Annotated in this window: 47 protein-coding genes and 1 pseudogene; 31 read left to right on the top strand and 17 right to left on the bottom strand. The window is 60.4% G+C overall.

The window, feature by feature from the left end:
- Positions 1–238: 238 nt before the first annotated feature.
- From F8N21_RS20380 to F8N21_RS20305, 16 genes and pseudogenes are all read right to left on the bottom strand, one after another.
- Positions 239–1,198 carry a PDR/VanB family oxidoreductase gene (locus F8N21_RS20380; protein WP_150643821.1) on the bottom strand — a complete coding sequence of 320 codons (960 nt, stop codon included), beginning with the start codon at positions 1,196–1,198 and terminating at the stop codon, positions 239–241.
- Between the two features lie 3 nt (positions 1,199–1,201).
- Positions 1,202–1,315 (bottom strand): annotated as a pseudogene (locus F8N21_RS20375) (RidA family protein); the annotation flags it as partial.
- Between the two features lie 23 nt (positions 1,316–1,338).
- On the bottom strand, positions 1,339–2,373 hold the full coding sequence (locus F8N21_RS20370; RefSeq protein ID WP_150643820.1) for an aromatic ring-hydroxylating oxygenase subunit alpha: 1,035 nt from the start codon (positions 2,371–2,373) through the stop codon (positions 1,339–1,341).
- Positions 2,374–2,394: 21 nt separating this feature from the next.
- Entirely contained in the window at positions 2,395–2,622 is a 228-nt protein-coding gene (locus tag F8N21_RS20365; protein WP_150643819.1) for a recombinase-like helix-turn-helix domain-containing protein, read from the bottom strand.
- Between the two features lie 16 nt (positions 2,623–2,638).
- Positions 2,639–3,604, bottom strand: coding sequence for a VOC family protein (locus F8N21_RS20360; RefSeq protein ID WP_150643818.1), 966 nt, complete (start codon positions 3,602–3,604; stop codon positions 2,639–2,641).
- Positions 3,601–5,097: an aldehyde dehydrogenase gene (locus tag F8N21_RS20355; protein ID WP_150643817.1), complete on the bottom strand. Its 1,497-nt coding sequence runs from the start codon at positions 5,095–5,097 to the stop codon at positions 3,601–3,603. The genes F8N21_RS20360 and F8N21_RS20355 overlap by 4 nt, the downstream gene beginning before the upstream one ends.
- A 106-nt stretch (positions 5,098–5,203) precedes the next feature.
- A complete protein-coding gene (locus F8N21_RS20350) occupies positions 5,204–6,007 on the bottom strand; it encodes an aspartate dehydrogenase (RefSeq protein ID WP_150643816.1) in 804 nt (267 codons plus the stop codon).
- Between the two features lie 10 nt (positions 6,008–6,017).
- The gene (locus F8N21_RS20345; RefSeq protein ID WP_150643815.1) at positions 6,018–7,700 is read right to left on the bottom strand and encodes a thiamine pyrophosphate-binding protein; all 1,683 of its coding nucleotides are present in this window, start codon (positions 7,698–7,700) and stop codon (positions 6,018–6,020) included.
- On the bottom strand, positions 7,693–8,490 hold the full coding sequence (locus tag F8N21_RS20340) for an SDR family oxidoreductase (RefSeq protein WP_150643814.1): 798 nt from the start codon (positions 8,488–8,490) through the stop codon (positions 7,693–7,695). Before F8N21_RS20340 ends, F8N21_RS20345 begins: the two co-directional genes overlap by 8 nt.
- Before the next feature lies 1 nt (position 8,491).
- Positions 8,492–9,328 (bottom strand): IclR family transcriptional regulator, encoded by an 837-nt coding sequence (locus F8N21_RS20335; RefSeq protein WP_150643813.1) that lies wholly within the window; start codon positions 9,326–9,328, stop codon positions 8,492–8,494.
- The gene (locus F8N21_RS20330) at positions 9,325–10,209 is read right to left on the bottom strand and encodes an alpha/beta fold hydrolase (RefSeq protein ID WP_150643812.1); all 885 of its coding nucleotides are present in this window, start codon (positions 10,207–10,209) and stop codon (positions 9,325–9,327) included. The genes F8N21_RS20335 and F8N21_RS20330 overlap by 4 nt, the downstream gene beginning before the upstream one ends.
- Before the next feature lie 4 nt (positions 10,210–10,213).
- Entirely contained in the window at positions 10,214–10,777 is a 564-nt protein-coding gene (locus F8N21_RS20325) for a cupin domain-containing protein (protein ID WP_150643811.1), read from the bottom strand.
- A gap of 13 nt (positions 10,778–10,790) precedes the next feature.
- Positions 10,791–11,558, bottom strand: coding sequence for an SDR family oxidoreductase (locus tag F8N21_RS20320; protein ID WP_150643810.1), 768 nt, complete (start codon positions 11,556–11,558; stop codon positions 10,791–10,793).
- Entirely contained in the window at positions 11,555–12,331 is a 777-nt protein-coding gene (locus F8N21_RS20315; protein WP_150643809.1) for an ABC transporter permease, read from the bottom strand. Before F8N21_RS20315 ends, F8N21_RS20320 begins: the two co-directional genes overlap by 4 nt.
- 28 nt (positions 12,332–12,359) lie before the next feature.
- Positions 12,360–13,364: an ABC transporter substrate-binding protein gene (locus F8N21_RS20310; protein WP_150643808.1), complete on the bottom strand. Its 1,005-nt coding sequence runs from the start codon at positions 13,362–13,364 to the stop codon at positions 12,360–12,362.
- Between the two features lie 39 nt (positions 13,365–13,403).
- The gene (locus F8N21_RS20305) at positions 13,404–14,240 is read right to left on the bottom strand and encodes an ABC transporter ATP-binding protein (protein ID WP_224788259.1); all 837 of its coding nucleotides are present in this window, start codon (positions 14,238–14,240) and stop codon (positions 13,404–13,406) included.
- A 578-nt stretch (positions 14,241–14,818) separates the two neighbouring features.
- Here F8N21_RS20305 and F8N21_RS20300 point away from each other — a divergent pair.
- The 27 genes from F8N21_RS20300 (at position 14,819) to F8N21_RS20170 (ending at position 48,383) form a co-directional block, all read left to right on the top strand.
- Complete coding sequence (locus tag F8N21_RS20300; RefSeq protein WP_150643806.1) at positions 14,819–15,034, top strand: TOBE domain-containing protein; 216 nt, start codon at positions 14,819–14,821, stop codon at positions 15,032–15,034.
- Between the two features lie 458 nt (positions 15,035–15,492).
- Positions 15,493–16,473 (top strand): Bug family tripartite tricarboxylate transporter substrate binding protein, encoded by a 981-nt coding sequence (locus F8N21_RS20295; protein ID WP_150643805.1) that lies wholly within the window; start codon positions 15,493–15,495, stop codon positions 16,471–16,473.
- Between the two features lies 1 nt (position 16,474).
- Positions 16,475–16,969: a tripartite tricarboxylate transporter TctB family protein gene (locus F8N21_RS20290; RefSeq protein ID WP_150643804.1), complete on the top strand. Its 495-nt coding sequence runs from the start codon at positions 16,475–16,477 to the stop codon at positions 16,967–16,969.
- A gap of 24 nt (positions 16,970–16,993) precedes the next feature.
- Complete coding sequence (locus F8N21_RS20285; protein ID WP_150643803.1) at positions 16,994–18,502, top strand: tripartite tricarboxylate transporter permease; 1,509 nt, start codon at positions 16,994–16,996, stop codon at positions 18,500–18,502.
- 187 nt (positions 18,503–18,689) lie between these two features.
- The gene (locus F8N21_RS20280; protein WP_150643802.1) at positions 18,690–19,343 is read left to right on the top strand and encodes a peroxiredoxin; all 654 of its coding nucleotides are present in this window, start codon (positions 18,690–18,692) and stop codon (positions 19,341–19,343) included.
- 409 nt (positions 19,344–19,752) lie between these two features.
- Positions 19,753–20,637 carry a helix-turn-helix domain-containing protein gene (locus tag F8N21_RS20275; RefSeq protein WP_150643801.1) on the top strand — a complete coding sequence of 295 codons (885 nt, stop codon included), beginning with the start codon at positions 19,753–19,755 and terminating at the stop codon, positions 20,635–20,637.
- A 151-nt stretch (positions 20,638–20,788) separates the two neighbouring features.
- A complete protein-coding gene (locus F8N21_RS20270; protein ID WP_150643800.1) occupies positions 20,789–22,147 on the top strand; it encodes a glutamine synthetase family protein in 1,359 nt (452 codons plus the stop codon).
- A gap of 53 nt (positions 22,148–22,200) precedes the next feature.
- Positions 22,201–23,289: a polyamine ABC transporter substrate-binding protein gene (locus F8N21_RS20265; RefSeq protein ID WP_150643799.1), complete on the top strand. Its 1,089-nt coding sequence runs from the start codon at positions 22,201–22,203 to the stop codon at positions 23,287–23,289.
- A 52-nt stretch (positions 23,290–23,341) separates the two neighbouring features.
- On the top strand, positions 23,342–24,640 hold the full coding sequence (locus F8N21_RS20260) for an NAD(P)/FAD-dependent oxidoreductase (protein ID WP_150643798.1): 1,299 nt from the start codon (positions 23,342–23,344) through the stop codon (positions 24,638–24,640).
- 54 nt (positions 24,641–24,694) lie between these two features.
- Positions 24,695–26,437, top strand: a complete 1,743-nt coding sequence (locus F8N21_RS20255; RefSeq protein ID WP_150643797.1) for an amidohydrolase — start codon at positions 24,695–24,697, stop codon at positions 26,435–26,437.
- A 211-nt stretch (positions 26,438–26,648) separates the two neighbouring features.
- A complete protein-coding gene (locus F8N21_RS20250) occupies positions 26,649–27,425 on the top strand; it encodes a TorF family putative porin (protein ID WP_150643796.1) in 777 nt (258 codons plus the stop codon).
- 707 nt (positions 27,426–28,132) lie between these two features.
- Positions 28,133–28,642 (top strand): sigma-70 family RNA polymerase sigma factor, encoded by a 510-nt coding sequence (locus F8N21_RS20245; protein ID WP_150643795.1) that lies wholly within the window; start codon positions 28,133–28,135, stop codon positions 28,640–28,642.
- Positions 28,639–29,589: a FecR domain-containing protein gene (locus F8N21_RS20240; protein ID WP_150643794.1), complete on the top strand. Its 951-nt coding sequence runs from the start codon at positions 28,639–28,641 to the stop codon at positions 29,587–29,589. Before F8N21_RS20245 ends, F8N21_RS20240 begins: the two co-directional genes overlap by 4 nt.
- Before the next feature lie 271 nt (positions 29,590–29,860).
- The gene (locus tag F8N21_RS20235) at positions 29,861–32,284 is read left to right on the top strand and encodes a TonB-dependent receptor (RefSeq protein ID WP_150643793.1); all 2,424 of its coding nucleotides are present in this window, start codon (positions 29,861–29,863) and stop codon (positions 32,282–32,284) included.
- A 342-nt stretch (positions 32,285–32,626) separates the two neighbouring features.
- Positions 32,627–34,003: a diaminobutyrate--2-oxoglutarate transaminase gene (locus tag F8N21_RS20230; RefSeq protein WP_150643792.1), complete on the top strand. Its 1,377-nt coding sequence runs from the start codon at positions 32,627–32,629 to the stop codon at positions 34,001–34,003.
- 290 nt (positions 34,004–34,293) lie between these two features.
- The gene (locus F8N21_RS20225) at positions 34,294–36,078 is read left to right on the top strand and encodes an IucA/IucC family protein (RefSeq protein WP_150643791.1); all 1,785 of its coding nucleotides are present in this window, start codon (positions 34,294–34,296) and stop codon (positions 36,076–36,078) included.
- Positions 36,071–37,291, top strand: coding sequence for a type III PLP-dependent enzyme (locus tag F8N21_RS20220; RefSeq protein ID WP_150643790.1), 1,221 nt, complete (start codon positions 36,071–36,073; stop codon positions 37,289–37,291). Before F8N21_RS20225 ends, F8N21_RS20220 begins: the two co-directional genes overlap by 8 nt.
- On the top strand, positions 37,288–38,715 hold the full coding sequence (locus F8N21_RS20215; RefSeq protein WP_150643822.1) for a DHA2 family efflux MFS transporter permease subunit: 1,428 nt from the start codon (positions 37,288–37,290) through the stop codon (positions 38,713–38,715). Before F8N21_RS20220 ends, F8N21_RS20215 begins: the two co-directional genes overlap by 4 nt.
- A gap of 24 nt (positions 38,716–38,739) precedes the next feature.
- The gene (locus tag F8N21_RS20210) at positions 38,740–40,605 is read left to right on the top strand and encodes an IucA/IucC family protein (protein ID WP_150643789.1); all 1,866 of its coding nucleotides are present in this window, start codon (positions 38,740–38,742) and stop codon (positions 40,603–40,605) included.
- Complete coding sequence (locus F8N21_RS20205) at positions 40,599–41,372, top strand: HpcH/HpaI aldolase family protein (protein WP_150643788.1); 774 nt, start codon at positions 40,599–40,601, stop codon at positions 41,370–41,372. Before F8N21_RS20210 ends, F8N21_RS20205 begins: the two co-directional genes overlap by 7 nt.
- 4 nt (positions 41,373–41,376) lie before the next feature.
- Complete coding sequence (locus F8N21_RS20200) at positions 41,377–43,245, top strand: IucA/IucC family protein (RefSeq protein ID WP_150643787.1); 1,869 nt, start codon at positions 41,377–41,379, stop codon at positions 43,243–43,245.
- Entirely contained in the window at positions 43,235–44,158 is a 924-nt protein-coding gene (locus F8N21_RS20195; protein WP_150643786.1) for an ABC transporter substrate-binding protein, read from the top strand. The genes F8N21_RS20200 and F8N21_RS20195 overlap by 11 nt, the downstream gene beginning before the upstream one ends.
- The gene (locus F8N21_RS20190; protein ID WP_150643785.1) at positions 44,155–45,144 is read left to right on the top strand and encodes a FecCD family ABC transporter permease; all 990 of its coding nucleotides are present in this window, start codon (positions 44,155–44,157) and stop codon (positions 45,142–45,144) included. Before F8N21_RS20195 ends, F8N21_RS20190 begins: the two co-directional genes overlap by 4 nt.
- Positions 45,137–46,168 carry a FecCD family ABC transporter permease gene (locus tag F8N21_RS20185; protein ID WP_150643784.1) on the top strand — a complete coding sequence of 344 codons (1,032 nt, stop codon included), beginning with the start codon at positions 45,137–45,139 and terminating at the stop codon, positions 46,166–46,168. Before F8N21_RS20190 ends, F8N21_RS20185 begins: the two co-directional genes overlap by 8 nt.
- 12 nt (positions 46,169–46,180) lie before the next feature.
- On the top strand, positions 46,181–46,972 hold the full coding sequence (locus F8N21_RS20180) for an ABC transporter ATP-binding protein (protein WP_150643783.1): 792 nt from the start codon (positions 46,181–46,183) through the stop codon (positions 46,970–46,972).
- Positions 46,969–47,751, top strand: a complete 783-nt coding sequence (locus F8N21_RS20175) for an IucA/IucC family C-terminal-domain containing protein (RefSeq protein WP_150643782.1) — start codon at positions 46,969–46,971, stop codon at positions 47,749–47,751. Before F8N21_RS20180 ends, F8N21_RS20175 begins: the two co-directional genes overlap by 4 nt.
- The gene (locus F8N21_RS20170; protein ID WP_412071656.1) at positions 47,742–48,383 is read left to right on the top strand and encodes an RraA family protein; all 642 of its coding nucleotides are present in this window, start codon (positions 47,742–47,744) and stop codon (positions 48,381–48,383) included. The genes F8N21_RS20175 and F8N21_RS20170 overlap by 10 nt, the downstream gene beginning before the upstream one ends.
- On the opposite strand, the gene F8N21_RS20165 is transcribed toward F8N21_RS20170, so the two are convergent.
- Positions 48,380–49,081 (bottom strand): autoinducer binding domain-containing protein, encoded by a 702-nt coding sequence (locus F8N21_RS20165; protein ID WP_191624365.1) that lies wholly within the window; start codon positions 49,079–49,081, stop codon positions 48,380–48,382. The genes F8N21_RS20170 and F8N21_RS20165 overlap by 4 nt on opposite strands.
- Before the next feature lie 344 nt (positions 49,082–49,425).
- Here F8N21_RS20165 and F8N21_RS20160 point away from each other — a divergent pair, with 344 nt between their 5' ends.
- The 4 genes from F8N21_RS20160 to F8N21_RS20145 all read left to right on the top strand — a co-directional run.
- Positions 49,426–49,671 (top strand): hypothetical protein, encoded by a 246-nt coding sequence (locus F8N21_RS20160; protein WP_150643779.1) that lies wholly within the window; start codon positions 49,426–49,428, stop codon positions 49,669–49,671.
- A 652-nt stretch (positions 49,672–50,323) separates the two neighbouring features.
- A complete protein-coding gene (locus F8N21_RS20155; protein ID WP_150643778.1) occupies positions 50,324–50,593 on the top strand; it encodes an HPr family phosphocarrier protein in 270 nt (89 codons plus the stop codon).
- 969 nt (positions 50,594–51,562) lie between these two features.
- The gene (locus F8N21_RS20150) at positions 51,563–51,808 is read left to right on the top strand and encodes a hypothetical protein (protein WP_150643777.1); all 246 of its coding nucleotides are present in this window, start codon (positions 51,563–51,565) and stop codon (positions 51,806–51,808) included.
- A gap of 301 nt (positions 51,809–52,109) precedes the next feature.
- Positions 52,110–52,380 (top strand): PAAR domain-containing protein (locus F8N21_RS20145; RefSeq protein WP_150643776.1); only part of this gene is annotated, 271 nt, incomplete at its 3' end.

Genomic DNA, 52,380 nt, shown 5'->3' with positions numbered 1-52,380 from the left:
TGCAGGTGGACCGGTCGGCGTAGGAGCTGCCGATAGGCTGCGATCTTTTCGGGGGCGCCGCAAATGCAGGATCAAAAGATCGCAGCCTGCGGCAGCTCCTACAGGGGGATTGTGTGCACGCACCAGATTGCAGGTGGACCGGTCGGCGTAGGAGCTGCCGATAGGCTGCGATCTTTTCGGGGGGCCACCGCCATAGCAAAGATCAAAAGATCGCAGCCTGCGGCAGCTCCTACGCGTTTTACAAATCAAGTACCAGCCGCCGACTCTTGCACCCCGACACACACACCATCATGGATTTATTGGCCGCCCGTTCGGCTTTGGTCAGCACGCCGTCGCGGTGGTCGATATCACCCTCCAGAACGCGTGTTTCGCACGAACCGCAGACCCCTTCGCGACAGCTGTATTCGATGTCGCAGCCAGCTTCCAGCAATACGTCGAGCAAACTCAGGCCAGGCTCGATCGAGAGCGTCTTGCCGGACTTTTTCAACTCGACGCTGTAACTGCTCTGGGCGTCTGCGGACGGAGGCAGTTCGGCAGCCGTGAATCGCTCGATATGCGCATGGGGATAACCGAGGCTTTCGCAGGTGCTTTCGAAGGCATCGAGCATCGGCGTCGGACCACAGCAATAGAAGTGCGTATCGCTCGGTTGATCGGCCAGATAGGCCGTCAGATTCGGCGGTACGCCCTTTTCGTCGTTGAAGTGGTAGAGCACCTTGGCACTCAGCCCACTGAGTTCTTCCACCAGCGCGGCTTCCTGCCGCGAACGGGCGCAGTAGATCAGCTCGGCGGATTTCCCCAGCGCCAGCAATTGGCGGAACATGCAATAGATCGGCGTGATGCCGATACCACCGGCCACCAGCACGCTATGTCTGGCGCTCAGGTCGAGCTGGAAATTATTGCGCGGCGGCGAAATCAGCAGTTGCATGCCGACCCGCAATTGTCCGTGCACATATTCCGAGCCGCCGCGGCTGTTGCGATCACGCAGGATGCCGATCACATAACGGCCTTGATCGCTCGGCGAGTTGAGCAAGGAGTAACTGCGCACCAGTCCGTTGGGCAAGTGCAGGTCGATGTGCGAGCCGGCTTCGAACGGGGCGAAGACCGTGTCGCCGAACGGCCGCAACTCGACGCTGATAATGCCTTCGGCTTCGTAGCGCAGGGTATGCACACGCGCGGTGATGGGGGAGGAATGGGACATCGGTCACCTCTTTTCGACAGTATGCAAATCGAGGTCGAGACGCGCGCCGGCCTCGATCTCCACCCGCAGTTCGGGAAACACCAGCGCGCTCACTTCGACCAGCGTGGAGGGAGGGAACACCACAGGTTGTACGGCTGCGTTCATGGCAGCAGCTTCGCGTTGATCAGCTCCAGTTGAGCCTTGGCCGCGTTTTTCAGGTAGCGGCGCAGGCGCACCACACCCAGGTCATGCTGGTAAAGGTTTTCCCGCTGGTTGGCGTCCGGTTCCATGAATTCGAGCAGCACCCGATCCTGCTCCAGCACGGCCCAGTGCCGGGCTTCCAGGCGGTTTTTGTAGAGGAAGCGCCAGGTGTCGCGCTGCCAGCCGGTCAGCGGACGGCAGCGCCAGTGGAACACCGCCGACAAGGAACGGCTGCTCGGTGTGTAACTGCCGATGATGGTGAAGTTGCCGCCCGGGCCGCCGGTTTTCGGGTAGGGGATTTCCAGACGCAGCCAGTGGCAGCCGTTGTCCATGAATTCGGTCCAGTCGAAATTCACCCCGCGCTGGCCTTCCTTCTCAAAGAAGAAACCGTTGTCGGTGTCGCGGGTAACGAACCTGGCGGTGGCTTCGCCTTCGCTCATGGAGTGCGACATCTTGTGCAGATACGTGCCGTGCATCGGGTCCATGACATTGTCGATCACGTAGCGATAATCGCCTTTCCATTCGGTGTAGCAGATGAAGCTGCTCCATTCCGGGGAGGTCAGTTGCTCTGGCAGGACCAGCTCCGGCGGGGTGTCCACATGCGGTTCGGCGGCGTTGTAGAGGAAGATTGCTCCGGCGGCTTCGCGGGAGTGGAACATCCGTGTCGGGCGGCTGCCTTCGAGTTTGCAACCCGGGCTGCCGGGGACTTTGGTGACGGTGCCGTCGCAGCGCACTTCGACGCCGTGATAAGGACATTGCAGCCGGTCACCCAGCACCGGGCCCTGGGACAACGGAGCGCCGCGATGGGGGCAGTGATCTTCGAGGGCATGGACGCTGCCGTCATTGTCCCGCCACAGGGCGATCTTGTAGCCCAGTCGACGGATCGACAGCGGTTTTTCGCCCAACTGATCGGAAGGCAAGACCGGGAACCAGAGGTTCTTCAAGCCATTGGCCAAGAGGTTTTCTGCAGGATCGACGGTTGTATTCATATTCATTTCTTGGTTACCTCCGGCGAGTCATTCGCCCAGCCGAGCCATCAGGGTTTTATAGGCATCCGCTGTCCACTCTCCGGTGGTCAACGGGCAGGGCGGCCCGGCCAGGTTCAGGTGCGCGAGCAGGTCGGGCAGCTCGGTCACTCCGTTGCCAAAGGCGCGCTCGATGGAGTCGCCGAGCAACTCTTCGAACTGGGTATTGGGCCGTTTGCGGGCCTGATGCTGTTCCAGGTAGGGTTCGGTATTGCTCATCTCATTGACCTCCGTCTCAGGGTTTCGGCTTGTCGGTGAGGAATTTGCCTTGCGGCGCTTCGACATGTTGCTGGCGTCGGGTATTGCCATCGATGCCGCCGGCAATCGCCCATTCGGCGAACATGGTCGGGCCAGGCTCGAAGGCCCGCGGCTGCCACTCGCCGGTCAGTTGGTCTTCGTCGGCGTAGTACTCCACCAGCGCGCCGGCCGGGTTCTTGAAGTACCAGAAAAATGCCGAGGACACCGGGTGCCGACCGGGGCCGATTTCCGTTGCCCAGCCGCAGCGGGAGATGTGCATGCCACCACCGAAAACTTCATGCACGTCGCGCACGGTGAAGGCGACGTGGTTCAGCCCGGCCCGGGGTGCGGGCAGTTGCAGCATGAACAGGTCGTGGTGGCCGCCTTCTTCGGCGGTGCGCAGGAAAGCCCCGCGATCCGGATAGCGGTCCGAGGCCTGGAAGCCGAATCGCTCGTGATAGAAGGCTTCGCAGGCGTTCACGTCCTTGACGAAAAACACCACATGACCGACTTCGATCGGCGTGGCGCGCTCGTAGATCGGCGCCGCCTTGTTGATCCGGCCTTTGGTCTGCCAGGTGTTATGCCCGCTGCACTCGATCTGCAGCTCACGCTTGCGGGTCACTTGCAGGCGGATCGCCAGGCCATTGGGGTCGGTGCAACCGATGCGCCCGCCGGCGGAGATGAAGCCAGGATCCTGGGCGATGCGTTGGCTGTAGAGCGCAAGATCAGCCGCGGTTTCGACACCCCAGACCACTTCGCGCACCGTCGAACCGGCTTCGATGGCCGGCGGCAAGCCGGCTTTGTTGATGTCGGCGAGGACCACGCGGCAGCCGTTGAGGGTTTCGAAGATCACTTCATCGGCCTGCTCGCTGACCTTAGTCAGGCCCCAGTCGCTGAAGAACCGCGCGCTGGTGTCGAGGTCCTCGACGCCGTAGGTGACTTCATCTATGCCTGAAACGCTCATAACCCTACCTCTGGTGACACACCGGCCCAGGCCAGTGGCTGTTCATTCATGCCCCAATAGAGGCTTTTCTGTTCCATGTACTGCAGGATGCCCAGGCGACCCTTTTCACGGCCCAGGCCGCTGTCGCGCCAGCCGCCGAATGGCGTGGAAATCGAGAACTGCTTGTAGGTGTTGATCCATACGGTGCCCGCCTGGATCTTGCGTCCCAGGGTCCAGGCGCGTTTGTAGTCGCGGCTCCAGATCCCGGCGGCGAGGGCGTACAGGCTGTCGTTGGCCTGTTCGAGCAATTGCGCTTCGTCATCGAAGGGCATGGCCACCAGCACCGGGCCGAAGATCTCTTCCTGGCAGACATGCTGGCTGTTGTTCAAGCCTTCGAGGATGGTCGGCGGGTAGTAGTAACCCTGGTCATATATTCCGCCGCTCGGCCGTTGGCCGCCGAGGCGCAGGCGTCCACCTTCGGCCAGCCCCAGCGCGACGTAGCGCTCCACCGAGTCGCGGTGGCCGGCGCTGATCAGCGGACCCATTTGCGTGCGCTCGTCGCAAGGATCCCCGAGGCGCAGCTCGGCCGCCGCCGCCGCCAGGCGCGCCATGAAGGGCTCGTACAACCCTCGGGCGACGAACAATCGCGAACCGGCGATGCAGGCCTCGCCCGAGGAGCTGAAGATGCCATATAACACCCCGGCCACAGCGTGGTCGAGATCGGCGTCATCGAGGACGATGGTCGGCGATTTACCGCCCAGTTCCAGCGACACCGGCATCATTTTGTCGGCGGCGATGTGGGCAATGTGCTTGCCGGTTTTGGTGCCACCGGTAAACGATACGCGCTTGACCAGGGGGTGGCGGGTCAGTGCATCACCGAGCACAGAACCTTTGCCAGGCAGCACGCTGAGCAGACCTTTGGGCAACCCGGCGTCTTCGCAGATGCGGGCCAGTTGCAAGGCCATCAGCGGTGTGATTTCCGCCGGCTTGATCACCACCGCATTGCCGGCGGCCAGGGCTGGAGCGACCTTCTGCGCTTCGCTGGCAATCGGCGAGTTCCACGGGGTGATCGCGGCGATCACGCCCATCGGCTCGTAGACGCTCATGCTGACGAAATCACCGCGCGACGGGGTGATGGTTTCTTCCAGGGTTTCACAGGCCGCGGCGAAGAACTGGAAGGTGCCGGCGGCGCTGGCCACCAGGGCGCGGGTTTCATTGATCGGTTTGCCGTTGTCCTGACGCTGCAATTGCGCCAGTTCTTCACTGCGCTGACGGATCAGCTCGGCGATGCGATACAGCACGCCGGCGCGTTCGTGGGGTTTGCGCTGCGCCCAACCGCTGTGCAGAAATGCTTGATGGGCGCCTTGCACGGCGTCTTCAACGTCTTCGACGCTGGCGGCGTTGAGCCAGGCCACTGCTTCGCCGGTGGCCGGGTAGCAGGTGGCGTAGCGCTCGCCGCACCCCAGTCGCCAGTCGCCGGCAATGCAGATCGGTAAAGTCTGTTCGAGAGTCATAAGAGGTACCTCAGCTTCAAGCTGCAAGCTGCAAGCTGCAAGAGGAAGCAAGGGCGATGCGCTACGCCCTTGCTTGCCGCTTGAAGCTTGCCGCTAGTAGCTGCATTCATATGGAAATCGCATGGGCGTGGTTGCCCAGGGCACGGACTACGCTGTAGACGGTCAGCGCCGAGGTCTTCGGGTTGGCGAGCAGCGGTTTGCCGCGCAGGCTCAATTCGAATCCGCCAAAGGCACCGCGAGCTTCGAAGTGGTGGACGTTTTCCTCACTCAGCGGATCGGCGATCAGCGTCACGTGGGTCCGATCCAGGCCGAGCCCGGCCAGCGACAAGGTCGCGGCGACGTTGGCGTTTTTCGGGTAGAGCCGCGCCGCTTCGCGGGCGCTGCCCTGAAAAATCACGGTGGCTTCGGTAATGCTGTCCAGATCACAAACCTGTTCGCCGGGGGTGTTTTTCCAGGCTTTAGCCGGTTTGCGCCCGGTGTAGTTGACCGAATCGAGGCCGCCGACCTTGGCCGCGGACAAGGCATCAATGCCACCGATGGCGCCGGGCAGCAGTTCGATGCGGGTCTGACCGCGCTCGGCCGCGGCTTCCAGGCGTTCGACCAGGCCGACTTCGGACAACGCGCCGACCGAGACAATCAGGCAGGCGATGCCGCGTTCCAACGCTGGCAACACATGTTCTTCGATGGCGCGGTGGCCGGCGCACTCGACCAGCAGGTCAGGGCGGGCGTCGGCCGGCAACGCGGTCAGCACTTGCGGCGGCTGCTTGAAGCTGGCCAGACGCTGGCGCACCAGCTCTTCAGACCCGGCCGAGGCGATGACATAGTCGACGCACAGCTGCGGGTCCTGCTCCAGCAGTTCGAGCACGCCGACGCCAATGGCGCCGCAGCCGATCATGGTGATATGCAACATGGCGAAGTCCTCAGGCCGTGGCTTTCTGCGCTTTGGTTTCGCTGTTGGGCGGACCGGCGAACTGGGTGGCGAAGCTGCCGACGCTGAGCATGTCGACTTCCAGCAGGAACGGCCCGGGTTGAGCCAGCGCGCCGTCGACCACGCGGCCGAAATCCTTCAGGTCGCTCACCAGGCCGTGGCGCAGGCTCAGGGATTCGGCCAGCTTGGAGTAGTCCGGAGTGTGCAGGTCGACGTAGCAGTGACGGCTGCCATAGACCGCGTCCTGGATGTTGCGGATCACCCCGTAACGCTGATCGTTCATCAGCAGGATCACCACGTTGGCCTGCTCCTGCACCAGGGTCGCCAGCTCGCCGAGGTTGAGAATGAAACCGCCGTCACCGGCGAGGGCGAAGACCTTGCGCTCAGGCGCGGTTTCAGCAGCGGCCACGGCGGCGCCGATGCCCATCGACAGGCCCTGACCAATGCCGCCGCCCAAGGCATGTACGCCTGCGCGCGGATGAAACAGCGTCAGCAGGCGGTTGCCCCAGATGCTGTTGGACAGTGTCACGTCGCGCACCCAGGAGAAATTGCGCCCGGTAATGGCTTGCAGCTGCTCGACCATCGCCGAGTAAGGGCCGAGGTCGGCGATCAGCTGGGCCCGGGATTTTTCGCGGACGTCCTTGAGTTCGGCAAGGAAGGTCGGGTCGATCTGCAGGCGGCCTTCGAGACGATCAGCCAGGCCTTCGAGGGCCAGGGCCGAGTCGCCACAGATGAACAGCTCGCTGTTATAGCTGCGGCCTTCGATGGCCGGGTTGGCGTCGATACGCAGGGTATTGCGTGGCAGCTTCAGCGCGTACTTGAAGGTCTCGTTGCTGCGCAGGCGCGAACCGGCGATCAGCAGCGCGTCGCAGCTTTGCAGGAACTGCTCAACCAGCTTGTTTTGCGAGAACGCGCCGAGGCAGCGCTCGTCATCTTCGTTGACCACGCCGCGGCCCTGAGTCGAGGTGATCACGCCGACGCCCATGTCCAGCAGGCGCTTGACCTGTGCTCCGGCATGCCGCGCACCGCCACCGAGCCACAGCAGTGGACGCTTGGCCGTGGCCAGACGCTCGGCCACCAGGTCCAGCGCTTCCGGCGCGGGCACGGCAACCGGAATCGGCAGGGGGGACAGATCGGTCGGCATCGGGATAAAGGTCGACTGGATGTCGATCGGGATCTCCACGCTGACCGGCCCGGTAGGAGCGGTCAACGCGGTTTGCACGGCCAGCTTCAGAGTGCTGATGGCGGTTTCGACGCTGCGCACACGGAACGCGGCCTTCGACACGGCCTTGAGCATGTTCAGTTGATCGCGGGCTTCGTGGATGTAGGCGAACTCTTGATCCAGGTACGGGGTTTCGATCTGCCCGGTGATGTGCAATAGCGGCGTACCGGCGGTCAGCGCTTCGACCATGGCCCCGGCGGCGTTGCCGGCCGCGGTGCCGGTGGACGTCAGGCAGACACCGAGGCCACCGGTGGTGCGGGCATAAGCGTCGGCCATGTTGGTTGCACCGGCTTCACCCCGGGCCATGACGAAGCGGATGTTGCCGCGCACGGCAAAGGCATCGAGGATCGGCATGTTGTGGATCGAGATCACGCCGAATGCGGCCTTGACTTCGCACTGCTCGAGAAAGGCGGTGATGGCAGCGCCAACGGTGACAGTATTTTCGTTACGCATGGCGGGACAGGCCTCCAGAAACATCGATATGGCTGCCTGTGGTGTAAGCCGACAGAGGCGAGGCCAGAAACAGGATCGCGCGGGCCGCTTCAATCGGCAGGCCCAGGCGCCCCAGGGGAATGTGTTTTTGTTGAGCAAGCCGGGCGGTCCATTGGCTCCAGTCCAGGTCCCGCTCTTCGCGAGCCTCGAACCGTCGGCGCCATTGCCCGGATTCGACCAGGCCAATCAGGATGCCGTTGACCCGAATGCCCTCACTGGCAAACTCGGTGGCCATCGAGCGCACCAGGTTCATGACCCCGGCGCGCGCGGCCGAGGTGGCGACCATGTGCGGTTCCGGCTGGCTGGCCAGCAGCGAGTTGACGCAGACGATGGCCGCGTTCGGCTGGTTGTGCAGCTGTGCCTTGAAGGCATGCACCGGGTTGATCACCGAGAAGAACTTCAAGTGCAACTCTTCGGTCCAGGCGCTATCGCTGGTTTCGGCGAAGGTCGACACCCGACCTTGCCCGGCGTTGTTGATCAACACGCTGGCCGCTCCCAACGCAGCCAGGCTGGCGGCGGCAAAGGCCTTGACCGACTCCGCGTCGAGCACGTTGCAGACCTGGGCCAGCAGCCGTGCTTCGGGGAAGCGCTGACGCAAGTCGGCTTCGGCGCCACGCAAGCGATCTTCGTCGCGACCGCAGAAGGCCACGGCGGCGCCGGCTTCGAGCAACAACTCGACGCAGGCCAGGCCGATGCCCGAAGAGCCACCGGTGACAATCGCGGTGCTGCCTTGCAGTTGATAGAGACTCATCTCAATCCCTCATCAGTGCAGTGACGCGGTTCTGGCCGTCGTTGGCCGCGCCGCTGTTGTAGTTGAGCAACCGCGACAGCTCGTCGGCGCTGCGGCGTACTTGCAGGAGCAATTCGTTGAAGTTGACGTGACCGATCTGCGCGGTCGGGATGGTCACCCCCAGGGCGGCGACGATTCGGCTGGTCTGATCGCGCACCGGCGCGGCGACGGTCGAGATTGCCGACTCGAAGAACCCTTCGCTGCTGACGAAACCGCGCTGACGGTCGGCCTGCACCATGTCGAACAGTTCCATCACGGTTTTCGGCGTGCAGGGCGAGAACTGTTCCAGGTGTTCTTCCGGGTACAGCTCGCGCAACTCGACCAGCGACAGGTCTTCGAGCAGGATGCGCCCGAGTACGGTGGCGTGGGCCGGCAGGCGAGTACCGACGTTGACCGCGGTGGAGAACACCGAAGGCGGCGAGACTTTGGCCACATAAACGATCGAGCGACCATCGCGCACCACCAGGTTGCTCGGGTAGTTGAGGCGGTCGCACAGGCGGGCCAGCAGTGGCTGGCCGAGTTCGGTCAATTCCAGCGAGGCCAGGTATTCGAAGCCCAGGCGCAGTACCGACATACCGAGGCGATATTCATTGCCGCTGCGGGTGACGAAGCCCATGGTTTCCAGGGTCGTCAGCAGGCGAAAGATCGTCGAGCGCGGCAGCGCCAGACGCCGGGCCAGTTCCGGGGCAGTCAGCGTGCGGTTGCGCCGGCTGAACTCGCAGAGCAGCAGCAGGCCCCGCTCCAGGCCCGGCACGATGTATTTGTCCTGAGCGTCCTTCAGCAGATCTGAATCGTTCATAGCGATGCACCTGTCAGGGATTCTTTGATGGCAAAGGCCAGGCGGCCCGCCACGACATAGGGTTGTTCGATGGGGCTGGCGTGCCCGGCATCGGCAATCAGGTTGAAAGTGCCGCCCAGGGCCGTGGCCAGGGTCAGGCAGCTTTCGGCAGCGGTGATGCCGTCGGCTTCGCCGCAATGCACTTCGCAAGGCATCGACAGCGGTGCGTGGCGCAGCAGGTCATCGCCGCACAGCAGTTCAATGGCCTGGCGATAGCCATCTGGATTGAGTCGGGCCATGTTCCACTGCACCCAGGCGTGCGCCTTCGGGCTGGCAGTGGGCGAAAGCATGTAGGCACTGCGTTGTTCGGCCATGCGTTGGATGCCCAGTTGTTCCAGGGCACGCAGGCGTCTGCTGCGGACTTCCTGGCGCTGCAAGGCGCGGGATGGATGGCCGTAGCCTTGGGCAGGGCTGATCAATACCAGGCGGCTGATCCGCCGTTGCTGCACGCCGCTGGCGAACGCCGTGGCAGTCATCGCCCCAAGGGAATGACCCACCAGCACACAGCGCTGGATGTCCAGTGCGTCGAGCATCTGCAGCAGGCGTTCGGCGTAGTCCGAAGCGTCAGGAGCCAGAGATCTCAGCGGCGTGGAATCACCGTAGCCGGGAGCGTCCCACGCAATCACCCGGACACTCTGGCCGAGTTGCAGCGCCACCTCCAACCACGACGCCGAGCCTGAACCGATCCCGTGCAACAACACGATGGCCGGGCCGGTTCCGCATTCGCGCAGGGCCTGCCAGCCGCCCGCGATCTCCAGCAGGCGTTGGGGAAAGTGCAGGGCCAGCTGGGCCTGGAGGTCAGCAGTGAGCTGCGGGTCGAGATTATCGATGGCGTGCAACATGGGCTTATCCGCGCTTGATCGAGGCCAGAGGGTGTTCTGGCGGGTAGGTCGGGGTCAGGGGTTTTTTCGCGCCGAGCATCACGCACATCAGCGCGTCTTCATCGCCGATGTTGATCTCTTCGCGGTACACCCCCGGCGGCACGGAAATCACGTCGCGGTCGGTGAGGATGGTTTCGAAGCGCTCGCCGTCCTTCTCGATCACCACTTTGAGTTTGCCGCGCAGAACGAAGAACACTTCCTCGACGTCGGTGTGCAGGTGCGGCGGGCCTTCGTGACCGGCGGGAATCACCATGGTGGAGAAGGTGAAGTTCTCCGACGGGATGGTGTTCATGTCGTTGCTCACGCCGGTGCCGCCGGTGCCGATGTAGCGCATTTGCGCACGACGGAATTTCGGGTCGTAGTCGGCCTGGAATTTCAGCGCGTTCCAGTCGTATTTGCGCGTCTCGTAGCGGGCGATGCGGGTGTTCATCCAGCTTTCGAGATTGCTGCCGGCCGGCTGTTCCCAGCTTTTCGGGGTGTCCTGCTGTGAAGATGAGTGTGCAGATGAGTGTGCGGATAGATCGGTCATGGCAGTCTCCAAATCAAGGCATGACGAACCCGCCGTTGACCGGCAAGGTTTGTCCAGTGATGAAGCGGGCAAGGTCGGACAGCGCGAACAGCACGGCGCCGCTGACGTCCTCGGGCAGTTGCGGGCGTTGAATGGCCCGCTGCTCGTTGTATAAACGGTGACGTGCTTCGGGCACGTAGGCGGTGGCCTCGACCAGCACCAGGCCGGGCGCGATGGCGTTGACCGTGATGTTGTCGTTGCCCAGCTCGCGAGCCAGGCTGCGGGTCATGGCGATGATTGCGCCCTTGCTCGCGACGTAGGCCAGCAGGTTCGGCGCGCCCCACAGCGGCGTGTCGGAAGCCAGGTTGACGATGGCGCCCTGGCCGCTGGCGCGCAGGGCCGGCAGACAACCCCGGGTCATCAGCCAGGTGCCGCGCACGTTGACCTGCATGACCTGGTCCCAGGTGTCGAGGCTCAGTTCTTCGCAGCTCTTGCCGCCGGAGTTGGTGATCGAGGCGTTGTTCACCAGACCGTCGAGCCCGCCGAGCAGTCGGGTGGTTTCAGCGATGCAGGCGTCGATCGAATCAGGTTGCGCCAGATCGACGCTCACGCCATGCACGGTCAGGCCTTCGGCGACCAGTTCAGCGGCCGATTGCTGGACGCGTTCGGCGAGAATGTCGGCGATCACCACCTGGGCGCCAGCGCGGCCGATGGCTTGGGCAAAGGCGTAACCCAGGCCGCGAGCGCCACCGGTGACCAGCACCCGGCGGCCTTCGAGCAAACGATTGAGGGTCGTCATCATTGGGTACTCAGCATGGCTTTGGGCATGTAGTGCAGGACGCGTTTCTCGCTCCAGACCACCGCACCGTAGGCGAGTACCCCGATCAGCGTGAGCATGACGATGGCGACGAACACGCCAGCGGTATTGCCCTGACCTTCGGCATCGACCAGCAGGAAGCCCAGGCCCTGATTGCCGCCCACCAGTTCACCGACGGTGACGCCGATCACTGCCAGGGTCGAGGCAATCCGCAGGCCGGAGAACAGCGCGGCCATGGCCGACGGAAACTCCACCAGGCGGAAGATTTGCCAGCGGCTGGCATTCATGGTCCGCACCAGGTTGATCATGTCCGGGTCCACGGTGCGAATCGCCGACAGTACGTTGATCATCACCGGGAAGAACACGATCAGGATGGCGATCAGGATCTTCGGGTAGATGGTGTAGCCAAGCCACATCACAAACAGTGGAGCGAAGGCGACTTTCGGGGCGATTTGCAGGGCCAGGATGTACGGTGAAAGCATGGCTTCGGCCGCGGGCGAAAGCCCCAGCGAAACGCCGATTGCTACGCCCAGCAGGGCTCCGAGGCCGAAGCCGACGATGATTTCCAGCGCGGTGATCAGGGTGTGTTGCAGCAGGCCGCCGGTTTGCCACATCACTACGCCTTCCTGGGCCACGCGGCTCAGTTGCGGCATGACGAATTCGGGCATGCCGAGCAGTCCCGGGCCCCATTGCCAGAGCACCAGGAACAGGATCAGCAGGGCGACGCTGCCGAGCATGGAGTTATTCAGGCTTTTCATCGTGTCGGTACCTTGTTGTCACTGGCCGTTATTGAGCGGCTGTTGTTTGGGTGTCGATGAACTGGTTGGTGTACAGGTCGTCGAGCTTCGGCTCCTGGGTGACGATGCCTTCGCTGACATAGAACTGCCGAACCTTGTCCAGACGCGCCGGATCGATTCGGCCGAGTACGCTCTGGTTGGCATAGACGTGTTCGACGTAGAGCTTGAAGACCTTCTCCAGCGAGTCTTCCTTGCCGGCATACGCCGGAACCGCCTTGGCGAAGGTCACGGCGGCGGCACGCGGGTCCTGGATGATGTCGCGCATGCCTTGCAAGGTGGCCTGGACCACCCCGCGAACCACCTGCGGCTGGTTTTTGATGGCGTCGTCGGAAGCCAGGATTGCCTGGGCCATGCTGTCGAAAATCTCTGCTTGCGGGATCAACTTGATCTTCACCCCGGCTTCTTCGGCATTGACCACCCAGTCCGGCACACTGGCCATGGCCTGGGCCTTGTTGGCCGAGAACAGTTGCCAGACGCCGGCGGGGCCAGCGGCCTGAATGTTCAGGTCATTCTTGCTCAGACCGGCTTTGCGCAAGGAGGCGAGCAGGGCGTAGTAGGTGGTGTCCGAGTAGGACATCACCGTCAGGGTCTTGCCCTTGAGGTCGGTGATGGAATTGATGTTTTGCGCGGCATGGGTGGCAATCATGGTCACCCCGCCAGCACCCAGCACGGCCACGGCGCGCACCGGAATACCGTTGGCCCGCACCACAATCGGGGTATCGCCAAGGGCGCCGCCGAGCAGGGCGTTACCGGCACCGATCTGTTTCGCCACATCCACGCCACCTTTGGCGGCAATGAAGGTCATGTTCAGGTTCTGCGCGGCGTAATAGCCCTTCTCCTGAGCGATGATCCAGGGGGCGAACGCTGGCAAGTTCGGGGGGGCCGGCAACAAGTAGGTCACATCGGTCGGCTGCGCCTGGGCGGCGCATGCCAACCCCAGACCGAGGGCGATGCCGCTGGCCTGGTTGAAGCGTTGAAACAGAGACTTGAACATGCGTACTCCTGAATCGGTGGGTGGCCGCGAAGGTGTTGATCAATGCAGTTCGGTGTCTTCACCGACTTGCAGCAGTTCCATCAGGCGACCGACCAAGGGGCCGATTTGCGGCAGCTTGCGGCGCTCCAGCGGGTTGTCGCGAAACGGCAGATCAATGCTGATTTCTTCGATGATGGTGCCGGGCCGGGCGCTCATGACCAGCAGCCGATCGGACATGGCGATGGCTTCGATCAGGTCGTGGGTAATGAACAGGGCGGTTTTCTTTTCATCGAACAGCATCCGTGCCATGTCCTGCTGCAGGATCATCTTGGTCTGCGCGTCGAGGGCCGAGAACGGCTCGTCGAGGAACAACACTTGAGGGTCGATGGCCAGGGTGCGGGCCAGGGCGGCGCGCTGACGCATGCCACCCGACAGCTGGAAGGGGTAGTGGTCGGCAAAGCCTTGCAGGTGACAACGGTCGAGCAGATCCTTGGCCACCGCCTGACGGGTGGCGGCTGGTACACCTTGAATTTCCAGGCCCAGCTCGACGTTGCGACGGATGCTGCGCCATGGCATCAGCAGGTCTTTCTGCAACATGAAGGCGACCTGACGGACCGGACCGGTGACCGCTTCACCGCCGACGAAGACTTCGCCTTCGGTAGGTCTATACAGGCCGGAACCCATGTTGAGAATGGTGCTTTTGCCGCAACCGGAAGGGCCGATGATCGACACCACTTCACCGCGGCGAATCTTGAAGTTCACCTCGCGGATGGCGAACGGTGCTTCGGACTTTCCTTTGGCCGGGAAACATTTGCCGACGTTGCGGAACTCAATTTCAGTCGGCTCCTGGTCCGCCTTGGGAGCGGGTTTATTCCATTGAGGGGCGAGGGCGTACATCTCGTTCACAGCCATGGGAAGGGTCTCTGGTCTGTTTTATAGGTGATACGCCGGTTAGTGCATGAACAATGCCAGCCGAAGCAACAGTACGCATTTTGTTGAAAAGTTCTTGTTTATTAATAGGTTACGAATAGTTAGATGTTTTTCGGCTGTTTCATATACGAAACAAGGTTTCTTATATGGCACGAAATTGCACATTCAATGCGCGTGGCGTGGGAAGTGGCGCGAAGGCGACGCTTTTGGAAGTAACGTCATACGGGGGGAAATGGCGGATTTGTTTTACATATGAAACGCAACTGGGGGAGCGAGCCTGCTCGCGATGGTGGCCTGTCTCCCACGGATGTACCCAATCCCACTGTAGGAGCTGCCGCAGGCTGCGATCTTTTGGCGGTTTCGGAAATGGCCCCAGGAGCAAGATCAAAAGATCGCAGTCTGCGGCAGCTCCTACGGTAAATCTTATATTCTATATAGATATAACAAAATCATTATATATTCCTTTTGTTGTTGGTGCATAAGGTGCACCTTGAAGACCTGCACAGCAGTGCGGACTTGCCCAACAACAGACAGGAAGCCTCATCATGACCATCAAAGCGATCAACGTCCGCAACCAGTTCAAGGGTGTCGTCAGGGAAATACTGGAGGGCGCGGTGGTCTCTGAAATCGAGGTGCAAACCGCTTCCGGAATCGTCACCTCGGTCATCACCACCCGTTCAGTGCGAGATCTTGATTTGAAAGTCGGCAGCGAGGTCATCGCCTTCGTCAAATCCACCGAGGTCTCGATCGCCAAGCTCTGAAAGGGTCGGCTTGAATCCGAGACCCGCGGCTTCGACCGTTTTTTGCCAGCACCCGCTAAAACCGGAATAACCGCGCTGAAACTGGGGCTCCGTAGCAGCTGGCGAAGCCTGCGCTCGGACCGGGGTCGCGCTCGACCGCAGCAGTCGTAAATCCTGCTTCCACGGTGTGTCGGGAATACCGAGGCGCTTGACTTTACGACTGCTGCGCAGCCGAACGCAGCCTTCGGCAGGGGCTACGAGGAATGTGCGTAAGGGCTGCAAATAGCTAGATCACGAAAACCCCATGGGTACCATCGCCGGCAAGCGGGACGCGGCGTGACAGGTGCGATCCTTTCCCGGACGTCAACAAACAGAACTATGGCCTACGCTTATTCCCAGACGCATGTTCAATGAGCAGGGTTTGCTCCCGGATCGCAACGCATCCGGCGCCACAGAACACTGCTATCGGGAGACAACTCATGTTCGCCTTTTTCCGTCGATCCAGCTTCCGTCGATCCAGCCGCTACATTGCAACTGCCATTACCGCAGCCGTCCTCGCCACGCCGGTCTTTGCGCTGGATACCGTCAAGTTCATGGCCCCTGGTTCGGTGGGTGGCGGTTATGACCAGACCGCACGGATTCTGGGCAAGGCCTTGATCGAGGCCAAGGTGGCCAAATCCGTCACCTTCGAGAACAAGGGCGGAGCAGGGGGAACGTTGGGGCTGGCGCAGTTTGCCAACAGCACCAAGGGCGACCCGAATGCGCTGCTCGTCGTCGGCGCGATCATGGTCACCGCCGTGGAACAGAACAAGCCGCAAATCACCTTGAAAAATGTGACGCCGATCGCCCGGCTTTTTACCGAATACAACGTGCTTGCCGTACGCAAGGAGTCCCCGTACAAAACCCTGGAGGACTTGCTCAAAGACTTCAAGGCCAACCCGTCCGGTGTCACCTGGGGCGGTGGCTCCAAGGGTTCGATCGATCACATCGGCATCGCCGAATTGGCCGGCAAAATGGATGTCCCGGTCAACAAGGTGAATTACGTCGCCTTCGCGGGCGGGGGTGAAGTGGTTGCCCAGGTATTGGGGGGCCAGATCAAGGTGATCACCGGTGGTTACGCCGAGCTTGGCCAATACATCAAGAACGGCCAGTTTCGCGTACTCGCCATCGGCGCGCCGGACCGGGTGGAAGGCATCGATGCACCGACTCTCAAAGAGAAGGGCTACGACGTGACGATCGGCAATTGGCGTGGCGTTTATGGCGCCGCGGACCTCACGCCCGAGCAGCGCAAGGAACTGACCGACGCCGTGCTGGCCGCCGCCAACAGCAAAGTCTGGCAAGACAATGTCAAGGCCAATGCCTGGTCTCCGAGCATTCTGACCGGCGATGAGTTCGGCAAATTCGTCGACGAAGAGCACGTGCGGCTACGGGCGATGCTGGTCAAGGTCGGGCTGCTTTGATATGGCCGGACTTGGCAGGATAGTGCCGGCACAGCTGGCAATTGGCGTCGGTCTGATGGTCATCAGTGCAGTTCTGGCGGTCGGTGCATTGCGCTTTCCTGCCGAGATGGGTTTCGTCATCCTCGGCGCCCACGTCTATCCCTATGCCGTCGCGGTGTTCCTCGGCGTCGTGGGTGTTTTGCTGAGTTATCAGGCGCTCACCGGTGGTTTTCGCGAACTGGCAGACCACACTGACGAGACTGCCAAAGCGCTGCCCGGTGGCAAATCCGGTGCGGCCTGGGTGACCGCGGGTCTGGTGGGGGTGGCCTTGCTGATTAACCTCATCGGGTTCGTATTGGCGGCCAGTCTGTTGTTTGCCTGTTCGGCACGAGGCTTTGGCAGTCGCCGTCCGGTGCGCGACCTGGCCATCGGCATTGCCTTGACCCTGCCGATTTACTGGCTGTTCAACGCCGGGCTAGGGGTCTCCCTGCCGCCCTTGGTCAACGCCTGGATCTGACCCGGGCCGAAGGAGGTAAACAAGGTGGAAACGCTCGCGAACCTGGCCATCGGTTTTTCCGCCGCGCTGACCCCGATCAATTTGATGTGGGGGTTTATCGGCTGTTTGCTCGGCACCGCCATCGGTGTTTTGCCGGGCATCGGACCGGCGCTGACGGTGGCCTTGCTGCTGCCCATTACCGCCAAGGTCGACCCCACCGGGGCCTTGATCATGTTTGCCGGGATTTATTACGGCGCGCAGTTCGGCGGTTCCACCACCTCGATCCTGCTTAATACCCCAGGGGAATCGTCCTCCATGGTCACGGCCCTAGAAGGCAATCTCATGGCCCGCAACGGCCGGGCAGGCCCCGCCCTGGCAACGGCAGCGATAGGATCATTTGTGGCCGGGACCATCGCCACGGTATTGCTGACCCTGTTCGCGCCCCTGGTTGCCACGCTGGCGCTGAAGTTTGGTCCCGCGGAGTATTTCGCGATTCTGGTGCTGTCCTTCACGACGGTGTCTGCGGTGCTCGGCGCTTCGATGCTGCGCGGTTTTGCCTCGCTGGGGATTGGCTTGACCATTGGCTTGATCGGCCTGGACTCGACCTCGGGCATTGCCCGCTACACCTTGGGTGTTCCCGAGTTGGTCGATGGCATCGAGGTGGTGCTGGTGGCGGTCGGGTTGTTTGCCGTCGGGGAGGCCTTGTACAGCCTGCTGTATCAGAAAGAAGAGACGGCCGGCCGGCACCGCTTGACCGCGTTGTGGATGACCCGCTCTGACTGGAAACGCTCGATTCCCGCCTGGTTGCGGGGAACGCTGATCGGTTTTCCCTTTGGCTCCATTCCGGCCGGTGGCGCTGAAATCCCGACTTTTCTGTCCTATTCGACCGAGCGCAAACTGAGCAAATACCCGCAAGAGTTTGCAGCCAGCAAAGGTGAAGGCGCCATCGAAGGTGTGGCCGGCCCCGAAGCCGCCAACAACGCGAGCGCAACAGGCTCTTTGGTGCCGCTGCTGACGCTGGGCATCCCGACCTCCGCCACCGCGGCGATTCTGTTGGCGGCGTTCCAGAACTACAACCTGCAGCCGGGGCCGCTGTTGTTCCAGACCTCGGGCGAACTGGTCTGGACCCTGGTGGCCTCGCTGTACATTGGCAACGTCATCCTGCTGGTGTTGAATCTGCCGTTGGTGGGCCTGTGGGTCAAGCTCTTGCAGATCCCCCGGCCATACCTGAATGCCGGCATTCTGGTGTTTGCCACCATCGGTGTGTACGGCATGCGCCACTCTTCCTTCGACCTCCTGCTGATGCTGGCGATCGGCTGGGGCGGGGTGTTGATGCGGCGTTTCGATTTCCCCGTGGCCCCGGTGATCGTCGGCATGCTGCTCGGCCCGATGGCCGAAAAACAACTGCGCAACGCCTTGTCCATCAGCCAGGGGGACTGGCTGGTGTTTGTCACGCAACCCATTGCGGCCTCGGTCCTGGCGCTGACGCTGCTGGTGCTGCTGGTCCCGCACCTGCTGCACGCCCGTGGCATCAAGTTGCACGAGGACGATTGAGCGGGCTGTGGCGAGCGAGCTTGCTCGCGCTGGGGCGCGCAGCGGCCCTGAAATCTGCAGCCGGCACCCTTTGGCATGTCTCCTATACTGATTCGCGCCGACAGGCTTAGCGCAGATCCTCGAACGCCGTCAGAACCGCAGTCAGCGTGCTGACCCTTCCCTCCCAATCCCTGCAAGGAGATCGAACATGGCAATCCGCATAGGCGATGAAGCACCGGATTTCACCGCAGAAAGCACCGAAGGCCCGCTGCACTTCCACGAGTGGATTGGCGACAAATGGGCCATCCTGTTCTCACACCCGAAAGATTTCACCCCGGTCTGTACCACCGAACTCGGTTATCTGGCCGGACTCAAGCCGGAGTTCGATAAACGCAATACCAGGATAGTCGGGCTCAGCATCGACCCGGTCAGCGACCACCGGGCCTGGCTCGGCGACATCGAGGAGACCCAGGGCCATGCGGTCAACTATCCGATGATCGGCGACGAGAATCTGGTGGTGGCGAAGCTCTACGACATGATTCACCCGAATGCCGGTGGCGGCGCGCGCACTGCAATGGACAACGCTACGGTGCGCTCGGTGTTCATCGTCGGCCCGGACAAGAAGGTCAAGGCGATGTTGATCTACCCGATGAGCGCCGGACGCAACTTCGACGAAGTGTTGCGCTTGCTCGATTCGCTGCAATTGAACGCGAAACACACGGTCGCCACCCCGGTGAACTGGCGGCCGGGCGAAGATGTCATCATTCCCACTTCGGTGTCCGACGAAGACGCCAGGAAGAAATACCCGCAGGGCTTCAAGACGTTGAAGCCCTACCTGCGCACTGTGGAGCAGCCGAAGTAACAACCGCCTGCAAGGGCCCAGTCACAATCGGCGAAAGGATTGTTGACTGGGCCAGGCTCAGCGCTATTCCTCGTAGCAGCTGGCGAAGCCTGCGTTCGGCTGCGCAGCAGTCGTAAAATCAGGCACTGCGGTATTACATACAAACCGTGCAAGCAGGGTCTGCGACTGCTTCGCAGCCGAACGCAGCCTTCGGCAGCTGCTACGCGCCGAACGCAGCCTTCGGCAGCTGCTACGTTTGGGGCAAGCCCCCTCGCCACAAGTCGATGTTTGATTTCAGAGGTTCGTTGTCATCACGGACATTTCTCTGTGTCTTGCACTGCTTTTTCCGTGCTGCTAGGGTTCGTTGATAATAATTGACACTGACCCTGTCCTCGCGTGTCTGCGCAGGGATACAAGGAAGGAATATCCCATGCAGATTCAATCCCACGACACTGCGGATGTGGATCAGCAACTGGTCATCGCCGGTTGGCAAGAGCATTACCAACAGATGTCACCCGGTTATTTCCAGGGCAAGGTCGTGCACATGGAGCTGGGTGGGGTTGAGGTCTATGAAGAGCGGATGAACACCCGAATCGAGCAGCATTTCCATGCGCCCGCGGACTCCCTGGTCTTCAGTTTCGACACCCGCAATGGCTCGCTGTATCTACTCAACGAAGAAACCCAGAACACCTGGATCACCCCGGAAAACTACACAGAAGTCGCCGTGGTGATCGGTCCGCAGTACCTGAAACAACTCGACTGCCTGAATCTGAGCCGCCTTGATGGGTTGTTTCTGACGCCGTTGGTTTCCCAGCAGAGCCAGGTCTTCGGTCGCTGGTTGAGCAGCACCCTGCAACAGCTGGTCTCGGCCCAGCCGCCGGTGGCCGAGGAGCGCTTGGCGCAGCAACTGGTCGACGATTGCCTGTATATCCTCGACTGCCCGAGCCAGACCCTGGATCGCGCCAGCCAGAAACACCTGGCCCATGACCGGCGGCTGATTCAGCGGGTGTTCGATCTGGTCATGGCGTGCCCGCAGGAGCATTTCAATGTGCTGCAACTGGCCGAGGGCGCCGGGGTGTCGGTGCGCCAATTGCAGCAAAGCTTCACCTCCTTTGCCGGAGTGTCTCCCAGCCAGTGGCAGCGGTTGCGCCGATTGAACTTCGCCCGCCGCGACCTGCTGCGCACCTGCGCGGGTGAAACCACCGTGGCGGAAATCGCCATGCGCTGGTCATTCTGGCACCTGGGGCGTTTTTCCGAGGCCTATCGCGGGCTGTTCGGCGAGCTGCCCAGTTGCACCCTGATGCGCCGTCGCTGAATCACCGGCGTGCGGTGTTCATGCCCCAAAATGGGGCGTGAACACAGGCGCAAATCGGATAGAAGCCGACATCCTCCTGATTGCACTATCGCCTTGAAGCATGGAACCGGGCAGCCATGGGGCGCCCGGGCATTTCCCTGTACGAGGCGTTATGAAAGGCAATCTGGACCGACTGAGCCACTGGCTCAAAGAAAACAAAATCACCGAAGTCGAGTGCCTGATCTCTGATCTGAGCGGCATTGCCCGGGGCAAAATTTCCCCGACCAACAAGTTCCTCAACGAGCAGGGCATGCGCCTGCCGGAGAGCGTGCTGTTGCAGACAGTCACCGGCGACTATGTCGAAGACGATATCTACTACGAGCTGCTCGACGCGGCGGATATCGACATGCACTGCCGTCCGGACCAGGACGCGGTGTTCCTGGTGCCCTGGGCCCTGGAACCCACCGCTCAGGTGATCCACGACACCTATGACAAACAGGGCAATCCGATTGAACTGTCGCCGCGCAATATCCTGAAGAAGGTCTTGCGGCTCTACACCGAGCGCGGCTGGAAGCCGATCATCGCGCCGGAAATGGAGTTCTACCTGACTCAGCGCAGCCCTGATCCGGACTACCCGCTGAAACCACCGATCGGCCGTTCCGGTCGCCAGGAAACCGGGCGTCAGTCCTATTCGATCGAAGCGACCAACGAGTTCGATCCGCTGTTTGAAGACATGTATGACTGGTGCGAGGCCCAGGGGCTGGATCTGGATACCTTGATTCATGAAGAAGGCACCGCGCAGATGGAGATCAACTTCCGTCACGGTGACCCGTTGCACCTGGCCGATCAGATTATCGTGTTCAAGCGCACCCTGCGCGAAGCGGCCCTGAAACACGACGTCAGCGCCACCTTCATGGCCAAGCCGATGACGGGCGAGCCGGGCAGCGCGATGCATTTGCACCAGAGCGTGGTGGACCTGGAATCCGGGGTATCGATGTTCTCCAATCCCGATGGCAGCATGAGTGAGTTGTTCATGCAGCACATTGGCGGGTTGCAGCAATACATTCCGGAAACCCTGCCGCTGTTCGCGCCCAATGTGAATTCGTTCCGGCGTTTTCTGCCCGATACCTCGGCGCCGGTCAACGTCGAGTGGGGCGAGGAGAACCGTACGGTGGGCCTGCGAGTGCCGGATTCGGACCCGCAGAATCGTCGGGTGGAAAATCGCCTGGCCGGCGCGGATGCCAACCCTTATCTGGCGGTGGCAGCCAGCCTGTTGTGCGGTTACGTGGGCATGGTCGAGGGCATCGAGCCAAGCCCTGCGGTGGTGGGGCGCGGTTATGAACGACGCAATCTGCGCTTGCCGCTGACCCTGGAGGCGGCCCTGGAGCGCATGGAGCAGTCGAGCATGACCCAAGAGTACCTGGGCCAGCGCTTCACCAAAGGCTTTGTCGCGGTCAAGCGGGTCGAGCACGAGAACTACAAGCAGGTCATCAGCTCCTGGGAGCGCGAGTTCCTGATGCTCAGTGTCTAGCTCCTCGATGCGTTGAACACATTCTCAAATGTACCCACAGTAAGGACATCTGAATGAGACCTTTCGCCCTGAAACTCGTGCTCACCACCCTTTGCGCTCTGGCCGGCCCGGTCTCGGCGCAACAGCTGGTGAACATCTACAACTGGACCGATTACATCGCTGAAACCACCCTCGTGGACTTCCAGCGGGACACCGCGATCAAACCGGTGTACGACGTTTTCGACTCCAATGAAACCCTCGAAGGCAAGTTGCTGGCCGGGCATACCGGCTATGACGTGGTGGTACCGAGCAACCACTTTCTCGGACGGCAGATCAAGGCCGGAGCTTTCCAGAAACTCGACAGGGCGCAGCTGCCGAACTGGAAGAATCTCGATCCGGTGTTGATGCAGCGCCTGCAAGTCAACGATCCGGGCAATCAGTACTCGGTGCCGTACTTGTGGGGTACCAACGGGATTGGCTACAACGTCGAGAAGATCAAACAGGTGCTGGGAGTCGAGACCATCGATTCCTGGAGCACGCTGTTCGAGGTCGAGAACCTGAAGAAGCTGCAAACCTGTGGCGTGGCCTTCATGGACTCGGCGGACGAAGCCTTGCCGGCCATGCTCAATTACCTGGGGCTCGATCCCAACAGCACGCGGATCGAGGATTACAAGGTCGCCGAGCGCAAGTTGCTGACCTTGCGCCCGTACATCACCTATTTCCACTCCTCCAAATACGTCTCGGATCTGGCCAACGGCAACATCTGCATCGCCTTCGGCTATTCGGGCGATGTGTACCAGGCCATCCAGCGCGCCGAGGAGGCCGGGAACGGCGTGAAAATCGCCTACACCGTGCCGAAGGAGGGCGGCAATCTCTGGTTCGATATGTTGGCGATTCCAGCCGATGCCAAGAACCCCGAACAAGCCCTGGCGTTTATCAACTACCTGCTCAAGCCCGAGGTGATTACCAAGGTCAGTGAGTACGTCGGCTATGCCAACGCCAATACCCAGGCCACGCCCCTGATGACTGAAGACATCACCGCCAATCCATCGATCTACCCGCCCGAATCGGTACAGGCCAAGCTCTACGTTTCGACGGAGTTGCCACCCGACGTCATGCGCTGGATGAATCGCTCGTGGAGCAAGCTCAAGTCCGGTCGTTAACCCCTGCGCCGGGCGGCCGTGTGCCCCCGGCAATTGATAGGCAGCAACCCTTATGACCTCCCTGTTTTCTTCACCGCAGACGTACTACAGCGCCACCCGCAATCGTCAGCTCGACTGCCCGCCCCTGGAAGGCCAGGCACACGCTGATGTGTGCATCGTCGGTGGCGGTTTTACCGGATTGAATACCGCCATCGAACTGGCTGAGCGCGGTCACTCGGTGATCGTCCTGGAGGCGCAGCAGATTGCCTGGGGCGCCACCGGGCGCAATGGCGGTCAGTTGATTCGGGGCATTGGCCATGACCTTGGTGCTCACGAAAAATCCATTGGCAGAGAAGGGGTGAAGGTTCTTGAACAATTGGGCCTGGACGCGGTTGATCTGGTGCGCCAACGGGTGCAACAGCATGGCATTGAGTGCGATTTGCGCTGGGGGCACTGCGAGCTGGCCAACACCCCGCGGCATTTCCAGAACCTGCTGGCGGAGCAGGAGGCGCTCAACAGACAGGGATATGCGCACAAGGTCGAGCTGGTGGAACAGCGGGACATGCATCGAGTGGTCGGCTCCGATCGTTATGTCGGCGGCTTGATAGATGAGGGATCGGGGCATCTGCATCCGCTCAACCTGGCGTTGGGCGAGGCCGATTTGGCCCAGCGTCTGGGGGTGCGCTTGTGCGAGAACAGCGCGGCCATTCGAATCGAATATGGCAAGTGCATTCGAGTGCACACGGCCAAGGGTGTGGTGCATGCCAAGACCCTGGTACTGGCCGGCAATGCGCATCTGGGTGACCTGGAACCGGCACTCAGCGGCAAGGTGCTGGCGGCCGGCAGCTATGTCGTGGCGACTGAACCCTTGAGCGCGGCCCTGGCCGAGACCCTGATACCGGCGAACCGGGCGCTGTGCGATCAGCGAGTGGGGCTTGATTACTATCGGCTGTCGGCGGACCGCCGGCTGCTGTTTGGTGGCGCCTGTCACTACTCCGGGCGAACCCCAAAGGATATCGCCGGCTACATGGGGCCGCGAATGTTCGAGGTGTTCCCGCAGCTGGCGACCAAACGCATCGACTTTCAATGGAGCGGGATGATTGGCATCGGTGCCAACCGTTTGCCGCAGATTGGTCGCCTGCAGGCGCAGCCGAATGTGTTCTATGCCCAGGCGTACGCAGGACACGGAATCAACACCACGCACCTGGCGGCAAAGCTGGTGGCTGAAGCCATCAACCTGGAGCACAGCCAGGGTTTCGACCTGTTCGCCAGGGTGCCGCACATGACCTTTCCCGGCGGCAAACTGCTGCGTTCGCCGTTGTTGGCGCTGGGCATGTTCTGGTACCGGCTGAAGGAAATCGCCGGCCACTGATTCGATCAGAGGCCAAGCGCACAACCACGATAAAAACAATAAGAGGACGTTCAGATGAAGCGAATTAGCTCGTGCCTGTTGGCGGCCATGTTAACGCTGCCCTCGTTGCAGGCCATGGCCGCGGCTGACCTGATACTGACCAATGGCAAGGTGTTTACCGGGATTCCCGGGCAATCCCTGGCTAAAGCGGTAGCGGTAGAAAACGGCAAGATTCTCAAGGTCGGCAGCGATGCGCAGATCAACGCCCTGGCCGATGCGCAGACCCAGCGCATCGACCTGGCGGGCAAGGTGCTGATGCCTGGAATGATTGATACCCATAGTCACCCGGTGGTTGCCGCCTTCGACAGCCTGGGTGCCAACCTGCTGGACGAAGTAAAACCGTTGCCGGAGCTTGAGCAATGGATCATCGAGCAGGACCAGGCAGGCCGCGCCCGTGCCGGTGACGTGATCAGCATTGCCGGGGTCAGCTCGGCCTATTGGGAGCAGAGCCGTGAACTGGGCAAGCGCTTCAATCAGGGCCGCTGGGCCGAGCAGCCGGTGGTTCTGAGCGGGATTGACGGGCATACCGGCTGGGCCAACAACGCCATGCTCAAGCGTCTGAAGATCGACGCCGCGCTGGTCAAAAGCCTGCCGGAGAATGAGCGCAACTATGTCGGGCATGAAGCGGACTTCACGCCCAACGGTTATTTTGCCGAGTCTCGCTGGGACCAGATCCGCAGCCAGCTGCCCGCGCCCAGCGATGAGGTCATGCTCAAGGCCGCCCGCGAGGCGGTAAAGGTCAACAATCAGTATGGCGTCACCGCCTGGATGGACGCGGCGGCGAATGCCGGCAGTGCCGATTCGTTGTTCGATTTCCAGGCAACCGAGCAGAGTTACGGGGTGCTGCCGCTGTACCGCACGCTGGCGGAGCAGGGCGAACTCAGCGCCCACGTCGCCGCTTTGCTGCTGGCCAATCCAAAAAGCCGGCCGGCCGATCTGGAGGTGCTGGCCAAGGTGATGAAGCAATTCGAGGGCGTGCCCAACCTGAGCTTCCCGGGCATCAAGGTGTTTGCCGATGGCGTCCTGGAGTTTCCGGGGCAGACCGCGGCGGTCATCGTGCCCTTCAACAACAGTGATAAAAACGGACAGCTGTTGATCGACCCCGCGCATTTTGGCGAGCTGGTGGTGGCGGCGGAGAAGCGCGACTGGATCGTGCACATGCATGCGGTCGGCGACCGTGCGGTGCGTGAGTCGCTCAATGGCTTTGAATATGCGCGCAAGCTCAATCCCGCGCCGGTGGCCCATAGCATCAGCCACCTGCAGCTGGTCAACCCGAAAGAGTTTCCACGCTTCAAGCAGCTTGGGGTGATCGCTTCCATGCAACTGCTGTGGGCCACCGGCGAGAGCTACACCGTGGAGCTGGTCAAACCCTATATCAGCGCCTTTGCCTACGGTTACCAGTATCCGGCCAAATCTCTGCACAGCGCTGGCGCGGTCATCGCCGGCGGCAGTGACTGGCCGGTGTCCAGCCCCAACCCGTGGAACGCCATTGCCCAGGCCAGTACCCGCAAAGGTCCGCTGGGTGTGCTCAATGCCAAGGAAAGCATCGATCGGCTGAGCATGTTCTACGCCTACACCCTCAACGCCGCCAAAGCCCTGCGCCTGGACCGGCAGATCGGTTCGCTGGCGCCTGGCAAACAGGCCGACCTGATCATCCTCGACCGTGATGTGTTCAAGGTCAGCGACGACGAGTTGTTCGAGACCAAGGTCCTGAAGACCTTTTTCGCCGGCAAGCAGGTCTACGCAGCGGACTCCTGACCGTCACCGCCCCCACATGGGATCTCCTGCATACACAAATTTTCTGCCTGACAGAGATCAATGTGGGAGCGGGCTTGCTCGCGATGAGGGCCAGATAGTCAACATTGATGCCGCCTGACAGTCCGCCATCGCGAGCAATCGAGCGTCGACCGGCTGCTCCTACAAAAAAACCTGAAAACCTGCACATCCCCATAAAAACAAGAGAACCGCTATGAACGCTTTATCTGTCTTCGTGCTTGCCGGCCTCACCTTGGCGCCACTGCTCAATGCCCAGGCGCTGGAACTCAGCGACACCTTCACCCTGACCATTGCGCCCGTGCTGGTCAGTGATTATCGCAGTAGCGGCATCTCGCAAACCCAGGGCGATCCTGCCGCGCAACTGGCAGTCACCCTCAGCCACTCCAGCGGCGTGTATGCCGGCGTCTGGACTTCGAATGTCGATTTTGGCTACGACTCCAGCACCCGCCAGGAGCTTGAGTACTACGCCGGCTATTTCTGGCAAATCAGCGACGACATCAGCCTGGATACCTTCTATACGAAGTACGACTTCCCTCGTGAAAGCCAGTACAACCAGAGCGATATCCAGTCCACCCTGGATGTATACGGTGTTCTGCTCGGCGGCAAATACGCCAACAACATGAAAGGCCCGGACTACGAGGATGAGCAGGGCAATTTCCAGAAGGGCAAAAAAGACGAAGACTTTTCTTCGGTGTTTATCGGCTACCGCACGGTCCTGCCTGCTGAAATTGGCCTGGAAGCGCGCTATGAGTACGTTGACTACAAGGACGAGGTGTTCTTCAGCGCCAACGGCAACAGCCGCGCCGGCTACCGCGATTGGGAGATCAAGCTCAGTCGTGACCTGGTCGGCATCACCTGGGGGTTGAGTTACATCGATAGCGACCTGTCGAAAGCCGAGTGCCTGAGCTTCACCGGTTTCGACGACCTGTGTGGCGCAACGCTGGTGGCCAGTGCTGGCAAGACGTTCTAGGGGATACACCCACAAGAGCGCAGGTGCACACGGTCGGCAAGGAGCTGTGTAGGAGCTGTGTAGGAGCTGTGTAGGAGCTGTCGAGTGAAACGAGGCTGCGATCTTTCCAGTTCCACTTGAGTCCCAAGCGAAAGATCAAAAGATCAAAAGATCGCAGCCTGCGGCAGCTCCTACAGGGGATTGCGGACAGCCAGGACATTGCAGGTTTACGCAACCGGCGAGGGAAATCCACGACATTGCAGGTGCACAGGGTCGGTGTGGGATTGGCAGACACCCACAAGAGCGCAGGTGCACACGGTCGGCGGCGTAGGAGCTGGGTAGGAGCTGTGTAGGAGCTGTGTAGGAGCTGTCGAGTGAAACGAGGCTGCGATCTTTCCAGGTCCACTTGAGTCCCAAGCGAAAGATCAAAAGATCGCAGCCTTCGGCAGCTCCTACAGGGGATTGCGGATCTTTTCTGCGGGCACCACCGCCGCCAGGATCAAAAGATCGCAGCCTGCGGCTCCTACAGAATTTTGTCCCTCATCCAAATCCTCCATTCGCCAACAGCACCAACCCCGAAGGACCAGTGCTTTCAGGAGCAAAGGCTTATCCCCGCTCCAGCCCTTGCGACCCCTCCCGGCCAATGAATACATAAAAGAGCTTGGTTTATCACAGTGTTACTAATTAGAATGAATCTCATTTAAATTATTCCTTGGCGGTTTCCTGACATGAGTGATACTGCGATGCCGACGGAGCAAACCCTCCACGACCTGTACCGCGACCATCGTGGCTGGCTGGAGGGCTGGTTGAGGCAACGCATGGGAAACGGCTGCGATGCGGCGGACCTGAGTCAGGATACGTTCATGCGGGTTCTCGCCAGTTCCCAGCGGATTGCCGACTTGCAGGAGCCACGGGCGTATTTGCTGACGGTGGGCAAGCGGCTGCTGAGCAATTTCTACCAGCGTCGCAGCCTGGAGCAGGCTTATTTGAATGCGCTCGCGCTGTTGCCTGAGGACAGTGCGCCGTCTCCCGAGGAGCGCTGGGTGCTGCTGGAAACCCTGCAAGTACTGGACGAACTGCTCGACGGGTTGCCGACAGCGGTACGCCGGGCATTTCTCTGGAGCCAGCTGGAAGGCCTGGGGTATCAACAGATCGCCGAGCGTTTGCGGGTGTCGGAACGCACGATCAAGCGCTACATGGCGCAAGCCTACGAGCATTGTCTGCTGGTGGCGCTGTGATCAATCCGCCGCCTTCGGCCGAAGCCCGCCAAGTAGCACGGGCTGCCGCGCAGTGGCTGGCATTGCTGGAATCCGGCGGCGCCAATGAACAGGATCGAGCCGCGCTGCAGCACTGGCGCGACAGTTGCGCCAGTCACGAACAGGCCTGGCAGAAGGCTCAACTCTTGCGCCAGCGCTTTGCCGCGCTGCCTTCGGCCCTGGCCATGGGCAGCCTGGACCGCCCGGACTCGGGGCGGCGCAAGCTGCTTAAACGCGCCTTGGGCGCGGCGGTGCTGGTGCCGACCGCCGTGCTGCTCAGTCGGCAATTGCCCCTGGACGCCTGGCGCGCCGACCTGCACACCGCCACCGGGGAGCGCAAGCAGGTAGTGCTGGCCGATGGCAGCACCCTGCATCTCAATACCGCCACTGCCGTCAATGTCGATCTGCCGAGCCGGCGCCTGACGCTGGTAGCCGGCGAAATGGCGCTGAAGGTGTCAGGGGCGTCACTGTTAACGGTCCAGACCCACTACGGACAGGTTATCGTCAGCCAGAGCGAGGTCTGTGTTCGCCAGAATAAGCTCGGCTGCCGGGTCTTGGTGCTCAACGGCACGGTGCAATTGCGGCCCTTGAAAGGGCCGGCATTGACGTTGCGCAGCGGTCAGCAGGTCAGCCTGCTGGCCGCCGGCGCAGGGGCGGTGGAGCCATTCGATGTGCTTGCGCCGGGTTGGCGCGAGGGCGTGCTGATGGCGCAGAACCAGCCGCTGGGGGAGTTCTTGCGCGAGCTGAGCAGCTATCGACCGGGCGTGCTGCGCTGGGAACCTGCGCTTGAGTCGCTGCGGGTCACCGGTAGTTTCCGCCTCGATGACACCGATCGTATTCTCTCGCTGCTGGCCGCCAGCCTGCCGCTGGAGGTGCATTCGCGTACCCGTTATTGGGTCACGCTGCTGCCGCGAAAAAATACTGTCTGAAGCCTGCCGGTCAGTTAACGCGACGACGCGGTCCGTAGCAGCTGGCGGAGCCTGCGTTCGGCTGCGCAGCAGTCGCAAATCATGCAACCACGATCAACCTGTAACACCACAGCGCCTGATTTTACGACCGCTACGCGGCCGAACGCAGGCTTCGCCAGCTGCTACGGGGAATGTGTGAAGCTAGAAATTCCTGGTATTTGTCTGAAGCCTGTCCCCTTTTTTCGCTTCGCTTGTCATTCAAGGCAGTGAAACGAAATCAGAGAGATTCTCAATGCCTCCATCGATGCCCTGCAGTACGCGTCTGGCTTCTTCCAGGCTGCGCCCGTTGTTGCACCTGAGTCTGCTGTTGAGTCTGGGTACCTGTCCTTTATTTGTTGCGGTCAGCTGGGCCGAAGACAGCCCTCGGCGCAGTTACCAGGTGCCCGCCGGTAGCCTCAGCGCCGCGTTGACCCGCTTCGCCGGATTGGCCGGGGTCAACCTTTCGCTGGACCCGGCGCTGGTCAGTGGTCGCAACAGTCCCGGGCTTTCCGGGGAGTACGCGGTCGAGGAGGGCTTTAGCCGGTTGCTGCAAGGTTCCGGTCTGCAACTGCAGCCGGTGGGCGAACAGGCGTACACCCTGACCCCGGCGCCAGAAAGCGGCAGCCTGCAACTGGCTCCCACCTCGATTCTCGGTGCCACTGACTCGGCGCACGGCGAGCCGTATGCCGGCGGCCAGGTCGCGCGCCGCAGTTCGCAAGGCTTGCTGGGCTCGAAAGACTTCATGGAAACGCCGTTCAGCGTGACCACCTACACCAGCGAGGCGGTCAAAAACCTCCAGGCTCGTACCTTGGGCGACCTGATCGCCAGCGATCCCTCGGTTCGCGCCACCAACCCGGCGGGTGGGCGTTATGAGCAGTTCACCATTCGCGGGTTGAGCCTGTTCAACAGTGATGTCGCCTACAACGGTCTCTACGGCGTCCTGCCGACCTATACGATCGACATGGAAATGGCCGACCGCGTCGACGTCATCAAAGGCCCGAGCCAGCTCATCAACGGCATCTCGCCGCGGGGCAGCGTCGGTGGCGGGATCAACGTGGTGCCCAAGCGCGCGACCGACAAGCCCATCACTTCGTTTACCGGTATGTACGCTTCCGACAGCCAGGTCGGTGGTGCCGTGGATGTCGGCCGGCGCTTTGGTGAAGACAACAAGTTCGGCCTTCGTTTCAACGGCGTGAAGCAGTCCGGCGACACCGAATGGGATCACCAGAATGTCGACCGCGAGATGGCCGTCCTGGGCCTGGATTTTCGCGGTGAACGCCTGCGGCTCTCGACGGATATCGGGCGCACCGAGCGTGATACCGACGCCCCGCAGGAACGCGTGCAGGTCGGCCCCAACGCGCGGGTTCCGCATGCCAGCGATGTGCGCCACAACTATGCGCAGCCCTGGAGCAAGGCGAGTACCAACGACACTTTCGGCACAGTGAACGGTGAATTCGACGTCAACGATTCCGTCATGCTGTACGGCGGTGTGGGCGCGCGTAAAAGCAACCATGACTTTCTCCGGCATGCCGTTTCGGTCACCAACGACGCTGGCGATTTCAGCGTTCAGCCACGTGACTTCACCCGTGACGAAAATGTCCGGACGGCCAACGCGGGGGTGCGCAACTGGTTCCATACCGGCCCGGTGAGCCATGAAGTCAACCTGGCCGCCAGCTATTTCTACATGGACTTCGAAAATGGCGGCGCTCGTTATGGGTCGGCCCCAAGCAATATCTATGACCCGGTGGTAACACCAACGCCCAGCATCCAGACGCGAAAGGATCCGAAGGTCTATACCGAGAACCGCTTCAGTGGCGTGGCGTTGTCCGACACCCTGGGTTTCTTCGATGACCGGCTGCTGCTGACCCTCGGCGCCCGCTGGCAGCGGGTGAAGGTTGACGACTGGGCGGATAATGTCAAAGGCGCCACCGCCTACGATGAGGAAAAAGTCTCGCCGTCGGGCGGCATCCTGTTCAAGGCCACCGATAAGCTGTCGTTGTATGCCAACTACATGGAAGGCCTGAGCCAGGGCAAGATCGCACCATCGACCTCGGTGAACGAGGACGAGATCTTCCCGCCGTTCATCAGCCGCCAGGTCGAGGTCGGCGCCAAGTATGACGCCGGTGCGTTCGCCGTCACCGCCGCGGTGTTCCGGATCAAGCAGCCGGCCTACGAGACCAACGCCACGACGCGCGTCTTCGGCCCGAACGGCAAGCGTGAAAACACCGGTGTGGAACTGAGTATGTTCGGTGAACCGCTCAAAGGTTTCCGCCTGCTCGGCGGTGTCATGTACATCGACAGCGAGTTGCACGAGACCACCAATGGCACCTTCGACGGCAACCGGGCGCCTGCCACGCCGAAATACAACGTCAACCTGGGCGCCGAGTGGGACGTACCGGGCGTACAGGGCCTGACCCTGACCAGTCGCGGCCTCTATTCCAGCTCGCAGTTTCTGGACCAGTCCAACAACAAGGAAATCGATTCCTGGGAGCGTTTCGACGTGGGCGCACGTTACGGGTTCAAGGTCGACGAAAAGGACATCACCCTGCGTGCCAATGTCGAGAACGTGGCGAACAAGGCCTACTGGAGTTCGGCCGGGGCCTCGGATGACAGCGAGCCTGGCTTGACGCTGGCGACCCCGCGCACCTTACTCCTTTCGGCGACCGTGGACTTCTGATACGCCCATACAGAGTCGAAAATTTGCTGCCTGCGGGTCGCCTTATGGCGATCCGCAGGACAGGCATAATCGACAGAGTTCAATGATGTTACTTTGCAATCATCTGTTTGCTTAAGTTGTAATGATCATCATGAAATAAGGAATTATTACTGTAGGTAATTTCCTTATTTGATGATGAACTTTTCACCAAATACCAAGTCCGCGACTTGGTTTTATCTGTGCCCGGATTATATCCGGGAGCCCGCTAATTGTTTTGAAACATGCAGTTAGTTCGGAAATTCCTTGCCATATGCGATTGATAATGATAATAATTCCGCTATGGATCTTATCAGGAGTCGACCTATGTTTAGTGAAAGCTTATTGCATTCTGCTCAGCTTCATCGAAATAACGCCGACTATCTGGCTCGTCAAGGCAAGTTCGAATCCAATGTCCGCAGCTATCCGCGCAAACTGCCATTGGCGATTGCCAAGGCGCAGGGTGTATGGGTAACGGATGTTGAAGGAAAGACCTATCTTGATTGCCTGGCCGGAGCTGGCACTTTGGCATTGGGGCATAATCACGATGAAGTTGTGACGAGTATCAACAACTTCCTGGCCTCGGGAATGCCCATGCATACCCTCGACCTCACGACCCCGCTGAAAGATGCTTTCAGTGAAGCACTGCTGGCCTTGTTGCCGGGCAATGGGCGCGACTACTGCCTGCAGTTCTGCGGGCCGTCCGGCGCCGACGCAGTAGAAGCGGCGCTCAAGCTGGCGAAAACCGTCACCGGGCGCAGCAACATCATCAGCTTCTCCGGTGGCTACCATGGCATGACCCATGGAGCGCTGGCGGTGACCGGCAATACCGGGCCGAAGAACGCCATCCACACCCTGATGGCGGGCGTTCAGTTCCTGCCGTATCCCCACGAATACCGCTGCCCGCTGGGCATTGGCGGGGACGCTGGAGTACAGGCCCTCAGTTACTACTTCACGCAGTTTATCGAAGACGTCGAAAGCGGTGTTTCCTTGCCCGCAGCGGTGATCCTCGAAGCCATCCAGGGCGAGGGCGGTGTGAACCCCGCGCCAATCGCCTGGTTGCGCAAGATTCGCGAAGTGACCCGCAAACACGGGATTGTGCTGATCGTCGATGAAGTGCAGTCCGGCTTTGCCCGTACCGGCGACATGTTTGCTTTCGAGCAGGCCGGCATCGAGCCCGATATCATCGTGATGTCGAAGGCCATTGGTGGCGGACTGCCCCTGGCCCTGCTGGGGATCAAGCGCGAGTTTGATGCCTGGGCGCCGGGCAACCATAGCGGCACCTTCCGCGGCAATCAGATGGCCATGGCCACCGGCATGGCGACCCTCAGGGTCCTCCAGGAACAGGATCTGCCGGCTCAGGCCGCACAGCGCGGCGGCTGGCTGAAACAGCAGCTTATGCTGTTGCAGCAACGCTATCCGGCACTCGGACAGGTACGGGGCCGCGGGTTGATGCTGGGGATCGAAATTGTCGACGAGCGCCAGACACCGGATGGGCTGAACAGCTTCCCGATGGATGCCGCGCTGGCCGCAGCCATTCAACAACACTGCTTCAAGCAAGGCTTGTTGCTCGAACGCGGCGGACGTAACGGTAATGTGGTGCGCCTGCTGCCTCCACTGATTATTGACGATGAACAGTGTGGCCTGGTTATCGCCCGATTCGAGAAAGGGCTGACTTCGGCCCTGGCACAACTGCGGGCGTGATGATTGTTGCTGCATAGCCAGCTCAACTAATGGTTTATCGAAACAGGCCGCTGCTATTCAGTACAGCCGGGCTATTGGCTAATGCTTTTCTGCGTATCGGCTCTGTAAGACAAAGATGACATGCACGTATTAATTCCAGCGCCCACGGATCGAAACTGAGTTGTATTTATCCGTTCGAGATAGAAGTAGGCGTGGGGATGGCACATTGATTTTCGATGGTATTAAAAGGCCACTTAGTCTTCACCGCTAAATAGCGTACCGGTGTCCTCAAATGCTACTGCGGAGCAGAAATGAATAATCCCGATCGAGCAATTTTATCCAGGATAGTCAGTGAGTCGGCGACAGCCCATGCCTTGCTTAATTGCCTGATAAAAGAGTTCGCACTACCCGAAGACTGCCTGAGTTATACCTGGCCGCTGGATATGAATGGTATTGCGCCAGGAAGTTATTTCGATGGTGCCGACCTGAAGGGCATACCGCTGACCATCAGCCTGCCCAACCAGCAGCAATTTTTTGTCCTGGTCGATCGTCGAGACCTGCTCGGCAGTCATCGTTATCTGTCCGATGTCTATGCCCGGCAGGCAAACGACTCATGGCTGTGCCCGGATTTCCCGGCGTTCGCCGAACAGTTGCTGACCGCCTGCGAGTACATGACCAGCGCCTGTAACGATGAGTTGATGAATCAGATCCTGCAGAGCCAGGGCCTGACCGCAGACATAGTCCGGCACAATCTGGCAGCGAAGTGCCCGGATCCGCTGAGCAGTTATCTGGCCAGTGAACAGGGTCTGTGGTTTGGCCACCCGAACCACCCTGCACCCAAGGCGCGGCTGTGGCCGGAGCATCTGGCACAGGAAACCTATGCCCCGGAATTCCAGGCGCGCACCCCGTTGCACCTGTTCGAAGTGCCGCTGCAAGGGCTGAGCATCGGCGCCAATGGCCTGAGCGATGCGCAGGTGCTGGCCGGTTTTGCCGATCAGGACCAGGCCAGGGCAGGGCACGCCATCATCTGCATGCATCCGGTGCAGGCAGAGCTGTTCATGCAGGATGACCGCGTGCAGCATCTGCTGGAGTCCGGCGCCATTGTCGATCGCGGCGCCACGGGGCTGATGGCCAATCCCACCGCGTCGATCCGCACCTGGTACATCGAGGGCCATGAGTACTTCATCAAGGGCTCGCTGAATGTCCGCATCACCAACTGCGTGAGGAAAAACGCCTGGTATGAACTGGAAAGCTCGCTGATTATCGACAGGCTGTTCCGGCAATTGCAGCTCACCCAACCCGAGACCCTCGGCGGGCTTTCGGTGGTGGCCGAGCCAGGCCTGTTGAGCTGGGCTCCAGAGCACGCCAGCGAAGCCGATGGCAACTGGTTTCGCGAGCAGACCGGGGCAATCCTGCGGGAGAATTTCTGCCTCGATACCGGTACCGACTGCAGCATCATGGCCGGCACCTTGTTCGCCCGCGGCCTGCATTTACGGCCGCTGGTGCATGAATTCCTGCAGCGCTTCAACGGTAATGACATCAGCGACAAACTGCTGTTGAGCTGGTTCAGCGACTACCAGGCGCTGTTGCTGCGGCCGGTGCTGGCGCTGTTCTTCAATCATGGCATCGTGATGGAGCCGCATTTGCAGAACAGTGTGCTGAACCATGACAACGGTCGTGCGCAACAGCTGCTGCTGCGGGATTTCGAGGGGGTCAAACTCACCGATGAACTGGGTATCTCGCGGATTGATGCCGATATTCATCCGCGGGTGCGTCAATCGCTGCTCTATTCCCGCGAGCAGGGATGGAACCGCATCGTGTACTGCCTGTTCGTCAACAACCTGTCCGAGGCCGTGCTGGCCCTGAGCTGGGAACGCCCACACCTGGCGCCGCTGATGTGGCAGCAGGTCGAGCAGCAACTGGTGAGCATCCGCGCCGAGTTGAGTGGCGCCGCGCCCGAGCTGGACGCACTGATCGCCGGCCAGCCGATTGCCTGCAAAACAAACCTGAAAGTCCGTCTGGCGGCCAAGGCCGATCGCCAGGCCGGCTACGTCACTCTGGTTTCCCCGTGGGGCAAGGCGGCCAATCATGGATAAGCTACCCGCAGCGGTGCTGGCCGCGATTGATCAGGCACGGGGGCAGCATGAAGACCCGCTGGCGATGTTCATCTACGATCTGGATGCGTTGAAACAGCACGTCACTCAAGTGATGGCGGCCTTGCCCGCGGGTGTCGAGCTGTACTACGCCATCAAGGCCAACAGCGAACCGCAAATCCTCTCGGCGCTGGCGCCGCTGGTGGATGGTTTCGAGATCTCCTCCGGCGGTGAAATCGATCGCCTCAAGGACTGCCCGACGCCCAAGCCGTTTGTCTTCTCCGGCCCCGGCAAACTGGATTCCGACCTGCGTGCGGCATTGCAGCAGCAGGTCGAAGCCATTCACATCGAAAGCCTGAATGAAATCGTGCGTCTGCAGCGCCTGGCGCAGGAGGCCGGGCGGGTCCAGGCGGTCTATCTGCGGATCAACCCTGAACTGCCGCCAGCATTTTCCAGCAAGCTGGCGATGGCCGGCGTGGCCACGCCGTTCGGGATCGATGAGTCGGAGCTGGCCCTGGCGGTGCAGCAGGTCGAGAAGGCCAGCCATCTGCTGCTCAAGGGCTTTCATGTGCATGCGATGTCCCATCAGCCGCTGGTGGAACGCCATGAACAGTTGCTCGATTTCTACCTGCAACGCTGGTCGCAATGGAAGGCGCTGTCGGCTAACCCTGAGCAGATTACCCATCTCAATGTCGGCGGTGGCATCGGGGTCAATTATCTCGGCGCGCCGCAGTTCGATTGGCAGCGGTTGTGCGCGCACTTGGGGCAGAGCCTGGCGGCCTGTACCGATGCGCCAATCGTGCGCTTTGAACCCGGTCGTTTCATCAGCGCCTTCTGCGGTTACTACGCCATTGAAGTGCTGGATATGAAAGTCAGCCACGGCAAGCACTTCCTGGTATGTCGTGGCGGTACCCACCAGTTCCGACTGCCGGTGGCGCAGGGGCATGATCACCCGGTCATTCATCTGCCCAGGCTTGCCCGAACGGCGCCCATGGTGGCGCAAGCCTGGACCATCGTCGGCCAGCTCTGCACGCCCAAGGATGTGCTGAGCCGCGATTGTCCGCTCAGGGGCGTCAGCATCGGCGACATGCTGGTGCTGCCGCTGGCCGGGGCCTATGGTTACAACATTTCCCATGCCGATTTCCTCTGTCATCCACGGCCGCCGCAACTTTTCCTTGGAGCAACACCAGACACAGGAGTCACGCAGTGCGATTGACGGTAACAGCGCCGCGCTGGTTGGTAGTGGTCAATGTGCTGCTGGGCACGCTGACGGTGAGCCTGAACAACAGTTCGCTCAACCCGGCGCTGCCGGCGTTCATGAGCGCCTTCGATATCGGTCCGCTGCTGGCCACCTGGATCGTTGCGGCGTTTATGGTGAGCATGGGCATGACCATGCCGCTGACCAGTTTTCTCGCCCAGCGAGTGGGGCGCAAGCGCCTTTACTTGTGGGGCGTGGCGCTGTTTGTGTGCGGATCGCTGCTGGGGGCAATGGCCAACTCCATCGCCTTGGTGATTGCCGCGCGCGTGGTGCAGGGCATTGCCAGTGGGCTGATGATCCCGCTGTCGCTGGCGATCATCTTCTCGGTCTATGCCAAGGGCGAGCGGGGCAGGGTCACCGGTTTGTGGGGGGCGGCAGTGATGCTGGCGCCGGCGCTGGGGCCCTTGTGCGGCAGCCTGATGCTGGAGTGGTTCAGTTGGCGTTCGCTGTTCCTGATGAATGTGCCCATAGGCGTCGTCGCGCTAATCCTCGGCATCGGCGTGCTTCCCGCCTCCGAAGCGAGCGAGCGCAAGCCTTTCGACCTGGCAGGCTACCTGCTGATCGCCACAGGCATCGGCTTGCTGATGGTCGCCATCGGCCGCCTGCGCCACGCTCAAGCGCTGCTCGATCCACTCAACCTGGGCATGTTGCTGGTGGCCATTGTGTGCCTGGTGGCGTTTGTGCGGCTGGAACTGCGCCGGCCGGCACCGCTGCTCAACCTGCGGATCTTTGCCCTGCGTGGTTATCGCCTGAGCGTGATTATCGCCGTGGTGCAGTCGGTGGGCATGTTCGAGTGCCTGGTCTTGCTGCCGTTGCTGATTCAGCTGGTGTTGGGCTACAGCGCTATCTGGACCGGCCTGGCGCTGCTGTGTACGGCGGTGTTCGCCAGTCTGTTCGGGCATATCGGCGGCAAGCTGCTGGACCGTCACGGCCCGCGCGGCGTGGTGTTCTGGGGGCTGCTGCTGACCGGCGGCTCCACCCTGGCAATGGGCATGCTCGGTAGCGAGGCGACGATCGGGATGATCTTTGTCCTGATGATGGTCCGCGGCGCCGGGCTGGGTCTGTCTTACATCCCCGTTACCACCGCCGGGCTCAATGCACTGCCAGAGCCGATGGTCACCCAGGGCGCGGCGATGAACAACATCTCGCGGCGCCTGGTGGCATCGCTGGCCATCGTGATCGCCTCGCTCTGGCTGGAGTTTCGTCTGGCTGGCGTGGCGGGAGGCGCGACTTCTCAGGCCGGCACCCTCGGGGCCATCAGCGAGGTTTTCATCGCGACCGGCATCCTGATCCTGCTGGCCTTGCCCTGTGCCTGGCGTTTTCCGGTCCGCACCGGCGACGAGCCGGCGCAAGCGCTGCCAAAGGCCATCGAACAACCCTGAATTTTTGACTTGTAAGGTATCAACATGACCACCTCTTCACCCGCAACACAGCAGACCCCGGGTTCCGCTTCAGGCTTTTGGTTGGCCAATGCCGACGCCCGACACTACCAGCAAGTCGAACAACGCGTGGTGGGGCAACTGCTGCAAACCCTGCTGTACGAAAATGTGCTGGCGTACCGTCATTCACCCTTGGCGGACAATCAGCAGCACTTTATCGTCAGCGCTGTCGACGCGCAGCAGCAGAGCGTGGAGTACCACTGCAACGGCTTGCTCAGCGCCAGCTTTGAGCTGATCCGCCTCGATTGCGCCAGCCTGGAACGCGTGGATGCCGCGGGTGTGCGCAGCAAGCCGCAGCTGCATCAGGCGTTGGCCGAGCTGTTGAGCGAGCTTCAGGACAGTGCGCATCTGCCGCGGTTCACCCATGAACTGGAGCAGACCTTGCTCAAGGATTTGCAGTCGCGCAGCCAGCATTACCGCGCGGCGAAACCGGCTCATGAACTGGATGTCGATGCGCTGGAACAGCATTTCATGGACGCCCACAGCTATCACCCTTGCTACAAGTCGCGCATCGGCTTTTCGCTGGCGGATAACGCTCGTTTCGGGCCGGAGTTCGGCGCGCCGATCGCCATTGTCTGGCTGGCGGTGGCCAAGTCCTGCGGGGTGATGAACCATTCGCGGCACTTGAGTTTCGACGCCTTTATCCAGCAGGAGTTTGGCCCGCAACGCTGGCAGCAGCTGTCCACGACCCTCGCCAGCCAGGGCAAGGCACTGGATGATTACTGGCTGATCCCGGTGCATCCATGGCAGTGGGAAAATACCATTGCGCCGACCTTCTACCCCGAGTTGCTGAGTGGCGAGCTGGTCTATCTGGGAGAATCGGATGATCGCTATCAGGCGCAGCAGTCGATCCGCACCCTGGCCAATGTCAGCGAAAAACAGCGGCCCTATGTGAAGCTGGCGCTGAGCATCACCAACACCTCGAGCACGCGCATCCTGGCCCGGCACACGGTGATGAACGGGCCGATCATCACCGACTGGCTGCAGCAGTTGATCGCCAGCGACAGCACGGCGCGGGACCTCGGCTTCGTGATCCTTGGCGAAGTGGTTGGCGTCAGCTTCGATTATCAGCACCTGCCCACCACGCGGATGGCCCAGGCCTACGGCACCCTGGGAACCTTGTGGCGCGAAAGCATTCACCAGTATCTGCAGGACGATGAGCAGGCGGTACCCTTCAACGGTTTAAGCTCCGTGGAAAATCGTTATGCGCAGGCTGAGCAGAAACCCTTCATCAACGCCTGGATTGCCCAATACGGCCTGCAAGCCTGGACTCGACAACTGTTGCAGGTCACGGTCCCGCCGATCATTCACATGCTGTATGCCGAAGGTATCGGCATGGAGTCCCATGGACAGAACATCGTTCTGATCGTCAAGCAGGGATGGCCGCAACGCATTGCGCTGAAAGACTTCCATGATGGCGTACGTTATTCGCCGCAGCATCTGGCGCGCCCCGAGCTGTGCCCGACCCTGGTGCCGCTGCCCGCCAGCCACGCCAAGCTCAACCGCAACTCGTTCATCCTCACCGACGATGTGAATGCGGTACGCGACTTCTCCTGTGATTCGTTCTTCTTTATCTGCCTGGCCGAGCTGGCGATTTTTCTGCATCAGCAGTACCAGCTTGAGGAAGCCACGTTCTGGCAGATGACGGCCGAGGTGATCCTCGGTTACCAGGCCGAGCACCCGCAGCACCAGGCGCGTTACGCGCTGTTTGATGTGTTCGCGCCTTTCTATGAAGTGGAAGAGCTGACCAAGCGCCGGCTGTTGGGCGATGGCGAAAGCCGGATCAAGGCCGTGCCTAATCCACTGCATGCTTTCCGGCCGCAAGCATGCTGAGGACTAATCAACTCAAGGTGAAACTCGGTGCGGGGGAGTCGGCTTACGGCCTGATCAGTTCGATTCCTTCGCCAGCGGCCATTGAGCTGATTGCCGAAGCCGGATTCGATTTCGTGATCATCGATATGGAACACGTGTTGATCAATCCTGAAACCGTGGAGAACATGATCCGCACCGCCGAGAGTTATGCGGTCACGCCACTGGTGCGGGTGGCGGATCTCAATCCGAAAACCATGCTGCGCCTGCTCGACGGCGGGGCCCAGGGCATCGTTCTGCCGATGATCGAGTCGCCCGAACAGCTTGCCGAGAGCATTCGCGCCTGCAAATACCATCCGCTGGGCAGTCGCAGCCTGAATGCCGGGCGCCCCGGGGCATTCGGCAAGCACAGCCTGGCCGAGTACATCGGTCTGGCCAACGCCCAGATCATGCTGGTGGCGATGCTCGAAAGCGCCGAAGGGGTGCGCCGCGCGGCGGAGATTGCCGCGGTGCCCGGCCTGGACATGATCCTCGAAGGCGCTGCCGATCTGTCGCAATCGCTGGGCATGCCCTGGCAGATCGACCAGCCGCAAGTGCAGCAAGCATTGCTCGCCAGTTGGCAGGCGGCCGAAGCTGCGGGCGTACCGTACTGCGCCATTCCACGCCAGCCGGGTGACCACGAACGCTGGTTGGCTCGCGGCGTGAAAAGCTTTGTTTTGGGGGACGAACGCGGCATCGCCTTTCGCGCCCTTCAGGCCAGACTGGCCACCATTTCAGTAGAAGGAAAGTAATCGAATGAACCTCAGCACAATGGCCGCCGATAAGGTGATGCAGGATCTGCTTGATTGCTTGCTGGCAGAACATTTTTTCGGCACTGAGCCGCTGCACCTGGTAACGCCTGCGCAATGGCAATCAGCTCACCAACAGACTCCGCCCTTTACTGGCCTCGGCGCCGGGCAAGGTATCTGGGAATGGTCCTGCGTAGCGGATGAGCCGCGTTTTATCCTGGTTGCCCTGCGTCCCGGCATCACCCAGCAATGGGAAAAAGTACCGGGGACACCGGTACTGGCCCGTGAGGGCGACAACCTGACGACGCTGTCACCGGAAGACTTCATGACCCTGGTATTGGCCGGGATGGCCGAGCGTTACCCGGATAATGAAAAGGGCTTCGCGCTGTTTCAGGATGTACTGCGCACCAGCGTTCAGCAAACCGGGTTGTCCCTGACCCATAAGGTCGACACCGAACGCTTGCTGGAAAAGAACAATTGGGATTTCTTCCTGACGATGGAGCAGTGGGCTTCGCTGCGCGATCGTCCCTACCATCCATTGGCCAAAGCCAAGCAGGGGTTGAGCGAGACCGAGTATCAGCACTATCAGGCGGAGTTTGCCCGGCCGGTGGCGCTTAACTGGGTCGCCGTAGCCAACACCCTGCTGCAATGCGGTGACGGCGTTGCGGACGTGCAGCAGAGTTATCCCGCGCACTACCTGTTGCCGCAGGCGCTGCAAGCCAGTCTGCAACAAGAGATGCAGGAGCGTGGCATTGCCGACAGCCATATCGCGCTGCCGGTTCATCCATGGCAGTTCGAGCACGTGTTGCAAGCGCAACTCGGTGCTGCGTTCGCCAAGGGTGACTGCCAGCGCCTGGACTTCACTGAAGGCGATTTTTTTGCCACCTCGTCGTTGCGCTCGATGGCGCCCTGCTTCAACAGCGCCGATTACCTCAAGTTGCCGATGGCCATCTATTCACTGGGTGCCTCGCGGTACTTGCCCGCGGTGAAAATGATCAATGGCGGCCTGAGCGAGACGCTGCTGCGCCAGGCGCTGGGCAAGGATCAAATCCTGCAACAGTCGCTGCACCTGTGTGACGAGAGCAAATGGTGGGCGTTCATGCCGCCAGACGCCACGCTGTTCGATGAAGCGCCGCGGCATCTGGCGGCGATGGTGCGCGGCTATCCGCCTGCGTTGCTGGAGGATGCCGATTGTCGCCTGATACCCATGGCCGCGCTGGCCACGCCGTTGCCCGACAGCAACCGGCACTTCTTCGATGACTGGATGGCCTACCGCAACCTGCCGGCCGATGCCACGTCGGTGATGACGCTGTTCCGCGAACTCTGCCACAGCTTCTTCGACATCAACCTGCGGATGTTCCGCCTCGGCATGCTCGGTGAAGTTCACGGGCAGAATGCGTTGCTGGTATGGAAAGCGGGTTATGCCCAGGGCCTGCTGCTGCGCGATCACGATTCATTGCGCATCTACGTGCCGTGGCTGGAACGCAGCGGCATGGCCGATCCGGTTTACCGACTTAAGAAAGGCCACACCAATACGTTGTATCATGAGCGCCCTGAAGATTTGCTGTTCTGGTTGCAGACGCTGGGAATTCAGGTCAATCTCCGCGCGATTATCGATACGCTCGCGCAGATCTATTCACTGCCCGCCACAACGTTGTGGACCGCAATGGGCGAGGTGCTGAACGAGCTGATCGACACCATTGATTTTGACGCTGATGTCCGGGCCATGCTCAAGCAACAGCTGTTCGAGTCTCCACACTGGCCACAAAAGCTCCTTCTGACACCGATGATCGAACGTGCCGGCGGCCCTGGCAGCATGCCGTTTGGCAAAGGCGAAGTGGTAAACCCCTTTCACAGGCTGACTCGTGAAGCATGAAAACCCGCTAAAACCCTCCAGGCGCACGTTGTTGCGCCTGTCTCTGGGCCTTTTGGCCTTCAGGTCATTGGCACCCAAGTTCGCGCAGGGGGGCGTTGCCCCTTTGCGGGTGATCACCCTATTTCAGGGAGCTACTGACAGCGCCGTCGACTTGGGGGTAATCCCCTGCGGCGTAGTCGACTCCTGGAGTGAAAAACCGACTTATCGCTATTTGCGCAAGGCGTTGGAGCATGTGCCCCATGTCGGGCTGGAGACTCAGCCCAGCCTGGAAGACATTGTCTTGCTCAAGCCGGACCTGATTGTCGCCTCGAGTTTTCGCCACCAGCGCATAGCGCCGCTACTCGAGCAGATCGCCCCGGTGCTGATGCTGGAGGAAGTGTATGAATTTAAAAAAACCCTGGCCCTGATGGGCGCAGTAATGAACCGTCAGCAGGAGGCCATGAGTCTTTTGGCGCAATGGCAGCAACGGGTTGCGCAATTGCGCCAGCAACTGCAGGACAAATTTGCCGGACGCTGGCCACTCACGGTGTCGATTCTGGATATTCGTGAAGACCACATCCGCAGTTATCTACCCGTCAGCTTCGCCGGTTCCGTGCTCAGCGAACTGGGCTTCAACTGGAGTGAGGCTAGCCGGGAAGCGAAAGGGGTGTCGCTGAAACTCACCAGCAAGGAGAGCCTTCCGGTGGTGAATGCCGAGCTGTTTTTTATTTTCATGCACGGCTCGAGCGCGGCGGTGCAGCGCAACTATGAAAGCCTGGTGCGGCACCCGCTGTGGCAGCAAATGCGCGCGCCGCGGGAGCATCAGGTCTGGCAGGTCGACGGCGTGGCCTGGAGCCTGTCGGGCGGGATGCTCGGGGCGAACCTGATGCTCGACGATATTGCGCGCATGGCAGCAGCGGATACGGCTTCATGAGCAAGGGTTTGAAACTGGGGTTCGCGGCGATCGTGCTGCTGCTGTGCAGCGGCTTGAGCCTGGCCGTCGGCGCAACCTGGATTCCGCTGTCGCAGGTAGCCGCGGCCTTTGTCGATCCGGATGCCTTGAGCGCCAGTCATACGTTGGTGACCACCACGCGCCTGTCCCGGACCTTGATGGCCATCGCCGTGGGTGCCAGCCTGGCGGTGGCCGGGGCATTGATGCAGGCGCTGACCCGCAACCCGCTGGCCTCTCCCGGGCTGTTTGGGGTCAATGCCGGAGCGACCTTCTTTATCATCCTGTTTTCCTCGATCTTCTCGCTGTCATCACCGGATGCCTGGCTGTGGTGCGCATTTCTCGGTGCCGCGGTTGCCGGTTGTCTGGTGTGGCTGATTGGCAACATGGGGCAGGGCAGTCTCAGCCCGCTGCGCATCGTGCTGGCCGGCGCGGCGATTGCCGCGCTGTTCTCCGCCTTCAGCCAGGCGCTGCTGGTGGTCAATCAGGATGGACTGGACACCGTGTTGTTCTGGATGGCTGGCTCGCTGACCGAACGCAGCCTGTCGATCGCCGCGCCGCTGCTGATGTGCAGTGTGTTCGCGGTGCTGGGGTCACTGTTGTTGGCGGGGCAGGTGAATGTGCTGAACGCCGGGGAGGAGATCGCTACCAGCCTCGGCCAGCGCACCGGCTTGATTCGTCTGTTGCTGAGCGTGCTGATTGTCTGTCTGGCGGGCAGTGCCGTGGCGTTGGCCGGCAGCATTGGCTTCATTGGCCTGCTGGTGCCGCATATGGTACGCAAAGGGTTGTCCATCGATCATCGCTGGCTACTGCCGGGCTCCGCGTTGCTCGGCGCGATCCTGCTACTGCTGGCCGATACCCTGTCGCGGGTGTTGATTCTGCCCCAGGAGGTGCCGGTGGGCGTGATGACCGCACTGTTTGGCGCACCGTTCTTTATTCTCCTGGCCCGGCGTGGAGGTCGTTATGGATAAGGTGCTGACCTGGCGCCGTGGCGGATTTTCCCGGCGGATCAATCTATCTACCTTGTCGCGGCTGGGGCTGGCGCTGGCGATTACCTTGCTGGTGGTCCTCGGTTCGCTCTCCTTGGGGAAAGTCACGTTGTCGCCGCTGGCGGTGCTGCGGATTCTGTTCTCCAGCGAGGACCCCAGCCTGACGTTTATCGTCGAACAACTGCGTTTTCCGCGGATTGTCCTGGCCGCGCTGGTCGGTGCCGCGCTGGCGATCTCCGGGCTGATCCTGCAAGGCATCATCCGCAATCCGCTGGCGTCGCCTGATCTGCTGGGCATTACCAGCGGTGCCAGTGCCGCTGCGGTGCTTTACTTGTCGTTTTTCTCCGTGGCCCTGGGCCAACAGTTCCTGCCCCTGGCGGCGATGCTCGGTGCGGGGCTGGCTACGCTGGCGATCTATCTGTTGGCCTGGAAGCAGGGCTCATCGCCGCTGCGGCTGGTGTTGATTGGGGTGGGCGTCTCGGCGATGTTGACGGCCGCCACCACCTTCATCCTGGTATTCAGTCCGCTGACCACCACGCTGTCGGCCTACGTCTGGCTGACAGGCAGCGTGTACGGTGCCAGTTGGCCCGAACCGCTGGCGCTGGCTGGCTGGTTGCTGGGGATCTTGCCGCTGTTGGTGCTGCTGGCCCGTCAGGTGATGGTGCAACAACTGGATGACAGTCTGGCCCAGGGCATCGGTGTGCGGGTCCAGTGGCTGCGAGCCGGGTTGTTGCTGGTGAGCGTGGCGTTGGCCGGTGCGGCCATTGCCTGGGGCGGGGCGATTGCCTTTGTCGGCTTGATTGCCCCGCATATTGCCAAACGCCTGGTCGGGCCCGGTTTCGCCGGGCAGGCAGTGATGGCGGCATTGGTCGGGGCGATCCTGGTGATGTTCGCGGATCTGGCCGGGCGCACGTTGTTTTTGCCCCTGGATCTGCCAGCGGGAATTTTTGTCGCGGTGCTCGGCACACCGTTCTTTCTCTATCTGTTGATCAAGCAGCGTCATTAAGGAATCCAACGCATGACGTCGATTGCAAGTCGCGGCCTGACCCTGAGTTATCAGCGCCAGGTGATTATCGATGAGCTGGACCTGCAACTGCCCAAGGGCAAGGTCACGGTGCTGATCGGCAGTAACGGGTGCGGCAAAAGCACCTTGCTCAAGTCCTTTGCCCGATTGCTCAAACCCACTCAAGGCTCGGTGATTCTCAACGGCGTGGATATCCAGCACAAATCCACCGCCACCGTGGCCCGTGAGTTGGCGATTCTGCCGCAGATGCCCACGGCGCCGGAGGGCATTAGCGTGCGCCAGTTGGTGGCCCTGGGTCGTTACCCTTATCAGAGCTGGATGCAGCAGTGGTCGGCTGAAGATGAAGCCATGGTCCAGCGTGCGCTGACCCAGACAGGGTTGGAAGCGCTGGCCGATCGGCCGGTGGATGCGCTGTCCGGCGGGCAGCGCCAGCGTGCATGGATCGCCATGACGCTGGCCCAGGACACTGGCATCGTGTTGCTGGATGAACCAACGACCTTTCTCGACCTGGCGCACCAGATCGAGGTGCTGGACCTGCTGCGCGACCTTAACCGGCGCGAGAACAAAACCATCGTCATGGTGTTGCACGACCTCAATCTGGCCTGTCGCTACGCCGACCATATGGTCGCGGTGCATAACCGCGGTGCCTTTGCCCAGGGGCGGCCCGAGGAGGTCTTGACCGAGTCCTTGGTCAAGACGGTGTTCGACCTCAATTGCCGGATTATCCCCGATCCGTTCTTCGGGACCCCGATGTGCATTCCATTTGGCCGGGAACTGCCGCAATGAGTCTGGCCCGCCATTTCACTGCGCAGGAGTGGGCAGTGCTTAGCGCAGGGCTGCGGCTGAAGGAATCGGCAGAGCGCGATCCGCTACGCTCGCTGACCGCTCGGGACTTGTTGCAGGAGGAGGTCTGCGAGCGTCTGCTGGATGAGCTGACGCCCGTCATCGGCTCACCCTCGCGCAAGGTCACCGCCTCGTTGCTGGGCAAACGCCTGTCGTTTCTGGCCACCGGCGCCTGTCTGTATGCCATGTCGGTGTACGACAAGGGGCTGCTGCTGTCGCTGGACAACACGGTGATCGAATACGGGCACGACGAAGGCCTCTGGACTTCCTCGATGCCACTCCATCAAGCGCTGCCTTTTGCCTATGCAACCGGTGAACGCGATGCCTGGCGCGAAGCCATTGTGCACTCGCTGTTTGCCGGATTGCTGCAGCCGCTCTGGCAAACCTTTTACAGCGTCAGCGGCATTTCCCGGCGTATCTTGTGGGATAACACCGCAGCTCGGGTGTATTCGCTGTATGAAAAACGCATGGCAAAGATTGAGGATCCGCGGATACGCGAGCGCCATGAAGCGGATTTCAGCTGGCTGCTGACTCAGGCTACACCTGCCTTGTTTGGCCTTGATTACAATCCGCTGAACCATTTTCGCCGTCCACCCACGCTGGTTGACGATGGCCAGCGCAGCATTCGCTTTCGGCGAACCTGTTGCTTCTATTATCTGGCCAGCGACCCCGTTGAATACTGTTCGACCTGTCCATTGTTACGTCCAGGGAAATGCCGATGAATGCCCGGAGAAAGCCGCGCCAACGGCGGGTCAGCGATGAACTGCTGGGCGAGTACCGCAAGATTGCTTCATCGACCATTGGCCATCTGACGGCGAGTGGTTACCTGCGGGGCATCAAACCGCTGTTCAACGACATCCGCATGGTCGGCAATGTCGTCACGGTTAAAGTCTTTACCCCCGATGGCAGCATTCTGCGTGACGCACTGCTGCTCAGTCAGCCGGGGGACGTGCTGGTCATCGAGTGCGTGGGCGATGCTGAATGTGCCTGTTGGGGCGAACTGCGCACCCTGGCCGGATTGATCAAAGGGTTGGCGGGGGTAGTGGTCTGGGGTGCGGTCACCGATGTCAGCGCATTGCGTCTGCATAAACTGCCGGTGTTTTGCCGCGGGGCCAGCTCCTTCACCACCCGCAGCCTGGGCTTGCAGGGAGAGGTCAACCAGCCGATCAGCGTCGGCGAGGTCCGGGTTGCACCTGGGGACATTGCCATCGGTGACGATGACGGGGTGTTTATCCTTGATCCACAAACGGCCCAGGCCTTGCTTCCCGAGCTGTTGGTCAAAGAGGAAATGGACCAGGTCCGCCGGAAGGAATTCTTGCAGAGGCTGAATGCGACAGGGGCGAGATTGATTTAAAGCAGCCGTCTATTGACCGCCTGTATCACCGCCGCCATTTTGTTTTTAACGCCCAATTTGCGGATCGCACTCTGAATATGGAAGTTCACGGTGCGTTCCGACAGTTCGATAATAACGGCAATTTCCGCCGCGGTTTTGCCTTCGGCCGACCATTTGAGCGTTTCTCTCTCCCGTGGCGTCAACAGAATCGGTGGGCGCCACGTGGTCAACAGGCTTTGCGCCAACAGCGCGTGGGTTCGATAGGTGAGCCACAACATCGATCCGGCTTTTTCATAAAAATCCCGGGGAGTGATGACCTGGCTTCGGGCGAAGCAGAAAATGCTCATGATGCCGCGGTGATCGTGTACGGGTTGGGAGAAGCCATGTTGCATTCCAAAGTGGCAAAGATCGTCCCAGAGCGCCGGAAGGGCAGCGAACAACGACCTTGACCACAGTACGGGTAGCACCGAGCGCAGGCAGTGCTCAATCACCGGATTGCCCTGGGAGCCGTGTTGCTGCTTGAAGTGTTGGTTCCATGTTCCAGGAAAGCTATTCCTCACAAGTAGCGCAGGTGCAGTGGGGTTGGCTGGAGTCATGACAAACATCGAGCAGTATTCAAAACCGAATTGCGCGGCAGATAACTGAAAATCTTCGAAAATAGTATTTTCAGGGAGCTCTGAATCCCTGTGTGGCACTTGATCGATTGCCCAGCAGCCCATCGCTATCACCCTCTTCGGAGTTTTCCTACGGATTGGATCCGTTTCCATAGTAAGAAAAAAACCGAGGCTATAGGGGCTTTTGTTACAAAAATAAAGAAATGGCGATCTGTAAGGTATTTTTCAATACGCGCGCGGTGACATCGATTTTCGTTATCGAACTCAAGTAATGCTCAGAAAATAGTGCTTGGGACCTGTCAATCCTGACAGTAGACAATCACCGCGTGTTCCGGGAATCTGCCAGTGGGAACGGCGCGAGCCGGTGGATTCGGCTTTGTTCTCGGTTTTGCGCCATTGCAAACAGGTCGCAGCCAATAGGGAAGTTCGAATGAACGAAGGAGTGAGGAATGGTTGTCGATGACATTCTGGCGATGGGCGACATGATGCGAGCCTGTTTTGTGTTCCAGCAATTTATGGATGACTCCGTTACCGCGGCTCAGTCACATCGCCCGTTGGTGATCAGCCAACAACGCGCGCAAGAAATACAGGCCGCTACCGATTTATTGCGTCAGGCGCTGGGAGTGCTTGAGCCTAAGATACAGGCAGTACTGGAGCGAGCCCGGCAAGCTGAGGCGCTGGTGAGCAGGTCATGAGTGAGGCTGTTTCAGGACGCCAATCCGGTCCAAGGACTTTCCATCGTTCGCCGATACGCCGCAACGGCGACGAGGGCATCAGGCCAATCTCGCCTCAATGGGGAGCCCACAGAACTCGGGAAAAAAATCGTACGCTAAGGTTTTCCGACCTGTCGTAACGGCCTGAATTTCCCATTTCCCATTTCCCATTTCCCATTTCCCATTTCCCATTTCCCATTTCCCAGCTTGCGGCTCTGCCGCCAAACGTACTCGCCAGATGTTCAGGCAGGCGCCGGCTTATAGTCCCGCTGGGGATGTAGGGCTTATGTTGGTTTTTGATTCCATGGCGCTGCCCCCGAGAAGAAGCCTGAACAAAGACCTTGAAAGGGCTGGTCCTTACTACCCGATGTCCGGCCCGGTTCCGCTGCAACAATACCGAGCGTTCAAGCGTGGTAAGGATAATGACGCACTCTCTCTTGCTTACAACCAGACAGTCTAAAAAATGAAATGTAATAGCAAATGGTACTAACTGACTGTCAACTTTTACAGTATCGACAACAGACGAAGTAAGCTACAAATATTTCACGATTAAAGCACATAAAGTTGATGCGAATTCTTTATAGATAAAAACCAAAAGACTTTCTCTTATTTCTGCAGAATCAGAGGTGAGCACATGTTTAAAAAAGAGGTGATTATAGTTAGCGAGTCAGGCCTGCACACACGTGCCAGTGCCGAGCTGAACCAATTGGCTAATAAATTTGAGAGTGCCGTTTGGATCTCCCGTGAAGGCAGAAAAGTTAATGCAAAATCCATCACGGACCTCATGACGCTAGGAGCAGGCGTAGGCGCTACACTTTCAGTAGAAGCGAATGGTGATGACGAGAGAGAATGCGTGGATGCAATAAGCAGACTAATACAAGATGAGCGTGGTGAAGTTGGTTGAAATCACTAGGCTAGGGACCATATCCGAAAATCACGTACTTAAATCTAACCAAGTTGGTTGGTCGCGGAAAGCAAAAATTTTTAACTTGGTTCGCGGTGATATGTGCAAACACATACCCATGGAGAAAAGACGCAGCCCGAATGAGTCGTGACGTCAAATTCTCAGGTGTCCACAGCAACGTATTCGCCAGCACGCCACGAATAGCAATGCTTTGGCCGGCCTTGATCTACTGGGTACTCGCAAGTGTCTTGGCGCACCTGCAGAACCGCCTGGACGCAGGGGCAATCGATATGACTAGGTGTAACGGCTTACAATCGAAAACAGCCGTGCTCGCATTCAACGCATTTGTTGGCTCAGATTAACTGCAACTGACGGAGCCCTTTGGTTCACATTAGCTGCGAGCGAGCTTGCATTCAGCCGTGTCGGCTTGCATTTCATTGGCTCGGGCTCAAATTATTTGCGACTGATCGGCCATTCATCAAACGAGGGCTTGTTGGACGGTGGAAGGTGGAAAAACCGTTACGTACGATTTTTTCCGAATTCTGTAAGCTCCCCTATATGCGGTGTACCTGGTAGAACCGGCTTGCAGATTTTAGGGCCGCTGCGCACCCCAGCGGGGGCAAGCCCCCTCGCCACAGGTGCGATGTTCATCTGAAAAACCGCATCGACCGCAAAGAGGCCTCTATATTGTCCGGGAAGATACCTGATGCGAGAAGGCCTTCAACGCATTAGCAAGGGTCACAGGCATCCGGCACGTACTTCTGTCTTTGTCTTTGCACACGACCAACTGGTATCCATATGCACAGAGTGAGTCCTTTCCTTTCAAGTAGAAATCAAAATGCATTTTCACCGACACACGTTGCACGTCTGTGGTGTGCATCTTGACAACAATGGTGTCATAAAGAAAAAAGGGGATTCTGAATTCAGGTCGAGCCAATCGGGAAGTTCGAATGAACGAAGGAGTGAGGAATGGTTGTCGATGACATTCTGGCGATGGGCGACATGATGCGAGCCTGTCTTGTGTTCAAGCAATTTATGGATGACTCCGTTACCGCGGCTCAGTCACATCGCCCGTTGGTGATCAGCCAACAACGCGCGCAAGAAATACAGGCCGCTACCGATTTATTGCGTCAGGCGCTGGGAGTGCTTGAGCCTAAGATACAAGCAATACTGGAGCGAGTCCGGCAGGCTGAGGCGCTGGTGAGCAGGTCATGAGTGAGGCTGTTTCAGGACGCCAATCCGGTCCAAGGACTTTCCATCGTTCGCCGATACGCCGCAACGACGGGTCTGATTACGGGACCTGAACAAAAGCGCTACCGCTTACTGGCGAGCGGGTAACCAGTATCAAGCGATGCTGGTGGTTAATCGCTCCTCACCGATGCTGCCAAAAATTACTGGCCATCGGCTGCCTGATTGCAGAATCGACCTACACCAGGCAAAGAAATATCTGATTTATCTCCCGCATCGCCTTACCTAGCGTGTTCGTCCCTGCAGATAAAACAAGGACATAGACCGCATGAGGCGCTATCACATCACCGTCGGGGCTAAAACCACCGTCGACGGCACCGTGCGTACCGGCTGGGAGTGCAGCACGATCAATGGCCTGGCCATGGCCCGCGAAGGCGATGAAGTCTATTGCCCGGAATGCGACAGTACCGGGGAGATTGCCTGCGACGGCCCGCACCTGGTGGACCTGCTGGATGGACGCCACGCCGCCCTGGACGGCGACCTCTGCAGGTGCAAGTGCGACCCGCCGCCGCGCCTGATTGCCAACCAGACCCTCAGGT

Origin of the sequence: Pseudomonas fluorescens (assembly GCF_902497895.1) — a bacterium.
GTDB classification, from domain to species: Bacteria; Pseudomonadota; Gammaproteobacteria; order Pseudomonadales; family Pseudomonadaceae; genus Aquipseudomonas; species Aquipseudomonas fluorescens_BP.
This window is presented reverse-complemented; position numbering and strand designations above follow the sequence as displayed.

Excerpts from the sequence above, each read along its gene's own strand:
- F8N21_RS20310 (WP_150643808.1), bottom strand. The coding sequence starts at position 13,364 with ATGTTCAAGTCTCTGTTTCAACGCTTCAACCAGGCCAGCGGCATCGCC.
- F8N21_RS20185 (WP_150643784.1), top strand. The coding sequence starts at position 45,137 with ATGGATAAGGTGCTGACCTGGCGCCGTGGCGGATTTTCCCGGCGGATC.
- F8N21_RS20350 (WP_150643816.1), bottom strand. The coding sequence starts at position 6,007 with ATGTTGCATATCACCATGATCGGCTGCGGCGCCATTGGCGTCGGCGTG.
- F8N21_RS20270 (WP_150643800.1), top strand. The coding sequence starts at position 20,789 with ATGAAAGGCAATCTGGACCGACTGAGCCACTGGCTCAAAGAAAACAAA.
- F8N21_RS20265 (WP_150643799.1), top strand. The coding sequence starts at position 22,201 with ATGAGACCTTTCGCCCTGAAACTCGTGCTCACCACCCTTTGCGCTCTG.
- F8N21_RS20160 (WP_150643779.1), top strand. The coding sequence starts at position 49,426 with ATGGTTGTCGATGACATTCTGGCGATGGGCGACATGATGCGAGCCTGT.
- F8N21_RS20200 (WP_150643787.1), top strand. The coding sequence starts at position 41,377 with ATGAACCTCAGCACAATGGCCGCCGATAAGGTGATGCAGGATCTGCTT.
- F8N21_RS20190 (WP_150643785.1), top strand. The coding sequence starts at position 44,155 with ATGAGCAAGGGTTTGAAACTGGGGTTCGCGGCGATCGTGCTGCTGCTG.
- F8N21_RS20220 (WP_150643790.1), top strand. The coding sequence starts at position 36,071 with ATGGATAAGCTACCCGCAGCGGTGCTGGCCGCGATTGATCAGGCACGG.
- F8N21_RS20225 (WP_150643791.1), top strand. The coding sequence starts at position 34,294 with ATGAATAATCCCGATCGAGCAATTTTATCCAGGATAGTCAGTGAGTCG.
- F8N21_RS20295 (WP_150643805.1), top strand. The coding sequence starts at position 15,493 with ATGTTCGCCTTTTTCCGTCGATCCAGCTTCCGTCGATCCAGCCGCTAC.
- F8N21_RS20365 (WP_150643819.1), bottom strand. The coding sequence starts at position 2,622 with ATGAGCAATACCGAACCCTACCTGGAACAGCATCAGGCCCGCAAACGG.
- F8N21_RS20340 (WP_150643814.1), bottom strand. The coding sequence starts at position 8,490 with ATGAGTCTCTATCAACTGCAAGGCAGCACCGCGATTGTCACCGGTGGC.
- F8N21_RS20235 (WP_150643793.1), top strand. The coding sequence starts at position 29,861 with ATGCCTCCATCGATGCCCTGCAGTACGCGTCTGGCTTCTTCCAGGCTG.
- F8N21_RS20275 (WP_150643801.1), top strand. The coding sequence starts at position 19,753 with ATGCAGATTCAATCCCACGACACTGCGGATGTGGATCAGCAACTGGTC.
- F8N21_RS20300 (WP_150643806.1), top strand. The coding sequence starts at position 14,819 with ATGACCATCAAAGCGATCAACGTCCGCAACCAGTTCAAGGGTGTCGTC.
- F8N21_RS20355 (WP_150643817.1), bottom strand. The coding sequence starts at position 5,097 with ATGACTCTCGAACAGACTTTACCGATCTGCATTGCCGGCGACTGGCGA.
- F8N21_RS20210 (WP_150643789.1), top strand. The coding sequence starts at position 38,740 with ATGACCACCTCTTCACCCGCAACACAGCAGACCCCGGGTTCCGCTTCA.
- F8N21_RS20360 (WP_150643818.1), bottom strand. The coding sequence starts at position 3,604 with ATGAGCGTTTCAGGCATAGATGAAGTCACCTACGGCGTCGAGGACCTC.
- F8N21_RS20335 (WP_150643813.1), bottom strand. The coding sequence starts at position 9,328 with ATGAACGATTCAGATCTGCTGAAGGACGCTCAGGACAAATACATCGTG.
- F8N21_RS20325 (WP_150643811.1), bottom strand. The coding sequence starts at position 10,777 with ATGACCGATCTATCCGCACACTCATCTGCACACTCATCTTCACAGCAG.
- F8N21_RS20230 (WP_150643792.1), top strand. The coding sequence starts at position 32,627 with ATGTTTAGTGAAAGCTTATTGCATTCTGCTCAGCTTCATCGAAATAAC.
- F8N21_RS20280 (WP_150643802.1), top strand. The coding sequence starts at position 18,690 with ATGGCAATCCGCATAGGCGATGAAGCACCGGATTTCACCGCAGAAAGC.
- F8N21_RS20320 (WP_150643810.1), bottom strand. The coding sequence starts at position 11,558 with ATGATGACGACCCTCAATCGTTTGCTCGAAGGCCGCCGGGTGCTGGTC.
- F8N21_RS20260 (WP_150643798.1), top strand. The coding sequence starts at position 23,342 with ATGACCTCCCTGTTTTCTTCACCGCAGACGTACTACAGCGCCACCCGC.
- F8N21_RS20370 (WP_150643820.1), bottom strand. The coding sequence starts at position 2,373 with ATGAATATGAATACAACCGTCGATCCTGCAGAAAACCTCTTGGCCAAT.
- F8N21_RS20315 (WP_150643809.1), bottom strand. The coding sequence starts at position 12,331 with ATGAAAAGCCTGAATAACTCCATGCTCGGCAGCGTCGCCCTGCTGATC.
- F8N21_RS20250 (WP_150643796.1), top strand. The coding sequence starts at position 26,649 with ATGAACGCTTTATCTGTCTTCGTGCTTGCCGGCCTCACCTTGGCGCCA.
- F8N21_RS20205 (WP_150643788.1), top strand. The coding sequence starts at position 40,599 with ATGCTGAGGACTAATCAACTCAAGGTGAAACTCGGTGCGGGGGAGTCG.
- F8N21_RS20180 (WP_150643783.1), top strand. The coding sequence starts at position 46,181 with ATGACGTCGATTGCAAGTCGCGGCCTGACCCTGAGTTATCAGCGCCAG.
- F8N21_RS20345 (WP_150643815.1), bottom strand. The coding sequence starts at position 7,700 with ATGCGTAACGAAAATACTGTCACCGTTGGCGCTGCCATCACCGCCTTT.
- F8N21_RS20330 (WP_150643812.1), bottom strand. The coding sequence starts at position 10,209 with ATGTTGCACGCCATCGATAATCTCGACCCGCAGCTCACTGCTGACCTC.
- F8N21_RS20155 (WP_150643778.1), top strand. The coding sequence starts at position 50,324 with ATGTTTAAAAAAGAGGTGATTATAGTTAGCGAGTCAGGCCTGCACACA.
- F8N21_RS20245 (WP_150643795.1), top strand. The coding sequence starts at position 28,133 with ATGAGTGATACTGCGATGCCGACGGAGCAAACCCTCCACGACCTGTAC.
- F8N21_RS20150 (WP_150643777.1), top strand. The coding sequence starts at position 51,563 with ATGGTTGTCGATGACATTCTGGCGATGGGCGACATGATGCGAGCCTGT.
- F8N21_RS20165 (WP_191624365.1), bottom strand. The coding sequence starts at position 49,081 with ATGGGCTGCTGGGCAATCGATCAAGTGCCACACAGGGATTCAGAGCTC.
- F8N21_RS20305 (WP_224788259.1), bottom strand. The coding sequence starts at position 14,240 with ATGTACGCCCTCGCCCCTCAATGGAATAAACCCGCTCCCAAGGCGGAC.
- F8N21_RS20380 (WP_150643821.1), bottom strand. The coding sequence starts at position 1,198 with ATGTCCCATTCCTCCCCCATCACCGCGCGTGTGCATACCCTGCGCTAC.
- F8N21_RS20290 (WP_150643804.1), top strand. The coding sequence starts at position 16,475 with ATGGCCGGACTTGGCAGGATAGTGCCGGCACAGCTGGCAATTGGCGTC.
- F8N21_RS20255 (WP_150643797.1), top strand. The coding sequence starts at position 24,695 with ATGAAGCGAATTAGCTCGTGCCTGTTGGCGGCCATGTTAACGCTGCCC.
- F8N21_RS20175 (WP_150643782.1), top strand. The coding sequence starts at position 46,969 with ATGAGTCTGGCCCGCCATTTCACTGCGCAGGAGTGGGCAGTGCTTAGC.
- F8N21_RS20170 (WP_412071656.1), top strand. The coding sequence starts at position 47,742 with ATGCCGATGAATGCCCGGAGAAAGCCGCGCCAACGGCGGGTCAGCGAT.